The 56,900-nt window shown below is 49.7% G+C and carries 56 protein-coding genes (2 of these 56 cut by a window edge); 24 read left to right on the top strand and 32 right to left on the bottom strand.

Going from position 1 to position 56,900, the window contains the following annotated elements; genetic code table 11:
- Window positions 1-541: the 3' end of a PQQ-dependent sugar dehydrogenase gene (locus Q1A54_RS16360; protein WP_299990318.1), read on the top strand. The gene continues 683 nt to the left of window position 1, outside the view; the window shows 541 of its 1,224 coding nt (coding positions 684-1,224); the start codon falls outside the window, past its left edge; its stop codon occupies window positions 539-541.
- 98 nt (window positions 542-639) lie between these two features.
- Here the strand turns inward: Q1A54_RS16360 and Q1A54_RS16355 are convergent, their stop codons facing one another.
- From Q1A54_RS16355 to Q1A54_RS16315, 9 genes are all read right to left on the bottom strand, one after another.
- Window positions 640-2,622 carry an OmpA family protein gene (locus Q1A54_RS16355; protein ID WP_299990316.1) on the bottom strand — a complete coding sequence of 661 codons (1,983 nt, stop codon included), beginning with the start codon at window positions 2,620-2,622 and terminating at the stop codon, window positions 640-642.
- Window positions 2,623-2,640: 18 nt separating this feature from the next.
- Window positions 2,641-3,576, bottom strand: coding sequence for a type IX secretion system membrane protein PorP/SprF (locus tag Q1A54_RS16350; protein WP_299990314.1), 936 nt, complete (start codon window positions 3,574-3,576; stop codon window positions 2,641-2,643).
- 31 nt (window positions 3,577-3,607) lie between these two features.
- A complete protein-coding gene (locus Q1A54_RS16345; protein WP_299990312.1) occupies window positions 3,608-7,714 on the bottom strand; it encodes an ice-binding family protein in 4,107 nt (1,368 codons plus the stop codon).
- A gap of 496 nt (window positions 7,715-8,210) precedes the next feature.
- Window positions 8,211-9,113, bottom strand: coding sequence for a lipoyl synthase (gene lipA, locus Q1A54_RS16340; RefSeq protein ID WP_007658550.1), 903 nt, complete (start codon window positions 9,111-9,113; stop codon window positions 8,211-8,213).
- Between the two features lie 133 nt (window positions 9,114-9,246).
- Window positions 9,247-9,975, bottom strand: a complete 729-nt coding sequence (locus tag Q1A54_RS16335; RefSeq protein ID WP_234986306.1) for a hypothetical protein — start codon at window positions 9,973-9,975, stop codon at window positions 9,247-9,249.
- A gap of 163 nt (window positions 9,976-10,138) precedes the next feature.
- Window positions 10,139-10,480 carry a bacillithiol system redox-active protein YtxJ gene (ytxJ, locus tag Q1A54_RS16330; RefSeq protein ID WP_007658546.1) on the bottom strand — a complete coding sequence of 114 codons (342 nt, stop codon included), beginning with the start codon at window positions 10,478-10,480 and terminating at the stop codon, window positions 10,139-10,141.
- A gap of 16 nt (window positions 10,481-10,496) precedes the next feature.
- Window positions 10,497-10,853 carry a hypothetical protein gene (locus Q1A54_RS16325; RefSeq protein ID WP_299990309.1) on the bottom strand — a complete coding sequence of 119 codons (357 nt, stop codon included), beginning with the start codon at window positions 10,851-10,853 and terminating at the stop codon, window positions 10,497-10,499.
- A gap of 54 nt (window positions 10,854-10,907) precedes the next feature.
- Window positions 10,908-11,114, bottom strand: coding sequence for a hypothetical protein (locus Q1A54_RS16320; RefSeq protein ID WP_007658543.1), 207 nt, complete (start codon window positions 11,112-11,114; stop codon window positions 10,908-10,910).
- 35 nt (window positions 11,115-11,149) lie between these two features.
- Window positions 11,150-13,129 carry a dehydrogenase E1 component subunit alpha/beta gene (locus tag Q1A54_RS16315; protein WP_299990306.1) on the bottom strand — a complete coding sequence of 660 codons (1,980 nt, stop codon included), beginning with the start codon at window positions 13,127-13,129 and terminating at the stop codon, window positions 11,150-11,152.
- A gap of 297 nt (window positions 13,130-13,426) precedes the next feature.
- Here Q1A54_RS16315 and Q1A54_RS16310 point away from each other — a divergent pair, with 297 nt between their 5' ends.
- The 9 genes from Q1A54_RS16310 to Q1A54_RS16270 all read left to right on the top strand — a co-directional run bounded on the left by Q1A54_RS16310 (window position 13,427) and on the right by Q1A54_RS16270 (window position 22,652).
- Window positions 13,427-14,692, top strand: coding sequence for a pitrilysin family protein (locus tag Q1A54_RS16310; protein ID WP_299990304.1), 1,266 nt, complete (start codon window positions 13,427-13,429; stop codon window positions 14,690-14,692).
- 150 nt (window positions 14,693-14,842) lie between these two features.
- Entirely contained in the window at window positions 14,843-15,292 is a 450-nt protein-coding gene (locus Q1A54_RS16305) for a PepSY-like domain-containing protein (protein WP_299990302.1), read from the top strand.
- Between the two features lie 230 nt (window positions 15,293-15,522).
- Window positions 15,523-15,963 (top strand): PepSY-like domain-containing protein, encoded by a 441-nt coding sequence (locus Q1A54_RS16300; RefSeq protein WP_299990300.1) that lies wholly within the window; start codon window positions 15,523-15,525, stop codon window positions 15,961-15,963.
- A 108-nt stretch (window positions 15,964-16,071) separates the two neighbouring features.
- Window positions 16,072-16,521: a MarR family transcriptional regulator gene (locus Q1A54_RS16295; protein ID WP_299990298.1), complete on the top strand. Its 450-nt coding sequence runs from the start codon at window positions 16,072-16,074 to the stop codon at window positions 16,519-16,521.
- Between the two features lie 59 nt (window positions 16,522-16,580).
- Window positions 16,581-17,399 carry an aldo/keto reductase gene (locus Q1A54_RS16290; RefSeq protein ID WP_299990296.1) on the top strand — a complete coding sequence of 273 codons (819 nt, stop codon included), beginning with the start codon at window positions 16,581-16,583 and terminating at the stop codon, window positions 17,397-17,399.
- Window positions 17,400-17,654: 255 nt separating this feature from the next.
- The gene (locus Q1A54_RS16285; RefSeq protein ID WP_299990294.1) at window positions 17,655-18,755 is read left to right on the top strand and encodes an alkene reductase; all 1,101 of its coding nucleotides are present in this window, start codon (window positions 17,655-17,657) and stop codon (window positions 18,753-18,755) included.
- 201 nt (window positions 18,756-18,956) lie between these two features.
- Complete coding sequence (gene ispF, locus Q1A54_RS16280) at window positions 18,957-19,442, top strand: 2-C-methyl-D-erythritol 2,4-cyclodiphosphate synthase (RefSeq protein WP_196121039.1); 486 nt, start codon at window positions 18,957-18,959, stop codon at window positions 19,440-19,442.
- Window positions 19,443-19,475: 33 nt separating this feature from the next.
- A complete protein-coding gene (locus Q1A54_RS16275; RefSeq protein ID WP_299990292.1) occupies window positions 19,476-21,125 on the top strand; it encodes a M28 family peptidase in 1,650 nt (549 codons plus the stop codon).
- A gap of 150 nt (window positions 21,126-21,275) precedes the next feature.
- Window positions 21,276-22,652, top strand: a complete 1,377-nt coding sequence (locus Q1A54_RS16270) for a LutB/LldF family L-lactate oxidation iron-sulfur protein (RefSeq protein ID WP_299990290.1) — start codon at window positions 21,276-21,278, stop codon at window positions 22,650-22,652.
- A 294-nt stretch (window positions 22,653-22,946) separates the two neighbouring features.
- Here Q1A54_RS16270 and Q1A54_RS16265 read toward each other — a convergent pair whose 3' ends face one another.
- The gene (locus Q1A54_RS16265; RefSeq protein WP_299990288.1) at window positions 22,947-23,900 is read right to left on the bottom strand and encodes an asparagine synthetase A; all 954 of its coding nucleotides are present in this window, start codon (window positions 23,898-23,900) and stop codon (window positions 22,947-22,949) included.
- Between the two features lie 154 nt (window positions 23,901-24,054).
- On the opposite strand from Q1A54_RS16265, the gene Q1A54_RS16260 reads away from it, so the two are divergent.
- Window positions 24,055-24,519: an Lrp/AsnC ligand binding domain-containing protein gene (locus Q1A54_RS16260; RefSeq protein ID WP_299990286.1), complete on the top strand. Its 465-nt coding sequence runs from the start codon at window positions 24,055-24,057 to the stop codon at window positions 24,517-24,519.
- Between the two features lie 87 nt (window positions 24,520-24,606).
- On the opposite strand, the gene Q1A54_RS16255 is transcribed toward Q1A54_RS16260, so the two are convergent.
- The 3 genes from Q1A54_RS16255 to sdaAA form a co-directional block, all read right to left on the bottom strand.
- Complete coding sequence (locus Q1A54_RS16255; RefSeq protein ID WP_299990284.1) at window positions 24,607-25,863, bottom strand: aminotransferase class I/II-fold pyridoxal phosphate-dependent enzyme; 1,257 nt, start codon at window positions 25,861-25,863, stop codon at window positions 24,607-24,609.
- Window positions 25,864-25,936: 73 nt separating this feature from the next.
- On the bottom strand, window positions 25,937-27,112 hold the full coding sequence (locus Q1A54_RS16250; RefSeq protein ID WP_299990282.1) for a DUF4407 domain-containing protein: 1,176 nt from the start codon (window positions 27,110-27,112) through the stop codon (window positions 25,937-25,939).
- Window positions 27,113-27,477: 365 nt separating this feature from the next.
- A complete protein-coding gene (gene sdaAA / locus Q1A54_RS16245) occupies window positions 27,478-28,395 on the bottom strand; it encodes an L-serine ammonia-lyase, iron-sulfur-dependent, subunit alpha (RefSeq protein ID WP_299990280.1) in 918 nt (305 codons plus the stop codon).
- A 204-nt stretch (window positions 28,396-28,599) separates the two neighbouring features.
- Between sdaAA and Q1A54_RS16240 the strand changes: the two genes are divergently transcribed.
- The 4 genes from Q1A54_RS16240 (at window position 28,600) to Q1A54_RS16225 (ending at window position 31,274) form a co-directional block, all read left to right on the top strand.
- Window positions 28,600-28,887: an acylphosphatase gene (locus Q1A54_RS16240; protein WP_196121112.1), complete on the top strand. Its 288-nt coding sequence runs from the start codon at window positions 28,600-28,602 to the stop codon at window positions 28,885-28,887.
- A 68-nt stretch (window positions 28,888-28,955) separates the two neighbouring features.
- The gene (locus Q1A54_RS16235; protein ID WP_196121113.1) at window positions 28,956-30,071 is read left to right on the top strand and encodes a hypothetical protein; all 1,116 of its coding nucleotides are present in this window, start codon (window positions 28,956-28,958) and stop codon (window positions 30,069-30,071) included.
- A 7-nt stretch (window positions 30,072-30,078) separates the two neighbouring features.
- On the top strand, window positions 30,079-30,630 hold the full coding sequence (locus Q1A54_RS16230; RefSeq protein ID WP_299990277.1) for a Crp/Fnr family transcriptional regulator: 552 nt from the start codon (window positions 30,079-30,081) through the stop codon (window positions 30,628-30,630).
- Between the two features lie 86 nt (window positions 30,631-30,716).
- Window positions 30,717-31,274 (top strand): DinB family protein, encoded by a 558-nt coding sequence (locus tag Q1A54_RS16225; RefSeq protein WP_299990275.1) that lies wholly within the window; start codon window positions 30,717-30,719, stop codon window positions 31,272-31,274.
- A 26-nt stretch (window positions 31,275-31,300) separates the two neighbouring features.
- Here the strand turns inward: Q1A54_RS16225 and Q1A54_RS16220 are convergent, their stop codons facing one another.
- Window positions 31,301-31,981: a hypothetical protein gene (locus tag Q1A54_RS16220; protein ID WP_299990273.1), complete on the bottom strand. Its 681-nt coding sequence runs from the start codon at window positions 31,979-31,981 to the stop codon at window positions 31,301-31,303.
- 24 nt (window positions 31,982-32,005) lie between these two features.
- Window positions 32,006-32,563, bottom strand: a complete 558-nt coding sequence (locus Q1A54_RS16215) for a hypothetical protein (RefSeq protein WP_299990271.1) — start codon at window positions 32,561-32,563, stop codon at window positions 32,006-32,008.
- A gap of 288 nt (window positions 32,564-32,851) precedes the next feature.
- Here Q1A54_RS16215 and Q1A54_RS16210 point away from each other — a divergent pair, with 288 nt between their 5' ends.
- Window positions 32,852-33,478: a YitT family protein gene (locus Q1A54_RS16210; RefSeq protein ID WP_299990269.1), complete on the top strand. Its 627-nt coding sequence runs from the start codon at window positions 32,852-32,854 to the stop codon at window positions 33,476-33,478.
- 160 nt (window positions 33,479-33,638) lie between these two features.
- Here Q1A54_RS16210 and Q1A54_RS16205 read toward each other — a convergent pair whose 3' ends face one another.
- Window positions 33,639-35,051 (bottom strand): thioredoxin-like domain-containing protein, encoded by a 1,413-nt coding sequence (locus tag Q1A54_RS16205; protein ID WP_299990267.1) that lies wholly within the window; start codon window positions 35,049-35,051, stop codon window positions 33,639-33,641.
- A 205-nt stretch (window positions 35,052-35,256) separates the two neighbouring features.
- Here Q1A54_RS16205 and Q1A54_RS16200 point away from each other — a divergent pair, with 205 nt between their 5' ends.
- The 3 genes from Q1A54_RS16200 (at window position 35,257) to Q1A54_RS16190 (ending at window position 37,128) form a co-directional block, all read left to right on the top strand.
- A complete protein-coding gene (locus tag Q1A54_RS16200) occupies window positions 35,257-35,742 on the top strand; it encodes an NADH-quinone oxidoreductase subunit A (protein ID WP_299990265.1) in 486 nt (161 codons plus the stop codon).
- A 65-nt stretch (window positions 35,743-35,807) separates the two neighbouring features.
- Window positions 35,808-36,446 (top strand): NADH-quinone oxidoreductase subunit NuoB, encoded by a 639-nt coding sequence (gene nuoB / locus Q1A54_RS16195; RefSeq protein ID WP_299990263.1) that lies wholly within the window; start codon window positions 35,808-35,810, stop codon window positions 36,444-36,446.
- Window positions 36,447-36,528: 82 nt separating this feature from the next.
- Window positions 36,529-37,128 carry an NADH-quinone oxidoreductase subunit C gene (locus Q1A54_RS16190; RefSeq protein WP_299990261.1) on the top strand — a complete coding sequence of 200 codons (600 nt, stop codon included), beginning with the start codon at window positions 36,529-36,531 and terminating at the stop codon, window positions 37,126-37,128.
- Between the two features lie 11 nt (window positions 37,129-37,139).
- On the opposite strand, the gene Q1A54_RS16185 is transcribed toward Q1A54_RS16190, so the two are convergent.
- From Q1A54_RS16185 to Q1A54_RS16165, 5 genes are all read right to left on the bottom strand, one after another.
- Window positions 37,140-37,592 carry a GNAT family N-acetyltransferase gene (locus tag Q1A54_RS16185; RefSeq protein ID WP_299990259.1) on the bottom strand — a complete coding sequence of 151 codons (453 nt, stop codon included), beginning with the start codon at window positions 37,590-37,592 and terminating at the stop codon, window positions 37,140-37,142.
- A gap of 46 nt (window positions 37,593-37,638) precedes the next feature.
- A complete protein-coding gene (locus Q1A54_RS16180) occupies window positions 37,639-38,319 on the bottom strand; it encodes a mutarotase (RefSeq protein WP_299990257.1) in 681 nt (226 codons plus the stop codon).
- 111 nt (window positions 38,320-38,430) lie between these two features.
- Window positions 38,431-38,961 carry a hypothetical protein gene (locus Q1A54_RS16175; RefSeq protein ID WP_299990255.1) on the bottom strand — a complete coding sequence of 177 codons (531 nt, stop codon included), beginning with the start codon at window positions 38,959-38,961 and terminating at the stop codon, window positions 38,431-38,433.
- Between the two features lie 57 nt (window positions 38,962-39,018).
- Window positions 39,019-39,612 carry a hypothetical protein gene (locus Q1A54_RS16170; RefSeq protein WP_299990253.1) on the bottom strand — a complete coding sequence of 198 codons (594 nt, stop codon included), beginning with the start codon at window positions 39,610-39,612 and terminating at the stop codon, window positions 39,019-39,021.
- 57 nt (window positions 39,613-39,669) lie between these two features.
- A complete protein-coding gene (locus Q1A54_RS16165; protein WP_299990251.1) occupies window positions 39,670-40,272 on the bottom strand; it encodes a hypothetical protein in 603 nt (200 codons plus the stop codon).
- Window positions 40,273-40,481: 209 nt separating this feature from the next.
- Between Q1A54_RS16165 and Q1A54_RS16160 the strand changes: the two genes are divergently transcribed.
- The 4 genes from Q1A54_RS16160 (at window position 40,482) to Q1A54_RS16145 (ending at window position 46,837) form a co-directional block, all read left to right on the top strand.
- Window positions 40,482-41,687 carry an NADH-quinone oxidoreductase subunit D gene (locus tag Q1A54_RS16160; protein ID WP_196116990.1) on the top strand — a complete coding sequence of 402 codons (1,206 nt, stop codon included), beginning with the start codon at window positions 40,482-40,484 and terminating at the stop codon, window positions 41,685-41,687.
- A 146-nt stretch (window positions 41,688-41,833) separates the two neighbouring features.
- Window positions 41,834-42,691 (top strand): phosphatase PAP2 family protein, encoded by an 858-nt coding sequence (locus Q1A54_RS16155; RefSeq protein ID WP_076421417.1) that lies wholly within the window; start codon window positions 41,834-41,836, stop codon window positions 42,689-42,691.
- Between the two features lie 78 nt (window positions 42,692-42,769).
- Window positions 42,770-45,184, top strand: a complete 2,415-nt coding sequence (locus Q1A54_RS16150) for a DUF5686 and carboxypeptidase-like regulatory domain-containing protein (RefSeq protein WP_299990247.1) — start codon at window positions 42,770-42,772, stop codon at window positions 45,182-45,184.
- Window positions 45,185-45,325: 141 nt separating this feature from the next.
- Window positions 45,326-46,837, top strand: coding sequence for an NAD(P)H-hydrate dehydratase (locus tag Q1A54_RS16145; protein ID WP_299990245.1), 1,512 nt, complete (start codon window positions 45,326-45,328; stop codon window positions 46,835-46,837).
- On the opposite strand, the gene Q1A54_RS16140 is transcribed toward Q1A54_RS16145, so the two are convergent.
- The 11 genes from Q1A54_RS16140 to Q1A54_RS16090 form a co-directional block, all read right to left on the bottom strand.
- On the bottom strand, window positions 46,834-47,718 hold the full coding sequence (locus Q1A54_RS16140) for a UbiA family prenyltransferase (protein WP_299990243.1): 885 nt from the start codon (window positions 47,716-47,718) through the stop codon (window positions 46,834-46,836). The two genes, Q1A54_RS16145 and Q1A54_RS16140, sit on opposite strands and share 4 nt — an antisense overlap.
- A 113-nt stretch (window positions 47,719-47,831) precedes the next feature.
- On the bottom strand, window positions 47,832-48,404 hold the full coding sequence (locus tag Q1A54_RS16135) for an inorganic diphosphatase (RefSeq protein WP_007653328.1): 573 nt from the start codon (window positions 48,402-48,404) through the stop codon (window positions 47,832-47,834).
- A gap of 47 nt (window positions 48,405-48,451) precedes the next feature.
- A complete protein-coding gene (gene pafA / locus Q1A54_RS16130) occupies window positions 48,452-50,155 on the bottom strand; it encodes an alkaline phosphatase PafA (RefSeq protein ID WP_299990241.1) in 1,704 nt (567 codons plus the stop codon).
- A 169-nt stretch (window positions 50,156-50,324) separates the two neighbouring features.
- Window positions 50,325-51,212 (bottom strand): ATP synthase F1 subunit gamma, encoded by an 888-nt coding sequence (gene atpG / locus Q1A54_RS16125; RefSeq protein ID WP_007653332.1) that lies wholly within the window; start codon window positions 51,210-51,212, stop codon window positions 50,325-50,327.
- 69 nt (window positions 51,213-51,281) lie between these two features.
- Entirely contained in the window at window positions 51,282-52,862 is a 1,581-nt protein-coding gene (gene atpA / locus Q1A54_RS16120; RefSeq protein WP_196116978.1) for a F0F1 ATP synthase subunit alpha, read from the bottom strand.
- Window positions 52,863-52,864: 2 nt separating this feature from the next.
- Entirely contained in the window at window positions 52,865-53,422 is a 558-nt protein-coding gene (atpH, locus tag Q1A54_RS16115; protein ID WP_299990239.1) for an ATP synthase F1 subunit delta, read from the bottom strand.
- 52 nt (window positions 53,423-53,474) lie between these two features.
- Window positions 53,475-53,969, bottom strand: coding sequence for a F0F1 ATP synthase subunit B (locus tag Q1A54_RS16110; protein WP_007653343.1), 495 nt, complete (start codon window positions 53,967-53,969; stop codon window positions 53,475-53,477).
- Between the two features lie 133 nt (window positions 53,970-54,102).
- Complete coding sequence (gene atpE, locus Q1A54_RS16105) at window positions 54,103-54,366, bottom strand: ATP synthase F0 subunit C (RefSeq protein WP_007653345.1); 264 nt, start codon at window positions 54,364-54,366, stop codon at window positions 54,103-54,105.
- 38 nt (window positions 54,367-54,404) lie between these two features.
- Window positions 54,405-55,418, bottom strand: a complete 1,014-nt coding sequence (gene atpB / locus Q1A54_RS16100; RefSeq protein ID WP_196116974.1) for a F0F1 ATP synthase subunit A — start codon at window positions 55,416-55,418, stop codon at window positions 54,405-54,407.
- Between the two features lie 44 nt (window positions 55,419-55,462).
- Window positions 55,463-55,846 carry a hypothetical protein gene (locus tag Q1A54_RS16095; protein WP_299990236.1) on the bottom strand — a complete coding sequence of 128 codons (384 nt, stop codon included), beginning with the start codon at window positions 55,844-55,846 and terminating at the stop codon, window positions 55,463-55,465.
- A 4-nt stretch (window positions 55,847-55,850) separates the two neighbouring features.
- Complete coding sequence (locus Q1A54_RS16090; protein WP_007653348.1) at window positions 55,851-56,081, bottom strand: AtpZ/AtpI family protein; 231 nt, start codon at window positions 56,079-56,081, stop codon at window positions 55,851-55,853.
- Window positions 56,082-56,377: 296 nt separating this feature from the next.
- On the opposite strand from Q1A54_RS16090, the gene Q1A54_RS16085 reads away from it, so the two are divergent.
- Window positions 56,378-56,900 carry the 5' end (the start) of a tetratricopeptide repeat protein gene (locus Q1A54_RS16085; protein ID WP_299990233.1) on the top strand. It continues 2,378 nt past the right edge of the window, so 523 of the gene's 2,901 nt are visible here — the first part of the coding sequence; it begins with the start codon at window positions 56,378-56,380; its stop codon lies off the right edge, out of view.

Genomic DNA, 56,900 nt, shown 5'->3' with positions numbered 1-56,900 from the left:
ATTGTTCGGCATGGACCACGGCATCGACTGGCTGGGTGATGACGAGCAGCGCGAAGAGCTGAACAAGATCGAGGAAGGCGCTGACTATGGCTGGCCCTACATATACGGTGAAGGAAAAGAAAACCCCGGTGACCAACCCGAGGACATGAGCTATGAAGAGTATAAAAAGAAAACCAAGTATCCACTGCTCACCTATACCGCCCACGCCTCGGGCCTTGATATGATTTTTTATAAAGGCACCCAGTTTCCGAAAGAATATACCGGCGATGCGTTTGTAGCTTTTCACGGATCCTGGAACCGCTCTAAACCAGCCGGCTACAAAGTGTCTCGTATTCGCTTTAAGAATGGTCAGCCGAAAGAATTCGTGGACTTCGTGACGGGCTTTCTGGTAGATGACAACAAGTCGCAGTTTGGCCGTGTGGTAGGTGTCGCCACGCACACTGATGGCTCACTACTGGTAACTGATGACTCAAATGGAGTAGTGTACCGCATTGCCTACACCGGCGGTAAACAGCAACAAAACCAGCGCAACAAAAAATAATGCCCTTAGCTGAAAAATGAAAAAAGGCTCCGCAGAATCTGCGGAGCCTTTCCAAACTATGAAAGCTAATGAAATTTTAATTCTTCTAAAGTGAGCTCCTATTTGATTCGGAACTCGGTTCTTCTGTTCTGCTGGTGCATTTCCTCCGGACAAGACACCCCATCAGTACACTTGTTCACCAACCTTGTCTTACCATAGCCTTTGGCAGTCAGCCTGTCTTTGGCTATACCTTTCTCGATCAGGTAATCCACGGCGGCTTGGGCTCTGCGTTCTGAAAGCACCTGGTTGTACTTCAGACTTTCACGGCTATCGGTGTGCGAACTCAGTTCAATCTTAATCGTCGGGTTCGCCTCCAATACCTCGGCCAGTTTGTCCAATTCTTTGGCAGCATCCGAACGGATATCCCACTTATCAAGGTCATAGTAGATGTTCTCCAGTACAATAGCTACGTTCTTCTCGTCTCTGTCAAACACCATGGCTACCTGCAGGGTATCCGGAGCTGTTTTTGGCACTACTACCAGCGAGTGCTGATTCAGGTAACCTTGCTTCGAGCCCTGCATGACATAGGAGTTTCCTTTGCGGCCATCCATAAAGTACTGCCCCTTCGTGTTTGTCAAGACTGTACTGCTGTCATTCGGGTTCTGTTGCGCGATCACGAGTTGCACCTGCGGCAGTGGGAGCTGCACGTTTTTCTTCTGCTCGTTCTGCTTGCGCTCCAGCGTGGTCACAGCTATCACGACAGGCTTTTGTAGTACTTTGAAGCTGTAGATATCATCAGTGCCGTTGCTGCTTTCGCGATTAGAAGAGAGCAAACCGGTTTCTTCATCTTCGTTGAACATGATACCATAGTCATGCTTCGACGAGTTGATCGGATGGCCCATGTTGTTTACAGCCGTCCAGGCAGCGTGCTTGCCCTCGGCTGCAAAAATATCCAGCCCGCCCATTCCCATATGTCCGTCAGACGAGAAGTATAGTTTTCCATTCTGATCCACATAAGGGAAGCTCTCACGACCCGATGTGTTGATCAGGATACCGGCATTAACAGGTTCTCCCCAGCTACCATCAGGCTGACGCAGGGTATAGTAGATGTCTGTCTCGCCCATACCTCCCGGCATATCTGACACGAAGTACATGATCTTACCGTCAGGTGACAAGGCCGGATGACCAACGGAGTATTCTGCTACATTGTTAAAAGCAAACGGCTTTATCTCTGTCCAGGTAGTGCCGCGTCTTTGTGAAGAGTAAATCTCCAATCGGTTGATGTATTCGTTCACTTGCGACTTGTCTACCCAACTAGTCGGGTCAGCATTGCCAGACTTACGCTGCTGCACCAGTTGCGTGCGGGTGAAGTAAAGTGTCTGCCCATCTTCGGTAGCCGAGGCTGTGGCATTGTGGTATTGATCGTTGATCATTTCGTGCAGCGCAGTGGGTTTGCCCCAGTTGCCGTTGCCATCGCGGCTGGCCATAAAGAGCTGCAGGTACGGGCGACCGGTCCAGCCATAGGTGCCGGCTGATTTTCCTTCCTGATCTACACCACGGTCTGATGTGAAGATGATCGCGTCTTTGCCATAGTTCATCGGGCTGAAGTCAGAGAAACCCTGAACGTTCAGTCCGCTCAGGCGCTGTACCTCGGCCAATGGCATTTTCTGGTTGGTCCAGCTTATTGCCTTGTCGCAAGACGCCATCAGGTGCTGGGCACGCTCATCCATTTGTGGTACTTCCTCCGCCCACTGCATGTACTGTTGCTTGGCTTCCTCGTACTTGCCGTTGCTGCGCAGCGCTTCAGCATAGTGGTAAATGTTCTGCGGGTCACGACCTGGCATGGCCACTACCTGTGCATACCAACGCTCTGCCTCCACGGTCTGACGTGTCAGGCGGTAAGAGTCGGCAATGCGCTCGGCTGTTTTGACATCCGGTTTACGCTTCTCCGACGCTTTTTTGTACTGCTCCAGCGCCAGCGCAAACTCAAACTTTTCGTAGTGCTTGTTTGCTTTGCGAAGCTCCTGCTGCGCTTCGGCCACAGGGGCTGCACCCAGCATCAGGGCAGCAGTAAGGTATAAGGGTATATGTCTGAAATTCATATGCGGTAAGAGCTAATATTAAAAGTATTGCGGAGTCAGCATTTTCGTGTCCTGCTTCTTGAAGAAGTAGTAACCTACTGAAATCTCGTGCGATTGAAAACCGCTCAGGTCGTTGAGCATGCGGTCGTATGAGTAACCCAGGCGTAAAGCGTTGGTTACCTGCAGTTCGGCAATCAGGGCCAGGGCGGTACGCTTCGTCACGGGATCCGCTTCCGGGTTTTTGTTGAATAGGTTCATGCTGGTGCGGTATGAGCTACCCAGCCACAGACGGTCACCCAACAGTACGAAACCATTTAGGTCCACATTGGCAGGTGCGTTGAAGTCTTCCTTGATCAGCACACTTGGCTTCAGTTTTACAAAGCTGCTCACATCAAACACATAACCTGTTGTGAAGTAATAATGGCGAACCGGCTCGATCTGGAAAACGTCTTTGAACTGGATCAGGTCAGATGCAGAAAGGCCAGCGTAGAAGCGTGATGTATTGTAATAGACACCCAGCTTCACATCAGGTCTGTAAAATACATCTCTGCCTGAAGGAATATTTGGATCATCCGGCACACCCAGTTCCGAACCGTCTAATATGCTCTGCACAACACCCGCCGCTATACCTAAGCTCAGCGTACCACGTGCGCTTACAGATACACGCGCCGCCGCGTTGGCATAAGCCGAGGTGGTAGAGTAGGCACCGATCTTATCGCGGGTGAAGTTCAGGCCCAGGCCCAATCGCTCGTGGCTGGTCAGGCCGTCTACGCTCAGCGCCTGTGTAGTAGGCGCTCCGTCTATACCTGTCCACTGCGAACGGTGGAAGGCGTTGATGTTGAGTACACCTTTGGTACCGGTATAGGCCGGGTTGATGGCCATACTGTTGAAGATGTACTGCGAGTACTGCGGGTTTTGCTGGGCATTAGCTGCAAAGGTGAAGAGCAGCGCCAGCAGGGTATAAAGTATTCTCATGGTAATAAAATTTTCAAATGAATGCACTCGCTTATCGGAAGATGGTCACGTAGCCGCTGTAGTCCTGGTACTTGCCATCGCATAGCTTCACCCTTACCTTGTAGAAGTAAGTACCTTGTTCCAGCCCTTTGGCGGCCCAATCGTTTTTGTAGTTCTTCTGCTTGAATACCTCAGATCCCCAGCGATTAAACATCACCATTTCATTGTCCGGGAATTTCTCCAGGTTCTTCACCAGCCAGGTATCGTTCTTGCCGTCACCGTTCGGGCTAAAGGCTTTCGGGAACTCCAGCTGACCGTCAGCCACTTTTGCGTCCATATCGATGCTGTACTCAGCAGAACCTCGGCAGCTGCCGTTGTAAGCAATCACACTTACACGTCCCATGGCGGTCGGGCTGTTGGCCTTTACCTTGATGGTAGTAGTACCTTGCCCTGACTCGATTGTGAAGCCTTCCGTTACCGTCCAGGTATAAGAGGTTGCCCCTTCTACCGGATCAGCAGTGTAAATCAGGCCTTCGCAGACGCTGCTATTGTCCGTGATGCGGGTGACAGGAGCAGGAGGCATGGTGATATCGATTTGCAACACAGACCATTCGCTGTTACCGCAACCGTTAACGGCGCGTACACGCACAACTCCACCTGTTTCAGCAGCAGCCACTGTGATGCTCGTGCCGTTGCTGGCTCCTTCGATCGTCAGGCCTCCGGTTGTTTCCCACTCGTAGGAGGTAGCGCCAGGCACCGCCTCGATGCTGAAGGAGTTACCCGTGCTGTTGAGGCACACATTCATGTTACTGCTGATCGCTCCTGGAGTCACTGGCTTCAGAGATGGCGAAACAGCTACTTTGGATACAGCACCCGCACCGCAGTCTTTCACAGTGTTGGTAGCATATACCTCAATGTCACCGCTTGTCTCACCTACTGTTACCTCGATGCTGGTTCCGGTTAGTGTGTTAGCGCTCCAGCCTTGCGGCACTGCCCAGGTATAAGTCATGCCTGCTTCCGGAGATTGTATGCTGAACGTAAGCGTAGACCCGATACATCCTGTCGTAGCTGTGCTGGCTATGGATGGCGCCGTCGGTTTGTTCGTCACTTTTACTTCCCGGCTGAAGGCGGCGCTTGCGTTACAATCGTTGCCGGCTTTCACGCTGATCTGACCTCCTGTTTTGCCAACTTTCACTCGGATGGTTCTGCCATTTTCCTGCTCACTTACGACAGTCCAGTCAGCGGCCGGGAAGGTCCAGGTATAGCTGTTGGCTCCTGCCACTACCGGTGTGCTGAAGGTTGTTTCCTCTTCCTCGCATAGGTCCACGTTGCCGATGATGGCAGTTGGCACCGCCGGAGTAGGTGTCACGATAATAGTTGCTTCGGTTGTAGTGCTGAATCCGCAGGCGTTGGTCACCGTCAGGTATACCTTGCCACCCGCCAGGCTTTGGCCCTTAGGTCGAACACTTACACTTGTGCCGGCATCGTTTGTGCCTTCCACAAATTCAAGGTTGCTACCCAGCGTCCACTTGTAAGTAAGTCCTTCTAGCGAAGCGGCGCTCAGAGCTATACCTGTATTGCTGTTGAAACACACGGCACCGGCTCCGGTTATAGCTACTCCAGTTGGCTCGCCAATCACATTTACAGTGGTTTCAGCCGTCTTGTTAACATCCTTACACTGTGTGTTCACAGTCACTTTAACTACCTGGTTGCCTAATGCGGTGCCAGCCTGTACCGTTATAGTGCTGCCGTCTTCTGATTTGCTTACTGTTCTCCAGCCGCTTGGCAGCGTCCAGGTATAAGTGCCACCAATCACATCCGATGTTACTTTGAAAGTAAGTTCACCTTCACGGCAAACTGAAGTTGGCGCCTCTACAATTGATAGCTCAATATTCGGGTTACACTTCACATCTGGAATCACTACAACGTCCTCGTCATTGTCTGGATCAGAATCTTTGTGATCGCCTGGATCTCCCGGATTGTTCGGATCGCCTGGGTTATTTGGGTCACCTGGATTGTTCGGATCGGTCGGATCAGTAGGGTCTGTTGGATCAGTAGGGTCTGTTGGATCAGTCGTATCTCTGCTGATGATGCGAGCGATGTTGCGTACAAGACCTGCTTTCACAAGCTGAGCATTGATAACAAGCTCAGCAGTAGCCTTTGCTTCCAGTGTAGGGATTCTGAATTCTCCGGTAGCCGGATCGTAGGAAGCACCATTGCTTACAGTGAAGTCTACCAACAAAAGACTTTCTGGCAGTTTCTCACCTACTACAATGTTCTTTTCTGATGCTGCCCCATGGTTTGTTACAACAATGCGGTATTGCACCATCTCACCGACCATGTATTCAGCCTTGGCATTCACCAGTTCTTTTGTTACACCTAAGTCTGGCAGCAGAATTACTACTTCTTCCTCGTTGTTATCCGGATCCTTATCATTGTCCGGCGTACGGTCAATGATTGTGGCTACGTTACGGATAGCACCCGTACGCACGATCTTCGCATACACGATCAGTGTAGCAGAAGTATTTCCTGCCAATGTAGGGATGTTGAATATACCTGTCGAAGCGTCGTAAGTCGTTCCCGCGGTAGCAGTATGACGCACATACTCCAACTCCTGTGGCAACTGCTCGCGTACATTTATATTTGTCTGAGGCGTAGAGGCGTTGTTTGAAACCTTGATTTCATAGGCTACCACATCATTTATCTTGTATTCCTCTTTCGGATCAACGATTTTCTTGGTTATACCCAGGTCAGGCAGGATGATCTCCACCTCTTCTTCGTTGTCATCCGGGTCTTTGTCATCAGGACGGTCGATGATCGTGGCCACATTGCGGATGTTCCCCGTGCTCACAATCTCGGCATATACGATTAACGTAGCAGACGCATTACCTGCAAGTGTCGGAATGTTGTAGATACCTGTAGTTGGGTTGTATGTGGTGCCTGGGGTTTCCTCGTGACGCACATACTTCAGTCCACTCGCCAGCTGCTCACTAACATTGATGTTCTTTTCCTCTTTTGAAGATGTATTTATGATCTTGATTTCATAGGCAATCACATCGCCCAGATTATAGCTTGCTTTTGCATCAACTATGCGTTTTGTCAAGCTCAGGTTTGGAAGTACAACTTCTTCATCGTCTTCCTCATCACCCGGTTTCGGATCTGGGTTATCACCAATAATAATGACTTCGTTTCGGATGTTACCTGTACCAATCACTTCAAATACCAGGCGAATGCTCTGTGTTTCATACACATCCATATCGCCAATTACCCATTCGTTTTTCTCCTGGTCGTAGCTTCCCTTTGTAGCGGGCTTCACTTCTACCAGCTTCAATCCGGTTGGGATACGCTCTATTACAGCCACGTTGCGGGCAATACCCGGACCGTTATTCTTGGCAGTAATGGTATAGGTCACGCGCGAACCCAGCGATACGTCTTTGTTATCTACATTTTTCTCTACTGTCAGGTCGGCATTCGTCACGTTCTGAAGTACAGTAGGGTTGTTTTCGAAATAAATAGTGCCCCCTGTGGAGACGGCTCTGCCGTACAGGGATACACCTTTCCCGAACGTAATATCACCTGTAGCGACGATATTGCCATAAAGACTACTAGGAGCCAGGATTTCTACGTCACCGTCCACTACCCAGTAGATATTCTTAGTCTCTACACCTACACCGGACAAGCTAAGCGCTCCCGGATTCACTCTCAGGTTACCGTCGATTTTGAAAACAAAAACTGGTGAATTGCCACCCTGGGACACGAGTAGCGAGATACCACTGATCGTGGCATCGCCCGTGATGCTATATACTCCAGGATAGATTTCACGCCCATTACCTAAATTGGGATTTAGGTTTTCTACTTCCTGAAGGGCCATTAGTTCCTGGTACAGCCTGTTTGCATCGACCATTGCCTCTGCAGCCAGCTCTGTCCCTTTCTCCTTCTTGCCTGTTACTTCAAGAAATTCCTCTCCGATAATTACTTTGCCAGGGCTGATGCCGATGTCACCGCGGATCCATGTTTTGTCAGGGCCTTTAACGACGATCTGCTCATTGGCTAAAGCAATGAACCTGTTCACGCGGCCCAGGTTGATTTCAGTCTGCCCAAAACTAAGGGAGGTGGTGGCAGTCAGAAAAAGGGTGAGAAGCAGTAAAATTCTACTCATAGGGAATATGTAAAAAAGCGTAATAAATTAGGCATAAATATAAATGTATTTTCATAATTTTTTATTATATCTTGATACTTATATATTCAAGATAAGTTTAATACAATATAAACAATACAATATATATCTTTAAATAAAATGTTATAACAGCAATTTTGTAAGACTATTCTAATATGATTCTTGTGAATATTTTTTTCAAGAATCTACCTTTCCAGTGCAGTGTTTAGAATATGGACCTATATAAGTGTATAAGTAGCTAAATATTCGAATATACTAATTCAACAACCTTTAAGTTGCCAAAATGCTGCATTTATACACCTTTTGTTATATAGGCGGACAAAGGAAATGAAAATTTTTTAAATAGAATAGGGAAATTTAGGGAAGGAAAGTAGTGCAATAAAAAAGTGCCCTATCAGGATTTGATTCCCGAAAGGGCACTTTTTAAATTAAATCAAACTTTCTAAAAAATCTTTGAAAGTTAATAACTTAACAGAGCCTATACATGCACGTGACGCTCAGCATGGTAGGAAGAGCGTACCAGCGGACCGGACTCCACATATTTGATTCCACGCTTCAGTCCTTCTTCTCTGTAATGATCAAATAAATCCGGGTGAATGAACTCAGCCACCTCAATATGGAGCTTGGTTGGCTGCAGATACTGGCCCAGTGTCAGAATGTCGCAACCATTGGCAGCAAGGTCGTCCATGGCCTGGTATACCTGCTCGCGGGTTTCGCCCAGCCCCAGCATGATACCGGTTTTGGTGCGCTTGCCATACTCTTTGGTGCGGCGAATCTGTTCCAGGCTGCGGTCATACTTAGCTTGTGGTCGCACACGGCGGTACAGCTCTTTCACTGTCTCCATGTTGTGCGATACCACTTCCTGGCCCGGCGAGATCATTGTGATCAGGGCATCCCAGCTGGCCTTCACATCAGGGATAAGAGTTTCAATAGTAGTGGCAGGAGAAAGCTCTTTTACCATCCGCACGGTTTCATGCCAGATAGCGGCACCGCGGTCTTTGAGTTCGTCGCGGTTCACAGAAGTAATTACAGCGTGCTTCACGCCCATTAGCTGAATCGCTTCAGCCACACGGCGCGGCTCGTCTTGGTCGTATTCGTTAGGGCGGCCCGTAGCCACGGCACAGAAAGAGCAGCTGCGTGTACACACATTGCCCAGAATCATGAAAGTAGCTGTACCGGCTCCCCAGCACTCACCCATGTTAGGGCAGTTGCCACTCTCACAGATGGTATGCAGCTTATATTCGTCTACGATGTTTCTTACCTTCGCATACTCTTTCCCTACCGGCAGCTTTACGCGCAGCCAGTTTGGCTTGCGTGGCTGACCCAAAGCATTGAGCCCCTCGGGCTTCGCGTTGGGTTGTATTACCGGAAGTGTCATCATTTCATCCATGCTGCAAAGATAGGTATAATGCGTTAAGACTTCAGCAAAAGCATCCGGAAATTAAGGCTATGCCGCCCATCATCAGTTGCTTTCCTCTCAACAAGCAATTGCAGGAAATTGTTCTCAGCCCCTCTTACTTGCGGCGGCCGTAGTAGATGTTCAGGTACACGGAGGTAAACAGGCTGTAGTTCTCTGTCTGCGGGATCATGACCATGTCTTTGAAGAACTTCTCGACCATAAAGCCTACTTCCACTCCTGTAATGCTCTCACGGTAGCGGCCGTACTCAAAGCTCAGGCCTGCTTTAGCGTGCACACCCAGATTGATGTTAGTCTCGCCCAGGCCAGTGAGCACGTTCGCATTGCCCAGCGTGTTTTCGAAGCTCAGGTGCTTATTCGGGTCATAGGCCTCAGTGCGGATGTCACTGCCAAGGCCGCCGGCATAGTCGTAGCGGATGTAGTAAGGTATGAGCAGTCCCAGTGAAGGGCCTATTGCGCCCAGTGCATTCACCTGCACGCCGCTTTCGGCAGCTTTACGGAACAACACATGCTCCAGCCCATAGTGCGGGCGCACTGAGAAGAAATGGTTTTGCTTGCCTGCTATGAAATGATCACCTGACCCTGGGTTGTAAAGCCTGTTTTCTTTCGGATGTTTGATCTCCACGATCTCGAGGCCACCAAAACGGTAGAGGCGCTCTTTCATGAACCAGGAGCTACGCACAAATACGCCACCCAGCAGGCCGCCGTTCGAATTCAGGTTGATGCCGTAGCTGAGTTCATTGCTAAAGTCATCGTCAGACTGAGCTGTAGCCGGCAAAACCAGCACCAGTGTCATAGCAATTGTGAGTAACAGGTTTCTTGCCACCTTTATACAATTTGGGTTAGGTATGTTCTATCCAAAGGCCGGAACCAAAAGCAGGCGGTATCAGGCATTCGAAGCCATACAGCCCAGCTTATAACTCCGGTCAGGATGGCTACTATCAAGGAATACAGGTTATCGATGGGGCCGGATTAACGGCTCTGAATTATCAGGCCACCAAGCTCTTCTTCATCGAGTCAATGCTGATGCTCAAATGTGAGGCATCATATGCGCACATACCATCCTGGATAAGCAGCAGTTGGGGCGACTGGTGCTGTACCTGAAACACTTCCGCTATTTCATTCGAAACCGGTCGGTAACGTAACAGGTCAAGATAGTAAGGCTTAATATGGTCTACACCGGCACCATCCCACTGGCGCTCCAGTCTGCTTTTGGCAGTAGAGCTGATAGAACATGATGTACTATGCTTAAATATCACCACCGGGGTGTGCTTCGACTCTTCAATTATGGTATCTAATTGCTCTACGCTTGTAAGCGGATGCCAATTCATAGCTATCTGGTTAGGTTTACTTTTCCTTCTTCCGGAAAAGCCTGAATTTCTTTTTCTCACGGACAGCCGGGTCACGCTGCACGGCCTCCTTCGTGCCATCTTGCTGTGGTTTGAACAACCCCAGCATCGGGCGCTGTCTCAATTTGCCAGACTCGCCCTTTTTTAAGGTATAGGCGTCCATGTTCAGGTGGGTTTCCTTATAGGTGGTTGCCTCTACCTGGTTGGCTTCCCGCAGCGACTGACGCAGCAAGCGACCGTGCTTATCTGTCATGGTATAGCTGATCTGACCAAATGCAGGCCATGCCGCTAGAAACAGCATACCTGTCATTACCATCAAACGTTTCGTTTGCTTTTCAAATCCCAACTTTTCCATAACAGCTTTCCATCTACAGTTGTTATACTGAATTCGGGAATAGGAGTTGCTCCCCTAAAAAATTCCCATTCGCTTCTTCTTCACACGGCCGTTTTTGTCCATGTCCACTCGTACGGCTTCCAGTCCGGAGGCGTTTTTACCGGACACTTTACTCGTCTTGCCAGGCTTCGGGCAAGGTATAATCCCCTTGCGCTGACAGCCCGACCCGAACAGCAGTGCCATGCACAGCAGGCCTAACACCCAATATCTACTTTTCTGCATCACAAGCAATATACGTTTATTTCCTCTATTTTCCGCTAAAATGCCATAATGCTCTCCACCTTCTCGCGCAGGCGCTGCTTTGGCAGGAACTCCTGCTCCAACGGCGGCGCAAACGGCACGGCTGTATCCAGACTGGCAACCCGCGTTACCGGTCCGTCGAGCAGCTCGAAGCAGTTCTCTCCGATCCAGGCCGCTATCTCGCCGCCTATACCACCCGTCATGGTGTCTTCGTGCAGAATGATCACGCGGCCGGTGCGGGCTACGGTATCATGCACGGCTTCTTTGTCCCAGGGCAGCAGCGAGCGCAGGTCGAGTATGTCGAAGCTAATGTCGGTCATCTCCTGCTGCAACTGCTTCGCCCAGTGCACCCCCATACCGTAGGTGATGATGGAGATATCAGAACCTTCGGCCACCAACTTGGCCTTGCCAATCTCCACAGTATAGTAATCATCCGGAATCTCCTGGGAAATAGAGCGGTAGAGCAGCTTGTGCTCAAAGTACATCACCGGGTTCGGATCCTCTATGGCTGCGTTCAGCAAACCTTTGGCATCATAAGGCGAAGACGGGTATACGATCTTGAGTCCCGGGGTGTGGAAGAACCACGCTTCATTGCTCTGCGAGTGGAACGGACCAGCAGCCGCTCCCGCGCCAGTTGGCATCCGCACCACCACATCGGCATTTTGCCCCCAGCGGTAGTGGCTCTTGGCCAGGTTGTTCACGATCTGGCTAAAGCCAGCGCTCACGAAATCTGCGAACTGCATTTCGACCATGCTCTTCTTGCCCTTCACGGACATACCCAAGCCTATACCTAGTATAGCCGATTCGCAAAGCGGGGTGTTGCGCACGCGGTCCTTGCCAAACTGGTCGACAAAGCCTTCTGTAATCTTGAACACACCGCCGTACTCAGCAATATCCTGCCCCATCAATACCAGTTCCGGATAGCGCTCCATGCTCTGGCGCAGGCCATCAGAAATGGCATCTACATAGCGTCTCTCAGTTTTGGCATCCGAAGTAGGGGCAATCACCTCTTGCTCGAAAGGACGGTACATGTCCTCTATTTCTTCTTCACGATTTACTTCTGGCATTGGCGTCGCAAAGGCAGTCTGCAAACCATCTTCTATCTCGGCCTTGATCTCCTCGCGAATGCTGTCGATGGCTTTCTGCGTCAGGATCACCTCACCGAGCAGGTATTTCTCAAAGTTTTCCACCGGATCCTTTTTCGACCACTTCTCGAACAGTTCCTGCGGCACATACTTGGTGCCGCTGGCCTCTTCGTGGCCACGCATCCGGAAAGTAATGGCCTCGATCAGCATTGGGCGCGGATTCTTGCGCATGCTGTAGGCAGCCTGCCGCACCGTGTCGTATACCTCTACAATGTTGTTGCCGTCGATCTGCAAGGCGTCTATCCCGTAAGCCGGGCCTTTGTCGATGAAGTGCTTAAACTTAAACTGTTCGTTGCTCGGTGTGGAAAGTCCGTAGCCGTTGTTCTCGATCATGAAAATAACCGGCAGGTTCCAGACAGCCGCCACGTTAAGCGCCTCGTGGAAGTCGCCCTCACTAGCTCCGCCGTCGCCGCTGAACACCAGCGCCACTTTCTCCTTGTTATCGAGTAAGTCAGCCAAGGCTATACCGTCGGCTACCGCCAACTGCGGCCCTAAATGTGAGATCATGCCCACGATGTGGTGCTCGTTGGAGCCAAAGTGGAAAGAGCGGTCGCGGCCCTTTGTGAAGCCGGTCTTCTTGCCCTGAAACTGTGCAAAGAGTCTGTCCAAAGGCACTTCGCGGCTTGTGAACACGCCCAAGTTGCGGTGAAGCGGCAGAATGTACTCGTCCGACTCCAGCGCCATGGCCGAGCCCACCGAGATAGCTTCCTGCCCTATACCCGAGAACCACTTGCTCACTTTGCCTTGGCGCAGCAGCACCAGCATGCGCTCCTCGATCATGCGGGGCTTCAAGATACCTTTATATAAGGCGATCAGTTCGTCGTCAGAGTATTCTTTGCGGTTATAATTCATCTTATGATGCGGAAAATTCGTTGTGATATGGCAGCATAACGTTTGCTTTGGCCGCCGATTATGGTGCTAATTTATAAATTTGTTCGGTACTTCGTGCCTTACCGACCCCGGCATACGCAACAAGCGGCGTCCGAAAGTCCGTAAAGAAAGCAAAAGCTACAGAAAACCTGACAGGCCTGCAAGTATTTGCGGGTTTTGATTGAACAGGGCACAAGGTATACCTGTTGAAAAAGAATTGACAGGAAAGAAATCAGGGAAAGGTAACATCGGTTGCCGCCCTTTAAAGAGAAGAAGATTATGATACAGTTTCAGGAATTTACGCTGGATAACGGACTGCGTGTGATCGTGCACGAAGACCACACCTCCCCGATGGCCGTGCTAAACGTACTGTACGACGTGGGCTCCCGCGATGAGGAAGAGCAGCACACCGGCTTTGCGCACCTGTTTGAGCACTTGATGTTCAGCGGCTCCAAACACATCCCGGTATACGACGAGCCTTTGCAGCGCGTGGGCGGCGAAAACAATGCCTTCACCAGCCCCGACATCACCAATTATTACCTTTCGCTGCCAGCCCAGAACATCGAAACCGGTTTCTGGCTGGAGTCGGACCGCATGCTGGACCTCGCTTTCAGCGATCACGGACTGGAAGTACAACGTAAGGTCGTAGTAGAGGAGTTCAAGCAGAACTACCTGAACCAGCCTTATGGCGATGTGTGGCTGAAGCTGCGCCCGCTGGCTTACGAGCAGCACCCATACAAGTGGGCGACCATCGGCAAAGAGATCGCGCACATCGAAGACGCCACCATGGACATCGTGAAAGCGTTCCACAGGAAACATTACTCCCCGAGCAACGCCATACTGGTCGTGGCCGGCAACGTGACTTTCGAGACGGCGAAGGAGCTCACCGAAAAATGGTTTGGCCCTATACCTGCCGGGAACAAATACGAGCGTGCTATACCCAACGAGCCAAAGCAGCAGGGCCCGCGCGTGCTCGAAGCAAGTTCCGACGTACCCTTGAGCGCCATCTATAAGGCCTACCACATGCCGCACCGCAATCACGAAGACTACTACGCCGTCGACCTGATCAGCGACATACTGGGCCGTGGCAAATCCTCGCGCCTGTACGAGCAGCTGGTGAAAGAGCAAAAGCTGTTCAACTCCATCTCGGCTTCGGTAACCGGCTCCATCGAACCGGGCTTGCTCATCATCCAAGGCAAACTCAACGAAGGCGTGGACCTGCAGGAGGCCAATGCCGCCATCGAGGCCATTAATAAAGAGCTGATGGAAAAACTCGTGGACGAAGAAGAGCTGAACAAGGTGAAGAACCAGGCGGAGACCTCCATTGTATTCTCAGAGATTGAGTTGCTGAACCGAGCCATGAACCTGGCCTATGGCAAGCTACTCGGCGATGCGAACTTCGTGAACACCGAGGGCGAGAAGATACAGGCCGTGACGCCGCAGGACATCCTGCGCTGCGCCAAGCAGGTGCTTGATCCGAACAATTGCTCTACCTTACTTTATAAGGCCGAGAAAAAAGCCCAGCCAGTGGAGCAGGAGGCATAGACAAGGTATAGCTTATATAAATAGGAGCGGCTGTGGTGAAAACTGCAGCCGCTTTTTCTTTTTCAAAATATACCTCTCTTCTTCAGAATTCCTCCAAAATCGGTCCGTAACATGCTATACAACCGATTTGTAAAACCTAAATTGAAGAAAATGAAAAAGACTGCATTTGCTATGCTTTTTATGGCAAGCACCCTATTTGCTTGTGACAATAACTCAGATGACGTAAATCCTGACGACGTACCTGCCGCCGTAAAAGAAACATTGCTCAGTAGTTTCCCCGATGCCGCCGACATTGATTGGGAGCAGAAAGGAGATGATTACGAAGCAGATTTTGATGTAAACAAAGTAGATTATAGTGCACTGTTTAATGCCTCGGGGAGCCTGATAAAGCACAAGCAGGATATACCTGAGTCTGAATTACCGGACGCTGTGCGGGCAGCCATCAACACAGACTATGCTGCCTATCGTTTGGATGACATCGAGCGACTGGAGGAAGGCCAGACCATGCTGTACCAGGTTGAACTGGACAACAATACCAAAGACGAAAAGCTGGTTTACTCCGCCGATGGCCAGCAGGCACAGCAGGTATACTGGGATTAACGAATGCCAAAACTCATTTAATCAGAAGCCTGGGGTTCTTTACCTCAGGCTTTTAAATTCCATGTAAGGCCGCCCAACCAGCAAGCAGCCTTCCCTGGCCCCTCCCGACAAATAGTATTCCCTCCGCTTTTGTACTGGAGTGATCATTAATAACCTATTCTACAAAGTTTCTTCAGATTTGCATGCTAAGCTTAGGACCAAATCATCAGGTTACCTTTCATTACATAATCATGAAGCTACGATTCGCCACCATTACACTTTTTGCAGGACTTCTGGTTTCCTGTGACGATGATGTGTTGCCAGAAAAAGTGCCGCTGGAGGTACGGCAAAACCTACTGAACACATTTCCACTTGCCTTTGATATTGAGTGGGAAAGGAGCGGTAAAGATTACGAGGCTGACTTCAATATGCATGCGGCAGCACATAGCGCACTTTTTCGACACTCAGGTGAGCTTATGCAGTACAAGCGAAACTTACACTCCTCAGAATTACCAGAAGCTGTCGCCAACTCCATCGCTCAAAACTACCCCAACTACAAGACCGAAGAGGCCGAAGTTGTTATAAAAGGCGACATTACCACCTATCAGGTAGTGCTTAAGGGCAAATCAGGAGAACTTGAGCTAGCCTTCTCGGCAGAAGGCCGGCAGCTTTCACAGGCCTACTGGGACTGATCCTGCTTAAGTTTCGCTTCAGTCTGCTATATGTATAGCGTGCAACTTTTTGGGCATAACATTTGTATATACAAACAACAACATTACCTTTGTACCCATATTCAGCCTATGCGCATAGAAGACGAAATACAGCAGAAAGACTTCAAGGACAATCATCGTCGGATGATAGTTAACCTGTTGTTTACAAACAATTGGCTGAATCAGCAGTTTATACCTTTCTTTAAGCAATTTGGACTTACGCTTCAGCAGCACAATGTACTGAGCATCGTGCGCGGTCAGCAACCAAAGCCCGTTTGCTTTGGAGAAGTGCAGGAGCGCATGGTGGATCGCAACTCCAACGTGACTCGCCTGGTTGATAAGCTGATTGAGAAAGGCTATGTTACCCGTGATATTTGCCAGGCAAACCGTCGCATGATTGAGCTAAGGCTTACTCCGAAAGGCACGGAACTACTTAGTCAGATAGACGAGCAGATGCCCACCTTTTTCCAGCGTTTCCATAACCTGACGCAGGAGGAGGCAATTTTAGTGAGCAAATTACTCGACAAGCTCAGAGGCTAAGCTATTTTTTTATACCAATATTTGTATACACAAATAAGGTACAAACTGAAATATATTTTATGAAGCATATACAGATAAAAGACGCATCTATACCTGCCCTTGGTTTGGGTACTTTTCAATTGTCAGATGATCAGGCACGTGAAATCACAGCCGCTGCTATCTCTGAAGGTTACCGCCACATCGACACCGCGCAAATCTATCAGAATGAGGCGGGTGTGGGATCGGCCATCAAAAACGCAGGTATAGCACGCGACAAGATTTTTCTAACCACGAAGGTTTTCAGGGAGAGTCTATACAAGAAAGACTTTATGCCCTCGGTAGAGGAAAGTTTGCGCAAGCTCAAAACCGACTATGTGGACCTCTTGCTGATTCACTGGCCTAACCGCAATGTACCTGTGGCTGAGTACATGGACCAGCTGATGGAAGCACAGCAAAAAGGCTATGCCAAGTACATTGGCGTAAGCAACCACCCCACTGCCCTGCTCGATGAGGTATTGGCAACCGGCGCGGATATCATCACCAATCAGGTAGAGTACCACCCGCTGATCAACCAGACCAAGCTGTATACCTACCTGCGTGAGCACGGCATTTCGCTGACGGCCTATAGTCCGATCGCGCAAGGCAAAGTGCTCGGCAATCCGGTTCTGAAAGGTATAGGCGAAAAGTACGGAAAGAACGAAGTGCAGGTATCGCTACGCTGGCTGGTGCAGCAAGACGGTGTGATGGCTATACCTAGAACATCCAAAGTAGAGCGCCTGAAAGATAACATCGATATCTTCGACTTTGAGCTGTCAGCAGAAGACGTCGCCCAGATCGACCAACTCAAAAAAGACAACCAGAGAGTAGTCAACCCACCTTTCGCACCGGATTGGGACTAGGGAGTTTAGATCCCTCGCTCGCGTCTCGCGAGTGTGAGGCATTTGGTGGTGTCCCGCCACCTGTGCCTAGTGGCACAAAAATAGCGGCCGGAGTCCGCCGTATAGCTCACACTCGCGAGACGCGAGCGAGGGCACAACTAGGGACAGGTTGCGATCTGTCCGAATCGTGCACGAAAAATCAACGAATAACGATCAACCCAACCCGTGCACAAAAAAACAACAATTTAACAATCAGCAATTTAACAATTGAAATATATGTCACAACCACTTTTAAGACCGATAAAACTACAAGATTTAGAACTGAACAACCGCGTGATCATGGCACCCATGACGCGCAGCCGCGCCGCTAACGAAGGCAATGTGGCCAACGACCTGATGGCGACTTATTATGCTCAACGCGCAAGTGCCGGCCTGATCATTTCGGAAGGAACACAGATCTCGGAGCAAGCCGTGGGTTATGTCAACACGCCAGGCATTTACAGCCAGGAGCAAGTCGCTGGGTGGAAAAAAGTAACTGATGCTGTACACGCTAAAGGCGGAAAGATTTTCGCGCAGCTGTGGCATGTGGGGCGTATGTCACACCCTGACTTTCACAATGGCGAGTACCCGGTGGCTCCTTCCGCCATCAACCCAAATGCACAGGCTTACACTCCTGAGGGCTTCAAAAACACTGTTACTCCACGTGAGTTGACTATACCTGAGATCAAGCAGATCGTGCAGGACTACAAGGCTGCTGCCAAAAATGCAATAGATGCTGGCTTTGACGGCGTAGAGATTCACGCATCTAACGGCTACCTCTTGCACCAGTTCTTCAATGGCACGTCTAACATCCGCACCGACGAGTATGGCGGTTCCAAGGAAAACAGAGCCCGTATTCTGTTTGAAGTGATTGAGGCGATTCAGGAAGTCATGCCAGTAGAGCGTGTGGGTGTTCGTCTGAACCCAAGCCTGCACGGTATTTTCGGAATGACGCTGGACGAGGAGACCATCCCGACCTTCGACTACATCATCGAAAAGCTGAACAACTACAACCTATCCTACCTGCACCTGTCAGAGCCTTTCAACGATGTGAGCGCGATTCCACATGCTGAGCAAAATATTGCTAAGCGCTATCGCCCGATCTACAAAGGCAACCTGATCATCAATGCGGGCTTTACGCAGGAAAAAGGCAACGCCGTGATTGAAGCTGGCGAGGCAGATATGGTAGCCTTTGGGGTGCCGTTCATCTCTAACCCGGACCTACCGGAGCGTTTCCGCCAAAATGAAGAATTGCAGGAAGCCGACAAGAATACATTTTACTCTCCTGGTGCCGAAGGCTACATCGATTACCCTTCCCTTGCGGAAGCAAAGGCCTAAGCCAAAGGCGCTTTTTCATATATAGTCTGATAAGAGCCAGCTGCCCTAACCGGTGGCTGGCTTTTGCTTTTAAACCTTTCTGTCTGTTTTGAGTCTATACCCTTAAAAATGCACCTGCTGCATCATGACAAAAGGGTAAAAGCACTATATTTACTTTTTATACCTGCCGTATAAGGCATTGCTATACCTTCAACACGCACTATGAAATTAAAAATAAGAACCGGTTTCGGCTACGACGTGCACCAACTGCAGGAAGGGCTGGACTTCTGGCTGGGCGGCATCAAGATTCCGCACACACACGGCGCACTAGGCCACTCCGACGCCGACGTGCTGATACACGTGATTTGCGACGCTCTGCTGGGTGCCGCCAACATGCGCGACATCGGCTTCCATTTCTCTGACAAAGACCCGCAGTACAAGGGCATCGACAGCAAGATTCTGCTTAAAGAAGTGGTGCATCTGCTTTCCCGCGAAGGCTACGAGATCGGCAACATCGACTCAACCATCTGCCTGCAGGAGCCAAAGGTGAATCCACATATTCCGGAGATGAAAGCCTGCCTGGCCAAAGTGATGGGCATACCGGAGCATGATCTTTCTATTAAAGCCACCACCACGGAGCACCTGGGCTTTGTGGGCAAGAAAGAAGGCGTGGCTGCTTTTGCAACCGTCTTGATCTATAAACAATAACAATCCATAACCTTACCTTCACCTTACACAGACATGAAGTATAACAAGTTTTATGTGTATGCGCTGGCTGCCTTCCTGACCACAGGTTGCGCCACCACGCCTACTACCACCAGCACCACTGCTGAAACCACCGCCACGGAAGCTGAGCGACTGCGCGAAGCCGCTCCGAAGTATGCCTCCACCATCACGGCTGCTGACCTGTCCAAGCACCTCCACATACTCGCTTCGGATGAGTACGAGGGCCGCGACACAGGTTCTAAAGGCCTGCAGATGGCTGCCGAGTATATCTCCCGCGAGTTTAAGGAAGATGGATTGGTTGGACCAGTGAAGAACAATGCCAACCCATACTACCAGCCTGTAGCGCTGGAGCGCAGCCAGTGGGGCGACGGCTACATCATGGTTGGCAAGCAGAAATTCATGATGGGGCAGGACTTCTTCGTGCTGGGCGCCTCTCCATACCAGACCGAACAAACTGCTGAAGTAGTATTCGCCGGATACGGTATTGACGCTGACAACTACTCTGACTACGCCAACCTCGACGTGACCGGCAAAATGGTCGTGGTGCTGGGTGGTGAGCCAAAAGGCGCCGACGGCAAGTTCCTTTTGAGCGGTACTGACAAAGCTTCTGACTGGGGCAATGACTTCCGTACTAAGCGCAATGCCGCCACTAAGCGTGGTGCTAAGAGCGTACTGATCGTGACAGGTGCCAATGCAGGTGAATTTGGCACGATGACACAGCGCTACCGCAACTTCCTGACGCGTCCGTCTATCGGCCTGAAGGGCAATGGTGCGCAAGGCGGAGCTACTGCAGCCATGATGGTATCGCCACAGGTAGGCGCCTCTCTGCTGGGCACAACACCAGAGAAGATGCTGGCCTACGCCAACGCCGTTGCGAAAGCAGGCAAGCCTACACCAGGTACTTTCACAGCTGTGAAAGATGTAAAGGTGAAGACAGAGCGTAAGAGCGAAGCACTTCCATCTGACAACGTACTGGGATACATCGAAGGTACTGACAAGAAAGATGAAGTGATCGTGGTAACTGCGCATTATGACCACGTAGGTATAGAAGACGGCGAAATCTTCAATGGTGCTAATGATGACGGCTCTGGTACAGTAGCTGTCGTTGAACTGGCAGAGGCTTTTGCACAGGCCAAGAAAGACGGCATGGGTCCACGTCGTAGCATCCTGTTCATGCTCGTAACGGCTGAAGAAAAAGGCCTGTTGGGTTCTGAGTATTATGCCAACAATCCTGTTTTCCCGCTGGAGAACACGGTAGCCAACATCAACATCGACATGATCGGCCGCATGGACTTCGACGCTGAGAAGACAAACGACCAGAACTATATTTATGTGATCGGTGCTGATAAACTTTCTTCGGAACTGCACCAGATCAACGAAGAGGTAAACCAGAAGCACGTAGGTCTTCGTCTGGACTATAAGTTCAACGACGAGAACGATCCAAACCGTTTCTACTACCGCTCTGACCACTACAACTTCGCTAAGCACGGTATTCCGATCGTGTTCTACTTCAACGGTGTACACGCCGATTACCATAAGGCAACTGACACGGTAGACAAGATTATCTTCGAGAAAGCTGAGAAAGCCGCCCGTCTGGCGTTCCACGTGACATGGGAGCTGGCCAACCGTGACAACCGCATCGTAGTAGATAGCAACAAAAAGTAGTACACTAAACTTGCACGAACAGCCGTTTAACATAAAAACGAGCTGCATTTATTAGCTTTGAGGAAAACACCCTAACTTTAAGGGTGTTTTTCTTTTTAATAGCACTTCCTGATTACTAGCCGTTTCAGGAAAACCGCAGGGTTTATTTATATGAGTAGACTAAAACAGTTTCTGCAGGACGCGGAAACGAAATCATTTGACCTGGGCCACCGCTCGACCATCAAGTTCAACATCGGCAAGTATAACGCCGCTGTGCAGCGTGGCCTTACCCAATACAGCGACCACGAACTCGCCCGCGAGCGAGCTTCTTTTATAAAAACGAACACCATCAATAACCTTGATAAGTACCTGATGGAGTTCGAGTCTAACTTCACGGCCCGCGGCGGCAAAGTGATCTGGGCCCGCAATGCCGAGGAGGCACTCAAGGAAATCGGTCAGATCATGAAGCGCAAGCGTGCCCGCTCGGTAGTAAAGTCCAAGTCGATGACGACGGAGGAGATTCACCTGAACAACTTCCTGGAGAAGAACGGAGTGGAGACAGTGGAGACCGACTTGGGTGAGTACATTGTGCAGTTGGCTGAGCAACGGCCTTACCACATCGTGACGCCGGCCATGCACATGTCTAAAAAGGACATTGCGGACCTCTTTGTAAAGAAGCTAAAGATTGCCCCGACCGATAGCGCCGAAGAGCTGGTAGCCACTGCCCGCCGTTTGCTCCGCGCCAAGTATACCGAGGCCGAGATAGGTATAACCGGCGGTAACTTCCTGCTCGCCGATATCGGGGGTGTAGCTGTAACGGAAAACGAAGGTAACGGTCGCCTGTCCACTGCTTTCCCAAAGACGCACATTGCCATTGTAGGTATAGAGAAGATCCTGCCATCGGTGATGGACCTCGACCTGTTCTGGCCTTTGCTAAGCACCAGCGGTACCGGGCAGCAAGTGACTATTTACAATACCATCTTTACAGGACCACGCCAGCCAAACGAAAAGGACGGTCCGGAAGAGATGTATGTGGTATTGCTCGACAATGGACGCACGGAGTTACTAGCATTGCCTGAGAAGCGCGAAGCATTAAACTGCATCCGTTGCGGCGCTTGCCTGAACGTGTGCCCTGTGTACAAGAACATCGGCGGCCATACCTACGAGAGTACCTACAGTGGCCCGATCGGCTCGGTGATCACGCCGCACTACAACGGCATGGCCGAGAACAAGCACCTGAGTTTTGCCAGTTCGCTTTGCGGTGCCTGTACCTCAGTGTGCCCTGTCAAAATCAATATCCACAACCTGCTGCTGCTCAACCGCCGCCAAAGTGTGGAACAAGGCTTCACGGAGAAGAGCGAGCGCACCACTTTCAAGCTGTGGCTGAAAGCCATGAAGAGCCGCAAGCTGTTGAATATGGCACCTGCAGGCGTGAAGAACTTTGTGCTGAAGCAAGTGCTGAAAGATACGTGGAGCAAGCGCAGAGAACCGCTACAAGTTGCGCCAAAGTCGTTTAACCAGCTTTGGAAAGAGCGGGAAGGGAAGTAGGGTCTGGCGCGAGTTGAAGATGCCGGACTGGATTCGGGACGTCCTACAGTTATGGTGCGAGCGTTCACGTTCGTGACTTAATATGGAGGGGCCTCTGGCCCAGTTATCAAGTTAACCCGTTGAAGCTTCAGAGGCCAGAGGCCCCACGATAATAAACACTCGCGTTGACGCTCGCGCTATACACCTATTATAAAAGTAAAAAGGCCTGCAAACTCAAATTGCAGGCCTTTTATGTTCTATTGTGTGCTTGGTCTCCCAAGCTACTATTATTACCGTCGTCCATACGCTATACCTTTAAAAAATGGCCGGCGTGCATGGCTTGCGCGAAAACACAGTTACTTCGTCCACATCCTTCAGTCGGCAGATGAAACGCGTCATACGCTCCACACCGAATCCGGCTCCGGCAGTTTTAGGCAATAAACCTGATTTGGCAACCTCCAAATAATGCTTAAAAGTCTCTTGGCTGGTGCCGACCTCGTCCATACGCTTCAGTATCTGCTGGTGCTCATGCTCACGCTCAGCGCCTGACAATCCTTCGCCAAATCCTTCTGGCCAAATCACATCGTAGTTTAAATAGGTGCCGCGGTGAGTCGGATCTTCTTTATCATAGAATTCACGCTTGTGGTTCACCAGCCAAAACGGCTCCGCTGCCTCTTCTGACTTAATCTTTTCATAGTCCGGGCCAAGGGCGGCTTCTAGCTTTTCGGTGCGGAAAACCGACCATTTTTCGTACTGTGGCAGCAACTCACCGCGCAACTCGATCAGGAGCTCAGGGATTTCCTTGTTTAGGCGGGCGAAAATGTAGTTGACCAGTTCTTCCATAAACTCCATCACAAAGAAGCGATCTTTGCTGCGAAACTCGAAGTCTACCTGCGTGAACTCGAACAAGTGACGGCCTGTATCAGCGCGGTCTGAGAACTCGAGCCGCACGTTGGGCGACACAATGTATAGGCTCTCTAGCTCAGGGTTTACTAAAGCCAGCTGTTTGTGAAAGATCATCGACTTGGTCAAGCTCCAGCGTTGGTCGGCATAACCGATGGAGGCGTCTACTACTCCATGGTTGAGCGGGTCGGTGATGGGCGATAGCATGAGCGGCATCAGCTGCGTCAGGCCTTTTTTGAACATGAAGTCGTGTGTGGCACGGATAATCCCCTGCTGTACCTTGAGTACCTTCGGCAGAGAAGTGCGGCTCAGGTGCTTCATGGTAGTTTCCAGCACCGTGGGCTCTGCGAGTGTTTGCAATTCCATATTTTCTTTTTTTTAGTGAATTGATGTATTACAAACATAATTACCAGAAATATATATTGAAAATTATTTAACATTTAAATACATTCGTTAAAAATTAAATAATATATAGTTTATATTTTTGACAAATAACCAAAACACAGGATAGATATCGGGAATGGATTTAAAAATTGATAAACTTGATCGTCAGATTCTGCACTTGCTGATGCAGAATGTCAACCGTGCATACACGGATATTGCCAGAGAACTCGGTGTTTCGGGGGGTACCATACATGTGCGCCTGAAGAAAATGACCGAGATGGGCATCGTGCAGGGAGCACAGTTACTGATCAATCCGGCTGCTATCGGTTACGACATCTGTGCCTTTATCGGTGTCTTTTTGGAGAAGGGTTCGGCTTATAAAGAGGTGGTAGAGAAGATGCGCGACATCCCTGAAATTGTAGAGCTTCATTACACCACGGGCTCCTACAGTATGTTCGTCAAGATCATCTGTCGCGACACGAAGCACCTGCGCGAGGTACTCAATGAGAAAATGCAAGGTATAGCAGGTGTGCACCGCACCGAAACGTTCATCTCGCTGGAGGAAAGTATAAGCCGACAGATATCAGTAGGGGTTGAATAAGATATAACAGCAAAGCCGCCTCAAATTGATTGAAGGCGGCTTTGCTGTTACATAGGTTCAATAAATGGAGTGCCTTGCGGCATTATCTTACTTCAACTTTCGCAGCGCTTCCCTCAACCTACCCAGTGAGTCTTTGATGCTCTCTAGAGAGGCACCTCCTACAGACAATCGGAACCAGCCCAAATCTGGCGCAGAACCGAAGGCGGAGAAAGGCACCACGGCTAATTTAGCTTCTTCGAGAATGTAGAAGCTGATGTCTTTGCTGGTTTGCAGCACTTGGCCTGATGGCGTGGTTTTACCAGCTAAGTCGAGCTTGGCGGAGAGGTAGATGGCGCCCATCGGTTCAATGGCATCCACGTTGTACCCTTCTTTTTTCAGGTCTTTGAAGGCGTGGTAGAGCAGATCCAGACTCTCGCGCACATTGTGCTTGAACTCGTCCAGGAACACATCTACCGCATCTGTCTGGTGCAGGAATCGGGCTGTGGCTATTTGCTCAGCTTTTGGCGCCCAGGCACCTACGTGTCCAAGAATTGCCTTCATCTTATCAATCACCACTGTTGGGCCAAATGCATAGCCTACACGCACACCTGTGGCGGCAAAGCACTTGGAAGTACCGTCGATGTAAATGGTATAGTCGCGTAGCTCAGGGCGGAGGTTAACCGGGTCGTAATGCTGGTGCGCCCCGAAGGTCAGCATCCAGTAGATCTGGTCGTAAAGAATGTAAAGCGGCTTTCCTCCTGCTCCACGGCTCTTGTTTTCGGCAATCACCAGGTCGCAGATGTCTTCCAGGTCTTTTTTGGAGAACATTGTGCCAGTCGGGTTGAGCGGAGAGCAGAGGGCTAACATGGTTGCTCCTTTCAGACTGGCAGCCACGTCGTTGGCCGTTGGCATAAAGTTGTTGTCCGGACTTGTTTCCACCATTACAGGCGTGGCACTGGAAAGATGGCAGTAGTGGTTGTTGTTCCACGATGGCGTCGGGAAAACCACTTTGTCACCCGGGTCTACAAGGGCCAGGTAGGTCGCGTAAATCAGCGGTCGTGAGCCGCCGGCTACCAGAATATCGTTCTCAGAGTAAGTCAGGCCTAACCGGTCGCGGGTGAAGTCGGCTACGGCTTTGCGCAGCACGGCCACCCCATTGGCCGGCGGGTAATTCGTATGTCCTTCGGCGTAGGCCTCGGCAATGCCAGCCCGCAGTTCGCCAGGTATAGGAAAAATCTTTGGGTCGAAGTCGCCGATGGTAAGGTTGCAGATTTGCTCCCCTTTCGCAATCATTGCGTTCACTTCACCGGCCAGCTTGATGATCTCAGAGCCGATGAGGTTTTGGGCCATTCTTGAAACGGTCATGCGCCTGTGTGTTAGTACGCAACAAGATACTAACTTCTGGAAAAAGTACGTCGCTTGCGGAACACAAAAAAGCTTACCACTTATAATAGCTGCTCTCCTCGCCATCATTCAGGATGTCGGCGGCGGTGTTTGGGCTGCGGCTGATATCGGCCAGTTTGCGTTCGCGCCATACAGCTGCTGATTCGCGGACTACATCCAGATGTGCATCAGACTTTATCCGCTCTTCTTCGCGCTTGGCTTCGATCTCAAACTCCTGACGGGCTGCAAACTTTGCTTCAGCTACAGCCTGGCGGGTGTCGTACTGTTTCTGACGCTCTTGTACCCGATGCATTTCCTGCGTCGTGCGCTCGTGCTCCAGTCCTTTCAGGATGTCATCATAAGGTCCTTTGCTGGTGATCAGTTTCGTAAAAATAGGCGCCGTTTCCAGGCATATGAACAGCAGCGTAATAAAAAATACCGGCAGCCATGGCAACTGGTTCAGGGCATCGATTCTGGCCATCAGGCCATCGTAGTTTGAGAAGCTTTCCTGTCCTTCCGACACGGTACTGTCATACTGCTTCATCAGGTCGGCAATGCGCTGCTCTTTCACCAGAATCCTATTGGCGGCACTGGCCTGCAGCAGCTTAAGCTCTTCGTCTACTTTGTCATACTGTTGCTTTTTCTCTTCATAGATGGGCCCCCTGCCTATTTTACCTGTACCGCCAGTACCATCGGCCTCCGCTGCTACCATTTCGTAGAGCTTGTTCCGCTCCTGCACTTTGGCTTCCACTTCGGCTCGTATACCTGCAATCTCCGACTTCACAGAGTCCACCTCGGCAAACTGCTTGTTCACCAAGGCTTTGTGCTGAATCGCCAACTCTGCCTGCTTTTCTTTCAGGACGGCCTGTATCTCCTTGTCGAAGATCTTCAACTCCAGTGGTTTGGAAATAACCACGGCCAGTACCAGGGCCAGCAGGATACGCGGCGTCACCATCAGCAGTTCTCGCCAGAACTTGCCTTCTTTGCGGATGGTGGAAACGATAAAGCGGTCGAGGTTGAATATAACGGCACCCCAAAGCAAACCAAAGGCCACGGCCATAGGCACAGCATCGAACACCGTATAGAGGGCATAGCCACCCGATATACTGGCCAGCACACCTGTAAATAAAACGGTGGCACCGACACCAGCATATTTTATGTGCTCCGACTTAGAGCACTTCTCAAGAATCGTATCGTCGGCACCGGCGCACCACCAAAAGAATTTCTTCATGTAAACTTCCTGTACAGGTTAAAGCTGAGGCAAAGGCAGCTTGCAATACTAACGTGCAACTTACTGACTTCTATACATTTGCCATTCAAAATGTGACGAAACACCTTCAAAATGTGATGAACTGTATCGTTACTGCGGCAACAACAGCCCGAGCTGCTTAAGTTCAACTGCTTTCGGCTACTCCAGGCCTCTGTTAGGCACTTAAAGCAGGTATAGCAAATGGTCAGCCTGTTGGCTTAAGTGAGTAGCTATGCAGCAGGGCTAGCAGTACCAAAATGCAGGTATAGCAACGAAAAAGGCAGCGACCTCACCAATCACTGCCTTTTTCTATTGATCGCGCTACAAAAGAGCTCCCTCTATAACTCTTAAACTCCTTCGCTGTTTTCGTCTTCATCCGGCAGAATCTCCACATCCTGCACCAACACGAACTTCTCTATTTCACGTGCTCTTGGGGTGTTAGCCAAACCGCCGAGGGCTGTTTCTTTATACTTGCGCTCCATGCTTTCGCCTACTTCGCCGAGGGCCGCCACGCACTGGTCAACCGGGATAACAGCACTCACACCGGCAATGGCTAACTGTGAAGAAGAGTAGGCGATAGCGGCCGCACTGGCGTTGCGCACAATGCAGGGTACTTCCACCAGGCCTGCCACCGGGTCGCATACCAGCCCCAGCATACACTGTATGGTAATGGCCACTGCCGTGAATACCTGCTCCACATTGCCGCCCAGGCAGTACACAATGGCACCTGCCGCCATGGCTGCCGCACTACCCGTCTCGGCCTGGCAACCGCCTACGGCTCCAGCCAGTGAGGCGTTCTGCTCGATGATGAGGGCTATACCTGCTGCCACCAACAGGCCTTCGTGAATCTTGCGGTCTTCGAGTCCGTGTAGTTCCTGCAGGGTAGTCAATGTGCCTGGCAGTATACCAGAGGCACCGGCAGTCGGAGCGGCTACCACACGTCCCATGCACGAGTTCACCTCTTTGGCGCCTAGTGCACGCGACACCAGCATCTGAAACTCCGGCGACAGCACTGTTACCGGCGACTTGGCTACTTTCTTGGCGCTGTTGTTCACCATGCCTGAGCGGGAAGTCATGTCTTCGGTGAGGCCGGTTTGCACGGCATCCTTCATCACCTCGTATGCCTTGGCGATGTTCTCCCAGATAAACTCCTCGGTGCGGCCTTTCTGTTCTACTTCGTACTCCAGCACAGGCTGGTATAGTGGTTCTCCGGTCTCAGCGCAATGCTTTTCCCAGCTCTTAAAATCATTGAATAGTAATGACATATCGTATGGCTTAAATCTGCCCTGCGGCTTACCGCGAGGGGGCGTTAAAGATACTCTAAATTTCAGGAATCAGCTAAAACTCCTGCTCCATTTGATAACACGGCTTCCGGGGTTAATCGTTCTGTTTCGACTGCTACACCTGCTTACCTCAACCTATACCTGTCGCCTCCGTTTTTCTGAGTGAACAAGCGATATCTATACCTGATGGAAAACAAAGACAAGAAGCGTGTGGCCATGCGCATACATGGCCGGGTACAAGGCGTATTTTTCAGAGCCAGCACCCAGGGCAAAGCATTGGAGCTAGGCCTGTACGGCTTTGTGCAGAACGAACCCGACGGCACCGTATACCTGGAGGCGGAGGGAAAGCCTGAAGCACTGAAACAACTGGAGGAATGGGCGCACCAAGGCCCGGACCGCGCACGAGTAGAGAAAGTGGAGGTAGAGGAGAAGGAGGGGCTGAAGGGGTTTGATCGGTTTGAGCAGAGGAGGTAAAAAACACCGATTTTACATTAAAATCTATATATTATTGTATACTTTCACATTAGACAATAATTTTAGATATGGCATACTTTGTAAATCTATTCTCACCTGATACGCTTGAAGCTTTTAATAAATCTGACCAGACCATATCAGGTTTTAGAGAAGGCCAAAGATCCGCTGCCTCTAAAATTAAGGTTGGGGATAGGTTTATTTGTTATGTAACAAGGCTATCAAGATGGATTGGCATACTTGAGGTTACAGATAAGTTTTTTGTAGATGACTCTCCAATCTTTCTAACCGAGGATGACCCATTCATACTGAGATTCAAAGTGAAGCCTCTAGTATGGTTACCCTTGAATTTAGCTGTCCCAATCTATGAAGACATTTGCTGGGAAAATCTCACATTCACTGCTGATCAAGAAAAAACAAGTAGTAAATGGACGAGCATGGTCCGAGGCAGCTTGAGAAAATTCGATGATACTGACGGACAGTTTTTAGAACAGTTGCTTTATAAACAGACTCAAAAGCCTACTAGTTTTCCTTTAAGCGATAGCGATAAAAAGAAGTCGAAAGGACCTACTGTAAAAACACAGCATAATAAGAAAGTTACTGTATCTATTCCTGAAAATGACGAGGCGCCTGTTTCTACAGAACAACCTTCACAATCTCGCGATTCTATAAAAATTCAAGGCTTACTTGCTGGTATTGGTGAGCGTATGAATTATAAAATCTGGATTCCCAAGAACGATAGAAGTAGAGTTCTTGAGGTTTGGAGCCCAATTAAACAAAACTCTGTATTACAGGATCTTCCGCTTAACTATGATAGCGCCACTTTAAAGACTATTGAGAATATTGATATACTTTGGATTAAAGGACGATCTATAATCAGAGCATTTGAAGTGGAGCATACTACTTCGATTTACTCCGGTATCTTAAGAATGGCCGATTTAATGGCTCTTCAACCCAACCTGAAAATCCAGGCACATATTGTAGCTCCAAATGAGAGAAAAGAAAAGGTTCTGCAGGAAATTACCCGCCCTGTTTTTACTTTTTTAGAAAGCGGACCGTTATCAGAGTCTTGTACATTTATTTCTTATGATTCAGTCGAAGAACTTGCTGAAGAGAAAAGATTAGAATATATGACAGACGCTGTTTTAGAAGAATTTTCTGAGGTGGCAGAAGACTCATATTTTTAAATTCCCCATGCCCCTCTCCCTCCTCAACCAAATCCCCTACCTCAGCCCTGACGATATCGCTGCGTTTCTGCCACTGTGGAAGAAGAAGGTGCAGCTCAACAGGTATGATTTTCTGATACGGCAGGGGCAGGTAGAACAGGGGCTATACCTTGTCGCGAGTGGGGCGCTGCGCATTTACTACCCGCTGCCTGACGAGGAAATTTGCGTGGGCTTCGGCTACCCCCATACCTTGCTGGTGTCATTCCCGTCTTTTGTCGATGGCAAACCCTCTGACTACTACATACAGGCCCTCAAAAAAAGTAAACTGCTAGGTATAAGCAAGGCCGATCTGGTGCAGTTGATAGAGCAGCGGCCGAACATCAGGCGCTTCTGGTACGAGCAGCTTGAAAAGGCACTGGTGGGCAAGATAGAGCGGGAAGTGGACCTGTTGTTGCCGGAGCCAGAGCAGCGCCTGCAGCGTGTCATGCAGCGGAGCCCTCACCTGTTCCAACACATCCCCAAAAAGTACATCGCCTCATACCTGCGCATGTCCCCCGAAACACTGAGCCGGATCAGGTAGCCGCTTCGTAAATCTTGACGCTCATCAAGGATTGGGTTTAAGCCGTGCTGTACCTTTGATGCGTACAATATAAAACGATGAATGCTATGAATGCCTTAGACCAAATCTCCCGCACTGTCGAAAATCAGAAGCACACTGTTGTTGCTGCTTTTTTGCCCCTGGAGCTTTCCCTCCTCAACTACAAACCCGCTCCCGACAGCTGGAGCGTACTTGAGTGCCTGGAGCACCTGAACCGCTACAGTCGCTACTACAACCCGGCACTGGCAAAGGCCATTGCGGCAAATTCTGATGACAAGCCTGAGCAGACAATCAGCTACAGCTGGCTCGGCAAGAAGTCGCTGGATATGGTGCGGCCGGACAACGTCAAGAAAAGCAAGACCGTGCGCCACATGAACCCTAACAACAGCCAACTGGGTCGCCAGACGCTGGAGGAGTTTCTGGATCACCAAACCGAACTGCTACAACTCCTCAACAAAGCCAAAAACACCAACCTGAATAAAAAGGCTATACCTGTTGAGTTCTTCAAACTGATGAAGCTGCGCATTGGGGAGACGCTGGAGTTTGTGGCCCTGCACCAGGAGCGGCATCTGCAGCAAGCCCTGAATGTAAAAAAGCAGCTACCCGTCAACCAGGCAGCTGCTTAAATATCTTTAACAAGCTTTACGAAAGCCTACAGCGAGTTGTAGTAGGCAACCAGTTTGGCCATGTCGCTGTCGTCGCGCAGGTTTAGCGCATTTGATTTGATGTAAGTCTCCAGGTAATCTTTTTTGTCAGGTATGGCAGAGAGCAGGGAGTTTTTCGACTTCTTCACTTTTACTGCCCTGTCGCCCACTGCGATGTAATAGTCTTCGCTTGCCTGCACTTCTCTGTCAATAGTGGCCGAGCTGTAGTGCTTGCGATCAAATATTTTTTTGGATGTGCGCTTCAAAAGCGACACTTGTCCATCGGCGAGTACTTCCATGAAAGCATTGGCCGACACCCCGTCGCCGCTATACCCTGAGCGGAAAGTACGCTCTACAGGCTGGTTGTTTTCGATATACCCTATCTTAAACTCCTGCACTGGCTCCAGCAGCTCCTTCACGTCGCCATTCTTCGCCTTGAAGATGATGGCGTCCTTCACCTGGTCATACATCAGGTCGATGCCCTGGTAAACCGTGCCGTTCTTGAGCGTCAGGGTGCCTTTCGCCCATTCTTTGTGCAGGTACGGCGAGCCTATCATGGTGATGGTGTTGTACTCGTGCACCGGACGGGCCTCCATGTCGTTGGTATGCGTGAATTGCGCGTGCGCCTGCAGGCTAAAGCAACAGCCGATCAGCATCACTAAACCGAATCGTAAGAAGACAGCTTTCATAGGGCGTTTGTTTTTAAGTTAAAATTAAGATTCCAGATTATTATAGTAAGCTACAAGCTTGGCCATGTCCTGCTCCTGCCTCAGGTCCAGGCGATTGGCTTTTACATACGCTTCAAGTTCAGACTGCCTGTTGCCTATGGCCTTGATCAGCGACTTCTTGTCCTTTTTCAGCTTCGTCAGCTTTCCCTCTCTGTTGGCCAGGTAGTAACTTTCCTGCGCCACGATGGACTTCACTTTTGTCGCAGAGCTATAAGGTACCTCTTCATACACCCGTTTGGTTGTTCGCTTCAAAAGCTGTGTGGGGCCATCGGCCAGTACTTCATAAAAAGCATCTAAAGGCGTAGCATCAATGGATTCATATCCTCTCATGAACAAGCGCTTCATCAGTTCAAATTCCACGACAGGCTGCATAAACAACTGCGCCTCTCCTTTCTTGTTACTGAACATAAGCTCATCTGCAACCTGGTCATACTTCAGCCGAACGCCGATGTACTCTTTCCCGTCTTCCAGCTTCACCCAGCCCTCCTGCCATTCGTCATCCAGATAAGGCGAGCCCTTCACATCCAGGTACTGCTTTGCCATAATGGGGCGGCCCATGTAGTCGACTATCTCAGTTTGAGCAAATGCTCCGGAACCAAGCAGCAAACAAAAACAACAAGTATACGCCCACCTCAACATCATAATTGCTCTATCAACTTATTAATAAGACTTTTCAGTCTTTGAATATAATACTTATTTGTTAAATCTGGTAATCACCCACTACAATATGTATTTGGCTCCCTGCCCTCGTTCTTATTGCGGCCAAAATTAACTTTCTTGCGCTTAATTTTGTTCTAACCCGGCTCCTGCTACAAACAGAGCCACCAGATTATGCGCGAAAAAGTAGTTAGTTATAGTTTTTTCTTTTTTGGATTGCTGCTGTTCGGCTTTGCCAATGCCATTGCCGTGAAGGTGAAGTACCTGGGCCTGCACCCCTGGGAGGTGCTCAATGTGGCGCTGTTTCAACAAATCGGCTTTACGATCGGTACCTGGAGCGTAATTGTGGGGTTATTCTTTGTGGCTATTTCGTGGTTCATCAACCGCAAATATATTAACGTGGGCACCTTCCTCAACGCGCTTCTTGTAGGGCCGTTCATGGACATGTTCCTTTGGCTCGACATCCTGCCATCGGCCACCAATACGCCACTCGACTACCTGAACCTGGCCGTATCAGTGGTGATAGCAGGTATAGCCGGTGGAATGTATGTTGCAGGTGGTGTGGGCGCAGGTCCGCGCGATGGGTTCATGCTGGCTTTGTCGGAGCGGGTCAACATGTCTGTCAGCCGCACCCGCATCATGGTAGAGTGCCTGATCCTGGGTATAGGCTATGTGCTGGGCGGCCCGATCTTTATAGCTACTTTCTTATATACCTTTATCATGAGCCCAATCTTCCAGGTGACGCTCCGCTTCTTCCAGAAAATGCGCAACAACCTGATCGAGGCGAAAGTGACGGTATAGGTATAACTACCCATGCACGATTCGGACAGGATTGCTGGTGCATGATTCGGACAGGTCGCGACCAGTCCCTACGGAAACTGCCCTGCTGCGTAGCAATACGACGTTACGGTGTAACGTCGCTACAAGCACAACTTTTCTGACTTTCTAACTTCCAGACTTTCTACCTTATTCTGATTTCTTCTTTTGCTCCTGTGTTCAGGTCGATCTGGTAGAGTTGATGGCTGTTGGTGCTGGTGACCCAAAGATGGCCATTCAGGTATAGCAGGTCATTGGGTTCGTGCAAGCCGTCCGTCAGGGTGCGGACGCGGTGCCGTTCCATGTCGAGCACTTTGATCTTGCCATTGTAGGTGTCAGCGATGTACACGTCGCTGTCAATCACCTCGAGACCTACGCAGTGCTGCAACAGGGCATCGTCCACGTCGCCATCCACATCCCCAAAATCAAACAGCCCACGGCCAAGCGGGGTGAGCACCATGCCGGTCTTGAGGTTGACGGTGCGGATGGCACTGGCTTCGGCATCGGCCACATAGAGCACCTCGCCCCGAATAGAGAGTCCGCTGGGCTGGTTGAAGGCAGCTTCGTCCAGCAGGCCGTCGGTGAGGGCTTCGCGGCCACTTCCGGCAAAGCGGTATACCTGCTCGGTTTCCAGGTCCATGCGCAGGATCTGGTGATTGCCGGCATTGGCAATGAACATGCTGCGCCCGTGTATGAGCAGGTCCCAGGGGCTATTGGGGTTCACAGGCTCCTGCCGCTTGTCGTCATGAAAGTAGTACTCCAGTTCACCGGTGCCGGCGGCGGTGCTGACCATGCGGTGCTGCAGGTCCACTTTGCGGATGGCGTTGTTCTTGGCATCGGCTACATAAAGCACATCGCCCTGCAAAGCCAAACCATGTGGTTCGTTGAAGGTTGCATCTGCGTAGCCACCATTAAGAAAACCTCTTTCTCCACTGCCGATCACTTCGAGCACCTGTCCCTGCTGGCTCAGCTTCAAAATGCGGTTGTGCCCGCTGTCAGACAGGTATAGGTTACCCTCTGCGTCGCTGATCAGTTTGGAGGGAAAGGAGAGTATACCGGAGTCGGGAGCCTCAGGCTGCACAGGTATAGGCGTTTGGTTGAGCTCATCTATAAACTCCTCTTTCATGCGCTGGATGTAAGGCCGCACGGTATCGTACACACCCTCTCCGGCATGCTGCCCTACCACCTTGCCATTCGGGTCGATGAGCACCGTAGTAGGCCATGCCCGCACACCGTACTGGTTCCAGATGGCAAAATCGGCGTCGTTTACCACTGGGTGCTCTACCCCGAATTTCTGGATAGCCTGCCGGATGGTTTCGGTCTGCTTTTCAGCATCGAACTTAGCGGAGTGTATACCGATCACTACCAGCACATCGGCAAACTCATCTTCCAGCCGTTTCAGGTCCGGCACGATGTGCTGACAGTTGATGCAGCCAAAGGTCCAGAAGTCCAGCAACACGATCTTGCCTCTGAAGTCCTTGATAGACCAGCTCCGGTCGGTGTTGAGCCAGCCGTGCGGCGTATTGATCTCTGGTGCATTGACGCGTCCGGTTAACATAGCGCAATTTGGTTTAGGTATAGTGGATTATCTGGTACAGGCATAGGTCAGGAAAGGTTGTTTGTATAACGTCGGCAGGCGGCATTTGTATATGTATGCTGAAGATGACTTGTTATGCCTGAATCCGGGCTTTGCCTGTAGCCAGAACAGCGCTTATGCCAAGAAGTTATTTTATCGTAAATTTGTGTAAAACTGCTGCGGCGCTATGGAGGAAACCTACCTGTCTGATTTCGGAACGATCCTGCTTTTCCTGATTGGGGGAGCAATCTTTGTGGTGATCGGTCTGTTTACCGCTAGGCTTATCCGCCCCAACAGACCTAACCCCGAAAAGCTGACGACTTATGAATCAGGTGAGGAGCCGATCGGCAACTCATGGGTGCAGTTCAACCCGCGGTTTTATGTGGTGGCGCTTATCTTTATCATTTTCGATGTGGAGCTAGCTTTCCTGTTTCCCTGGGCTACAGTGTTTGGTCGCCGCGATCTGATCGAGGCCACTGACGGTGTATGGGGCTGGTTTGCCCTGATTGAGATGTTTATATTTATCGGTGTACTGGCGCTTGGTCTGGCCTATGCCTGGGTGAAAGGCCACCTCGACTGGATCAGACCCAAGCCGGTGGTGCCGCAAAGCCGCTCCCGTATACCGAAGGAGGTATACCAGCGCTTAAACGAGCAGCGAAAAGCCAACAGCTAAAACAGAAAACCATCGTTAGCAAGCACAGATTTATTCATTACTCATTAGTTATTAATCATTAACCATTGAACATTCCACAGGACAAGACGGGAGAAGGCGGTGTGATCATCACCAAACTGGACGACCTGCTCAACTGGGCGCGACTGACCTCGCTGTTCCCGATGGGTTTTGGTCTGGCCTGTTGCGCCATCGAGATGATGGGGGCCTACGCCTCCGGCTACGATCTTGATCGCTTCGGCATCATACCGCGGGCCTCGCCTCGTCAGTCGGATGTGATGATCGTGGCTGGCACTGTCACCTTTAAAATGGCCGACCGTGTCCGCCGCCTTTACGAGCAGATGCCGGAGCCGCGCTATGTGATCTCGATGGGCAGCTGCTCCAACTGCGGCGGCCCCTATTGGGAGCACGGTTACCATGTGGTGAAGGGCGTGGACCGCATTATACCTGTGGATGTCTATGTACCCGGCTGCCCTCCAAGACCGGAAGCACTGATCGGTGGCTTCCTGCGCCTGCAGGAGATCATCCGCCAGGAAACCATCCGCGAGCCTCGTGCCGTGCAGCAGATCATGGCAAAACGAATTGAAAAAGTAATGAGTAATGAAGAATTAATAATGACTAATGAGGAGCCAAGAATGACTAATGAAGAATTAGGAATGAGTAATGATCCATCAAAGCCGGATGATCAGCAAAACCCGATCGTTTAAAACGACTCCTCATTAATCATCACTTATTAAAGAGTCATTAGTCACTAATCATTACTCATTAATAATTACTCATTAAAAACCCATGCACTTCGGAGAGATAAAGGACTTTGTAGCAGCGCAGTTTGGTGCGGAGGTGATCGTATCGGAGCATGCCAATAACCTGCAGCCCTTCCTGGTGCTCCAAACGGAGCGACTGGCAGAGGTATGCCTGGAATTGCACGACAACGAAGCAACTTATTTCGACTTTCTCTCCAGCGTGACAGGTATAGACAACGGCCCCGAGGCCGGCACCATGGAAGTGGTGTATAATCTTTACTCTATACCTTACGACCACCACCTGATGCTCAAAGTGATCGTGCCTCGCAACAACACTTCGGAGCAGCCTATACCTACTGTGCCGACCGTGAGCCACATCTGGCGCACCGCCGACTGGCAGGAGCGGGAGATCTTCGACCTAGTGGGCATTCTGTTTAAAGACCACCCAGACATGCGCCGCATCCTCTGTGCCGCCGACTGGGAAGGTCACCCGCTCCGCAAAGATTACAAGCTACAGGACTACTACCACGGCATCAAAGTGCCTTACGACAACCATAACGAGTACAGCGGTTTCCGGGGTGAGCCAGTACAGCTGATTTCTTCAGAAGATCCGTTCGGTGATAAGCGGGAGAAGCCGGAGGCGTAGCAGGACAAAACTTAGATCACCATCTTCTCAAAGCACACACTATTCTCTACCCCGGCATACTGCCCGTAATTGGGGAATAGCTGATAGCCGTTCTTTTTGTAGAGGCTGATGGCTTCCGGCTGCTTCAGGCCGGTTTCTAGAATGCAGCGGGTATAGGAAAGCTCCCGTGCCCACCCCTCCAATTCGGCCAATACCTGGCCGGCTATACCTCTGCCTCTGCTGGCTGGCAGCACATACATGCGCTTCACTTCCATGGTACCCGGCTCGTATGCTTTGATGGCGCCACATCCCAGGGCTTTCCCATCTTCATAAGCCAGCACGACATACTTTATCTTGTCGATCTTGTTGTACTGTGCATAAAAGGCGTGCTCTTCTCCATCCCGAATAGCCAGGTCTGCATCGAGCAATCTGACGAGCGCTACAAAGTCGGGATCATCTGAATCGGTTCTTTTCAGGTATAGCATGGGTTTGTTGAGGGGTTTACTGTGAGTGAAGATCGGCAGCTTGCTATCACAGTTCAAATTTGCATAATGTTTTCACATATTCCTTCCGCTGATACCAGTCATTGTATACTAACTCGATTGTGTTGACTATGGATGTGCCAAAGGAATGATCCCTGTGGTTCTCTACTACCCTTAAAAATTCGTCCTTATTTCTGAGTTTTTCCTTAAATCTGACTACTGTCGAGTGAGCTGTTTGTATGCTGTAACGTTTGTCAATGGACTGCTCTAAACCTGAATCCCGGAAGTTACTTCTCAGGTTATCACGAAGCTGGCTAAGCGTATTATCCGCTAAAAATCCCTGCACCATCAGACAGGACGGAGAAGCAGTAAGCCCCTTGAATTCTACCTCAAAGGGACCCAACCCATGTATGCTTTTTCTGACAGTCTTTACGTAATCTTCCACCCGAATCTGCCCCAAGTCGAAGCCATTATAACATGAAATGATCGACATCACGGTTACATGCAGATCCGAATCCCGGTAAAAATACTGATTTGGTTCGATCAGTTTAAGCTTGGAGAGTAGCTTTTGAATCTCTTCTTTTACAACATCATCTGGCCGCAGTAAAAGGGTGATCCCGAATCTGTTATCACTGGTAGCATCAATTAACTCGTCGATCTGATAAGCATCTGCCTGTATGCAGCGAATCGAATCCTGATACAGTTTATGATAATGCTCCTGTAAATTCATGCAGCTATTTTTAGATTAACTGGGAGGGGTATTGATTCATCCTTGCAAGGGACTAGTGTAGTTGATTAGCGATGCTCCGCAAGGGTTAAGGCTGAGCTGGATTAACTTGCTTTATTTCTTTTTGTTAAGCAAGTTAAAATAATCATTCGCTTCTTTCAGCAACGTTTTTTCCGGGTCTATGGAGTCGTCTTCAAATCGGTTATGCCCAGTAGTTACATAATCAATAAGTTTCTGGTTATTAAAGTAGTAGCGTCCTTCAAAAGTTCTCTCTGTTTTGGATTGATCAAACTGTTCTTTCTTGCTGTCATACACAAAGGCGTTGAACTTTTCATAAACAAATATCAGACTTCCATTTTGAAAATAGTACTCCTTTATTTCAATCCCATTCGAAAGCCCAACCCACTGATGTATCTTTCTAATTATCCCTGTTTCGTAGTATCCGGTCAGTATACCACCACCATCTGTCATACTGCCTAAGAACTCTTCGTTCTCTAACTTCACCTTTTTAAGTGTAGTTGTATTGTTGATATTCGTAAACTCCTGCCTAATAGCTTTAATTTGTTCACTCTTCGATTGTCCAAACAATGCTGTATTAATAGAAAATAGCAGCAGGAACAAAGCTATAATTTTGAGTAATTTCATGATGTTGATGTAACGTTTCGTATATGCAAAGCCGAAGCCTAAACTATGCACAAAACGTTACCTGCTTTTTTTCTTATTCTTTAAGTATATTTCAACCAATCCATTCTTAGCATTACTTCCGTAGACTTCAGGATTAGGAGTGTCATACATTGCAATATTCTGTATGTCTTCTTTTTTTATGTCATTGACTAATTGCCTTGCTTGGTATACCCGTATAGGCATACCATCTACAACTACCTGCATGCAATCTTGGCATACATAGTCACGTATGACAAGCTTTGGAAGGTTATCATTTAAGTTAGCTCTGACTTTAGAAAGAATCCTTTCCTTCTCTTCTTCGGTCTGATTACTACCCGTACTAAGAACAGTGACATATTTGCAATCACGGTTAAAGAATGTTGTCTTTGATAAGTCAACAAGCTCAGTAAAAATAATCTGCTGCTTTTTATAATTTCTTAGAGCACTGTTGATGCTTTTTTCATCATACACTTCTCCTTCAAGAATGTAGATGTCGCATAAGTCTACAGAATCCAGACTTACTCTATACCTTGCTTCAATCAAGCCCTTCATTGATTCAATACTCGCTTTTTGCGCAACCACAACATTTAGCTGAAAAGCAATGATCAGAACTATAAGTAGAGCTTTTTTCATAAATAGAAATTGCAAGTAACGGCTTATGTAAACAGCGTGTTGGCCGAAGTATGTTGTTTAAACCATATTAGCCAATGCTTTTCTACTAAATGGCTTAAATGCCAGCACAAAAGCCAAAACAATTGCTATAACCCCAATTTGAGCTACGAAATACCCAAAGTCGGAGTGGTTGAAGCTAAATATGCTCAACAGGAATAATATTACAATAGCCTTCTCAATTCTATTTAAGTCTTTCCATTGGAGTATTCCACAAGTTATGGCAGCAATCCAAAAGCCCCAAGCTATCAATCCAGCTGAAGCAACCGGCCGATTTAATCCATTGCCATAGTTGATTAAAGTAAAAAATAATCCTCCTACTAAAGCCGAAATCAAAATTATGATAACCAGAGTATTGTTATGGGTTCTTTTCTCAATGATATATCCTGCTGGAAAAATTATTAAAGCTATTCTTAACCAACCAAATAAGCCATTACTGTCAAGAGGATAAGTCAAAAATCTATACCATTGCAGAGGTTGAGATAAACTACTAGGGAATAGTATTAGATATTCACTTATTTCCTTTTCAAAGAGCATTCCTATTGTCCTGATTAGAATTGTGCTCACCAGAAGCATAATCAAGAACTTTATTGTAAAAGTTGGTTTCTCTTTTATCAAATTCATCTTTTAAGTTTTGGCTAACTACTGTATAAACGGAATCCACATCCTGTTTTTGTCATTTTCCACAGATAACCCGAACCGGATTACCGAATATACTATATACTCAGTAAACTATACTTTTCTTTCCCATTGTCTTCCGCAAAACTCCCTCTCCATAATTCACCCATTTTTCCGAACTTTGCTTAACTCATAACCTTAAACTAAATCTCCTCTTGTCTACCACGCACAAAGAATACCTGCTGCAGTCGGAGCCGAACAAGTTCAGCCTGGATAATCTGCGGGCGGGCGAAATGATCGTGAACATGGGGCCGCAGCACCCGAGCACGCACGGTGTCCTGCGCCTCGAGGTGGTTACAGACGGGGAGATCATTACCAATGTAGCGCCACACATCGGCTACCTGCATCGCTGCTTTGAGAAGCACGCCGAGAGCATGGCCTACAACCAGACCATCCCTTACGTGGATCGCATGGATTACCTGGCGGCCATGAACTCGGAGCATGTGTGGTGCATGGGCGTGGAGAAGTTATTGGGTATAACCGATCAGATTCCGAAGCGGGTAGAATATATCCGGGTGCTGGTAGCAGAGCTCAATCGCCTAGCCTCACACTTTCTGGCGATCGGTACTTACGCCATTGACATTGGAGCTTTCACACCGTTTTTGTGGCTGCTGCGCGATCGGGAACACATCCAGCGCCTGCTCGAGTGGACCTCCGGAGCCCGCATGCTCTATAACTACATTTGGGTGGGTGGTCTGTACTATGACCTGCCTATCGGCTTTGAAGAGCGCTGCCGTGAGTTTATCAACTACCTGCAACCCAAGCTCGACGAACTCGATACTATCCTGCTCACTAATAAGATTTTCATTGACCGCACTGCTAACGTTGGCGTGCTGCCGCTGGATGTAGCCATTAACTACGGCTGTTCCGGCCCGATGCTGCGTGGCTCCGGCCTGCGCCACGACTTGCGCCGCGTCGATGGGTATAGCGTATACCCTGAGCTGGAATTTGAAGTGCCAATCGGCGAAGGCATCATGGGCAGCACCGGCGACTGCTGGGACCGCAACTATGTGCGGGCGCTCGAGTGCCGCGAGTCAGTTAAGATCATCAGCCAATGCCTTGATGTGCTGCTCGGCGAGCACAAGCGCACCCCAGACTTTGATCCGCAGGCGGCCTGCCCCAAGAAAATGCGCATGACCGGCACACAGGAGCTTTACTTCCGGGGCGAAACGCCTCGTGGCGAGTTGGGCTACTTCTTCCGCACTACCGACCGCAGCGACGTGCCTTTCCGCTGCCATGGCCGTGCCCCAAGCTTTGTGAACCTATCTGTACTGCCCGAAATAAGCCGCGGCTGCATGGTAGCCGACCTGATCGCTATTGTTGGCTCCGTGGATATCGTGCTGGGCGAAGTGGACAGGTAAACTACTTGCTGCTTCGGGCAAAAGTACATGTTACGGCATGCTATGTGGCCCCCTCTTAAAACTCATGCTACTCTTAATCGTTAAAAATTAGGGAGGTGTTGATTGATGCACTTCAGAATACCAGATGTATTTCCTATAGCAAGTATATGAGACTAAACCAGCTATTCACTGTACACTTACTTTGGCTCACAATCCTGCTAGGTCCTACCGTGGCAACTGCCCAGGTAAAACCTTCCAAAAAGCCCGGTCCTGACACGCTCCGGTCTATCTCCGTAGACCCACGTTTCTTCGTACCCCCTGGCGACACGGTACTCCCCGGTCAGAAAAAGCCTTTCACAGAATCACAGCGACTGGAGGGTGACAACAAGCGTTACCTCAAGCGAGCCGTTATACCTGCCGTCGCACTGATCGGTGCCGGTATCTATACCATGGGAGGAGATGGTATCCTGAACAGCGATGATGTCTTTAACTACCGGCACAGAGTATTCCCTAAGTTTGCAACCAACGCCGATGATTTTGCCATGCTGGCCCCTTTGGTAGGTCTCTATGGCTTCAACATTATTTCGTCTCAGAACAGGCACGAACTCGGGCGCCAAACGTTGCTACTCCTTTCTTCCGGAGCATTGGCTTCGGCTATCGTATGGCCCACCAAGAAACTTACAGACAGAGACAGACCTAACGGCAAGCCCTATGCCTTCCCCTCCGGTCACACGGCCTACGCCTTCACGATCGCCACTTTCATGGACAAGGAGTTCCGGCACAAGAGCCCTTGGGTAAGTGTGGTGAGCTATGGTATAGCTGGTGGCACTGGTGTGCTGCGTGTGCTGAACGATGCCCATTGGTTATCTGATGTGCTGGCTGGTGCAGGTGTAGGCATTATATCCGTGAATACTGTCTACTGGGTACAGGCCAAACTCACCAAGGGCGGCGGTCTGAACACAGCCATGTACCCTACTGTGCTGCCAAACGGGCAGATGGGCATGGCCATGTCGGTGACTTTCTAAACATTCATCCTGTACATCAGGTATAGTTTGGCGTCTCTCTGTCTATGGGGAGGCGCCAATTCTTTTTATATTTACTGCATGCCAACACTCCGACTGCTCTTGCTACTGCAACTTCTGCTCTGTACCGCCACCTCCCTGGCGCAGGTATACAATATGCAGGGCACAGTGCGCGATGCCAACACCCGGGAACGGCTACCTTTTGTGAGCATCGTGGTCAATGGAGGCGAGACAGGCACCACCTCTAACCTGGATGGCCAGTACCAGCTCCACCACAACCGCCCGATCACTAGTCTGCGTTTCAGCTACGTGGGCTATACTCCACAAACGGTTCCGGTTGATTCACTTTCTCAACTCGACATTACCTTGCGACCATCGGCAGCCCAGCTGCAGGAAGTCGTGATCCGGTCAGGTATAAACCCGGCGCACCGCATTATCCAGCTGGCCAACCAAAACCGTGACCGCCACCGCCTCGAAAACATTCCGGCTTATACCTACCGCACTTACAACAAGTTTATCCTGACTGCCAACGCACCGGATGATCTCGACTTGCATGATACGCTGCGCCTGGCAGAGCAGGACTCTTCTTTTTTGCGCATGCGCAACCTACTGACCAGACAGCACCTCTTCCTGATGGAGAGCATCACAGACTATGCACAGCTGGGTAAGAATCTTTCAAAGGAAACCATCCTGGCAACACGGGTGTCCGGGCTGCAGCAACCCAGTTTTGGCGTAGTAGCAGCTGAGGCGCGGGAGTTTTCAGTGTATGATGACATGCCGGTGTTCTTCGGGAAGCGCTACCTGAGTCCTCTGAGCAATGGCAGCATCAGGCGCTATGACTTCGTACTACAGGAAACGGCTGTGGTCGGAGCTGACACGGTCTTCATCATCTCCTATGCCCCTCAACCCGGCAAGAATTTCAATGGCCTGAGAGGATTGCTCTACATCAACAGCGATGGCTGGGCCGTGCAGAACGTGCTGGCCGAGTCGCACGCTGATGACAAAAGGGGCCTGAAACTGCAGCAGCAATTTGTGAAAGTAGCCAACCGGCAGTGGTTCCCTGCTGAGTTGGATGTGGAGATAACCGTGCAGCAGATCTACATGCGAGGGCACCAGCCGTACGGACACATTCGCACCTACATCACCAACGTAAACCTGGACCCGCCCCTGCGCCGCAGCGATTTTGGCGTGATCGCCCTGGAGCAGCGCCCCGATGCCTGGCGACAGCCGGAACTACTCTGGCAGCAGTATCGCCCCGACTCTCTTTCAGCAAAAGAGCAAACTACTTACCAGCGCCTCGACAGTGTAGGACAGGCGCAAAAGCTGGACCGCACCATCCGAACGATGGAGTACCTCATGGCGAAGCAGCTTCCTATCGGCCCCATCAGTCTGGACCTGAACCGCTTGCTTAAGGTAAGTCGGTTTGAAGGCCTTCGGCTAGGTATAGGCGCCCATACCAACAGCCTGCTTTCGGAGCGCTTTACGGTTGGTGGCTACTGGGGCTACGGCCTGCGCGACAAGGAACACAAATATGGTGCTGATGCCACCGTCAAGCTGCACAAACCTTCTGAACTCACGCTTTCGGTCGCTTATGCTGAAGATGTAGAAGAACCGGGTGGCCGTCGGTTGCCTTTCAGGGAGCGTAGTTTGGTCAGCGAACTGCGACCTGCTTTGTTACCCAACCTGGACTATACCACCCAGCGAAGTACCGGCCTGAGTGGGCGCATGCTGCGTTATGTGCAGTGGCAGGCAGGTATACGGCAGGAACAGCGTCGGCCTACCTTACCGCTTTTCGCCCCTGAGTCAGGTATAGCAATGCCGGAATTCAACCTGGCTGAAGCGACAGCAGGTATACGCTTTGCCTATGGAGAACAGTATATGCAGCTATTCAACCGCACGATGCCCATGCCAAGCCGTTACCCAGTGCTGTGGTTGCAGTACACGCAAGGCATAGACGCTTTGGAGAGTGACGGCTATACCTACAACAAGCTCGACTTGCGTGCTGAAGGGGCTTTCCGGCAGCGCAGCTTAGGAGAGACCAGTTTTGTGCTGGCAAGCGGCTGGGTACAGGGCGATGCGCCTTTTGTAAGCTTATACAATGGCTACGGCAGCTATAGCTCTAACTACAACGTGTATGCAGGTGAAGGATTTGAGACGATGCGCCCATACGAGTTTTTTTCTGATCGCTACGTAGCCTTGTTCCTACGCCAGGACCTGGGCAAGCGCCTGCTGAACACCAAACTCTTCAAGCCTGACCTGGTACTCGTGCAGAACATGGGCATCGGCGATCTACGTCAGTCTATACCTGATTTAGAGCCGCTCGAGTACAGCAACATGCGCAAAGGCTTTTTCGAATCCGGCCTGATGCTCAACAACATCATCAGTTCCGCCTTCTCCGGTGTTGGAGTAGGCGCATTTTACCGCTACGGGCCATACGCGCTACCACAGGCTAAAGATAACCTGAAGTTCAAACTGACGGCAACACTGGCTTTTTAGGTATGGGCTCAATTAGAGCAAGATAGATCATGGTCTTAACATGGCGGCTTACGCTTATATACCTTGTAGTAGCGAACTAATAAATGTGGGTTTACAAAATGCGTATAACTATCTTCAGGTTCAGAAGTATAAAAATAACGTATGAAAATCCTATCCGCCCAACAAACCCGTGAAGCTGATGCCCAGACCATCAGCGAGGAAGGTATTGCTTCAGAAGAATTGATGGAACGGGCGGCGCGTGCCTTTACGGGCTGGCTGGAAAACAAATTTACACCGGAACACCCTGTGTACATTTTCTGCGGCCCCGGAAACAATGGCGGCGATGGACTGGTGGCAGCCCGGCTCCTGCACCAGCGCCTCTACGATGTAAAGCTCTACTTGGTAAACGACGGCGGCCAGACGTCCACGGATTTTCAGATCAACCTGGAGCGACTGCCACATGAAGTGCCCCCACACCAGATCAGCAGCAAAGATGACCTGCCTGCTATACCTGACAAAGCCTGTGTTATCGATGCCTTATTCGGCACCGGTCTTTCCAGACCTGTCACCGGGCTCTATGCCGATGCGATCAACTGGCTAAATAAGCATAGCAACTGTACCGTCGCGATTGATGTACCTTCAGGTCTGTACACCGATAAGCAAACGCCAGCAGAAGGAGCGATTGTGCAGGCAGATCATACGGTAAGTTTCGAGTTGCCGAAGCTCGCTTTTTTTCTGCCACAGCATGAGCAGTACGTAGGAGAATGGCACATCGTCAGTATTGGCCTGAGTCCGACATACCTGGCGGAGGCGGAGTCGAACTTCCATTATGTGACCCAAAAAGAGATTCAGCAGCTGCTAAAGCCTCGCACCAAATTCTCACACAAAGGTACCCACGGACATGCCCTGCTGCTTTGCGGAGGCTATGGCAAAATAGGAGCGGCAGTGCTGGCGGCCAGGGCCTGCCTGCGTAGCGGAGTAGGCTTGCTCACTGTACAGGCTCCCGCCATTGGCTATGACGTGCTGCAAACGGCTGTGCCGGAGGCCATGCTTTTACCTGACAGCAACCGCAGGCATTTATCCGGGCTGCCGGAGACTATAGAAAAATTTGATGCTATCGGTATTGGCCCGGGAATAGGCACTGAGCGTGTCACCAAAACCATGCTGGGCCAATTGTTGGCTACCTCTGAGCTGCCCCTGGTCATCGACGCAGACGCGATCAACCTGATTGCCAGCAGCGACAAACTCAAGGTGCAGCTTCCAAAAGAGAAGGTCATCTTTACGCCGCACCCCAAAGAGTTTGAACGGCTGGTCTGCAAAAGCAATAATGAATATGAAAGGCTGGAGGAATTGCGTGAATTTTGCAGAGTCTACCAATGCTACATGGTACTCAAAGGAAGTCATTCAGCCATCGCTACACCGGAAGGAGACATTTACTTCAACACTTCAGGCAATGCAGGTATGGCCACAGGCGGGACAGGTGATGTGCTGACCGGTATTCTGACAGCCCTGGTAGCGCAGGGCTATACCTTAAAAGAGGCTTGTCTACTGGGCGTATACTTGCACGGGCTGGCCGGTGATCTGGCCAAGGGGACGGTAGGAGAGATCGCTATGATCGCGTCGGACGTAATACAACATTTGCCACAGGCATTTCAGCACTTGAGCCGCTCTTAGCTCACAGCCAGGTATACGAAAGCAAAATGCACCAGCATGGCGCCATCGGCTAATAAGGCATAATAGATTCGGGGCTTTTCTTCGGAGGCATTCCACACGATCAGTCCAGCTACCAGAGCAGCACTCATTAAGCTGATCAAGATTGCTCCTTGCTCCGTCAACAGTACCAGCAGCAGGTATAGCAGGAGGAGCCCGAGGGACAAAAACCGTGTATAGTGCTCGCCTAGCAAACCGGGAAAGGTGAGGGTGCGGGTGCGGCGGTCGTAGGTATAGTCGCGGATGTCGAATAGCAGGGCCAGTGCCAGTATAAACAGGAAGCGCCGCACCCAGATCAGTATTACCTGACTGTCTAACTGCACTGCTGCATCAATCAAAGGAAACAGCACCGTCACGGCAGACCAGACTAAAGCGATCAAAAACACCTTCAGCAGCGGCACACTCCTGAAAGGCTTCATCCGGTTGCTCCCCAGTGGCACGGTATAACCAACTGAGATTAGCGCCAGCGCCAGCACAAACCACAGGTTGATCCGGAGTTCGTACAGGAAGAAGAGGACTACCGCCCCTGCCAAACTAAGCAATGCCAGCACGGTCAACTCCCGCTGGTGCCGTATGCTCCAGGATTGCCCCGCTATACTTGTACCCCACCCGCGCCAGGTGCGCTGCAGGCTGCTGGTGTTGTAGGTAAAGAGTGTTGCCAGAAACACAAAGCCTGCCATTGGGAGGGATACTTCATTGCCCGTCAGCAGATAGGTCTCCACTGTCAACCCGAAAGCGCAGAGCGAAATGAACACACTGCTGTAGAGAAAGGCTTCTATACCTGCTCTAAGCCAACTTGCCAGTGGCTGTTGGCGCCTTATCCCGCTGTGTTCTTTTTCTGGCATTCTTCTCTGCAAGTTCGCAATTCAGGTACGGCTTTCAAATGCTGAACGGCTGTAAATAAAAAAGCCTGACATAGGTTTTACCCCACATCAGGCTTTACAGGAAAAGTAAAAGTCTAGATTGTGCTCTTTGGTGCAGCTTCACCGAAGGTAGCGTCATACAGTCTGATGCTCTCTTTGATGATCTCGTAAGCTGGCTCACGACCCAGGAACTGCTCTACAATCACTTCTTTGTGCTCCAGCTTCTTGTAGTCTTCGAAGAAACGGCGCATCTCCAGCAGGGTGTGTGGAGGAAGCTCAGAAATATCGTTGATGTGACGTACCGACATGTCGTTGTTTGCCACAGCGATGATCTTGTCGTCTTCTTCGTTGTTATCGATCATACGCATCACACCGATCACCTTCGCATCGATCAGGCACATGGGCACCACGTCAAGCGAACAGATCACCAGGATATCCAACGGGTCTTTGTCGTCGCAGTAAGTTTTAGGTATAAAGCCGTAGTTGGCTGGGTAGTTCACTGAAGAGAAAAGTACGCGGTCCAGTTTCAGCATGCCACTCTCTTTGTCCAGCTCGTACTTTGCTTTCGAACCTTTCGGGATTTCAATAATAGCAGTAACGACTGCCGGGGCCTCTTCACCATAGCTCACACTATGCCATGGGTTATTTTTTTCTAAATTCTCCATCATATATTCTTTCTTAAAAGCTGTCGTCTACTTAGTCCCGACAGGTATTGTTACTTCATTAATTCTTGTAAGGGGCGCCCCACACTTCCATTCGGTTCCTGTATGTACAACCATGAGGCAATTGTAGGGGCGATATCTGCCACCGCTGTTTCAATGGAGCTTTCACCCGGCTTTACTTTCCATCCGTACCATACCAGCGGTACGTGAGTGTCATAGTTACCGTAAGAGCCATGTGTCGTGCCTTTCTGAGGTCCGCTGCCATAGCCTTCGAACCAACCTGGCTGCAGTACAACGATCACATCGCCGGAGCGCTGTGCATTGTAGCCGCTCTCCAGGCGCGACATCATACCGCCAGCCCAGCCAGCACGCTGTATAGCTTCGCCTGTTATGGCTCTCGCCACACCATCAAAACGCATCACATAGTTGGCGGCCGCTTCCTGTACTTCTATTCTCGTTAGCTTCTTGCCTTCTATTGTCTTACGGTCCAGGTATACCTGCTGGTTGGTGTAACGTTCCACCCAGCGGCCTTTGCCAAACCGTTTGCTCAAGTGCTGCTCCAGTGAGTCGCGCATGATGCCGGAGGTAGCTATACCTGCCGGGATGTTAAGCGACTCCATGTAAGCCGGCACATGGGCTGCTCCGTGGTCTGCTGTCAGGAAAATCAGGACGTTATCTTTCCCGATCTCTTTTTCAAGCAGATTGATCAGCTCTTCGATCTCACGGTCAAGGCGTAGGTATATATCCTGAGCCTCTATTGAATTCGGCCCAAATGAGTGTCCGACATAGTCTGGTGTGGAGTAGCTCAGCGCCAGGAAATCGGTGAAACTGCCTTTTCCTAAGTTCTCGCCACGTAAGGCTGCCTTGGCAAACTCCGTTGTCAATGTGTTGCCTGCAGGTATAGAACGAATCAGCTCGTAATCTTTCCCACGAATGGCCGGGATGTTATGCGGGAACACCGGTCTTTCTTCACCTGGCAATGCACGCTCCCAGTCCATATCATCTGCTGTGCTCTCGGTATACTGCTCAATTGGCAGCAGCGTATTCCATACCTCATTTAGGAGCTTATCCGGATGCTTTTGATTATTAAACTCCTGTACCCAGTTTGGTAAGGTGTTCGCATAAAACGTGCTCGTGATCCAGTTGCCTGAAGGAGAGTCAAACCAGTAAGCTCCATTTGCGGTATGTCCAGCCGGCAGAATAGACCCTCTGTCTTTCAGCGCTACACCAATAACTTTTGATTGCATGTTATTAGATAGTCGCAATTCGTCGGTGATGGTGGTGGTCAACAGATTTCGAGGTGACATCAGACCCGCATCTGAAGTACTCCCTACAGTTTTGACGCTGGTATCCTCCACGCAGTACATGGATTTACCTGTTTTTCTATCATACCATGAGTTACCAACAATACCATTCAAGGCGGGTACACTACCGGTATACACCGAAGCATGGCCTGGCCCCGTGTAAGTGGGCACATAACTGTACTGGTTGTTCTTGAAGTTAAAGCCCTGTCTTACCAGTCTTTTAAAGCCGCCTTCGCTGTACTTGTCCCAGTAGCGGTACAGAAAATCGTAACGCATCTGATCCACCACAATACCAACGATCAGTTTTGGACGGCCTTCGACGCCTATCACAGGCTGGTTTCCCTGTTCCCTTGCTACGCTTGGGCTGTTAGTTGTCGTGCAAGCCTGCACAGCAATTAAAAGTACTGCTGCTACTATTGTCTGTATGCCGGATCTAAAACCGCTTAACTTCATGTGTATGTTGTTGAGTTTCTCAAATATAGGGAACACTTTCCAACTAATCGGCTAGCATACATTCCTGTATTCGATGTTTTAACAAAAATATAACACACTGTATTATATCCCCAAAAAAAGAACGCCCACCTGGTGTGATGGGCGTTGCTTCAATATTTGGTATTTGCTTTTATTTTGCTGCAAGCGCCTCTGCACCACCCACAATCTCGAGAATCTCTTTGGTGATGGCCGCCTGACGCGTCCTGTTGTAGGTCAGCTTCAGCTCTTTCAGCAGTTCGCCTGCGTTTTCCGTCGCTTTATCCATGGCAGTCATACGGGCACCGTGCTCGGAGGCGTTAGACTCCAGCACCGCTTTATATACCTGAATCTTGAGTGACTTAGGGATAAGCTCCTCAATGATCTGCTCTTTAGATGGCTCAAAGGTATAGTCAGATACCATGCTGCTGGCGGTTTCCTCTACTGGCTTGTCTTCAATCGGCAGAAATTGCTCGTTGCGCACGATTTGTGTCGCCACGTTTTTGAATTCGTTGTAGATGATATCCACCTGATCAAACTCACGGGCAACAAAACCATCCATGGCACGTTCCGCAGCAAGGCGTACCGTGTCAAAGGATAGGTTAGCGAAAGTGCCTGTGAAGTCACCAATCACTTTGTAACCACGCTTGCTCAGTGCTTCAGCACCCTTACGGCCAATCGTCAGGAAAGTAAGGTTACCGGACTCCAGCTGGCTACGGTATTTGCCTTGGGCCAGTGTATTGGCTGCCTTGATAATGTTCGAGTTAAAAGCGCCAGCCAAACCACGGTCAGATGTTACCACGATTACAAGTACTCTGTTCGCTTCACGCTTTTCAGAATAAATGTTCGATACAGAACCTTCTGTCAGCTGAGAAAGATTGGTCAGGATACCGCTCAAACGCTGCGCATAAGGGCGCATACGCAGGATGTTGTCCTGAGCACGTCTCAACTTGGCAGCCGCCACCATTTTCATGGCCTTGGTGATCTGCTGTGTTGACTGTACCGATGTGATGCGGCTTCTAACCTCTTTTAAACTTGCCATGTTATGTATGTTATGAGCATAAAGTTAGAGACCGCTTTCGTCAGCAGTCTCTAACTCATAACTTAAATATTACTTTTTGTAACGGGCAGAAAGCTCTCTGGCTACCTGCTTGATAACACCTGTTGTCTCGTCGTCCAGCTTTCCAGCCAACAGCGCATTCAGTGTGTCCTGGTGCTGAGCACGCATTGTGCGCAGGAAGTCTTTCTCGAAAGTTCTAACTTCGTTTACAGGCACGTTGTCCAACAGACCGTTTGTAGCGCAGTAGATAATAGCTACCTGCTCAGAAACTGATACTGGAGAGAACTGTGGCTGCTTCAGGATCTCGAGGTTACGACGACCACGCTCAATTGTCAGCTTAGTCGCAGCATCCAGGTCAGAACCGAATTTCGCAAACGCTTCCAGTTCACGGAACTGCGCCTGATCCAGCTTCAACGTACCAGATACTTTCTTCATCGCCTTGATCTGAGCGTTACCACCCACACGCGATACAGAGATACCTACGTTGATCGCAGGACGGATACCTGAGTTGAACAGGTTGGTCTCGAGGAAGATCTGACCGTCAGTGATCGAAATTACGTTCGTCGGGATATAAGCAGAAACGTCACCAGCCTGCGTCTCGATGATTGGAAGGGCAGTCAAAGAACCACCACCTTTTACCAAGTGCTTGATAGACTCTGGCAAGTCGTTCATGTTACGAGCAATCTCGTCAGATGCGTTTACCTTAGCGGCACGCTCCAGAAGGCGCGAGTGCAGGTAGAATACGTCACCAGGATATGCTTCACGCCCTGGAGGACGACGCAGCAGCAGAGACACTTCACGGTAAGCAACTGCCTGCTTAGAAAGGTCATCATAAACAACCAGTGCAGGACGGCCGGTATCACGGAAGAACTCACCGATAGCGGCACCAGTAAATGGCGCAAAGAACTGCATTGGAGCTGGATCAGAAGCAGAAGCCGAAACAACTACTGTGTAATCCATCGCACCACCTTCAGTCAAAGACTTCACTACCTGTGCTACAGTAGAGGCTTTCTGACCTACGGCCACATATATACAGAATACAGGCTGTCCTTTTTCGAAGAACTCGCGCTGATTCAGGATAGTGTCAATCGCAACGGCAGACTTACCTGTCTGACGGTCACCGATGATCAGCTCACGCTGGCCACGGCCGATTGGAATCATGGAGTCAATCGCCTTGATACCAGTCTGCATTGGCTCGTTTACCGGCTGACGGAATACCACACCTGGTGCTTTACGCTCCAGTGGCATTTCGTACAGGTCACCAGCAATTGGACCTCTACCGTCGATTGGCTGACCCAGTGTATTTACCACACGGCCAATGATGCCATCACCTACTTTTACAGAGGCGATACGGTTGGTTCTTCTTACAGTGGCGCCCTCTTTGATTTCGCTGTAGTCGCCAAGCATTACGGCACCTACGTTGTCTTCTTCCAGGTTCAGAACAAGCGCCTGAAGTCCGTTCTCAAACTCTAATAGCTCACCAGACTGTGCTTTGGAAAGGCCATAGATACGAGCGACACCGTCACCCACTTGCAGTACTGTACCTACTTCTTCCAATTCTGCCTCAGAACGGAAGCCAGATAGCTGCTCTCTTAGTATGGCTGATACTTCGTCAGGTCTTACTTCTGCCATGATTATAATTTATTGATATAGGGGTTGTCTTTAAATTTATTTCTCAGCTTGTTCAGGTTATACTTCACAGAGCTGTCAATCTGCTGATCGCCAACACGCAGTACGAAACCACCGATGAGTGACGGATCAATTTTTTCTTCTAGTTCTACGCGTTGGCCTGTCTGGGCTACCAGACGCTGACCTAGTTCGTTGCGAAGTTCTTCTGACAATGGTACCGCTGTCGTTACGCTGGCAGTGGTGATACCTTTGTACAGGTTGTACTGGCTAACAAACTCCGGCGCAATAAACTCCAGCACTGACTCACGGCCTTTGCGGGCTACAATGCTGAAGAAAGCCAGGGTCAGGTCATTTACCTTGCCTTTGAACAGTGCGTTGATCACTGCCAGCTTCTTGTCTGATTTCACAACCGGGTTGCGCATCAGGAGTCTCAGATCTCTGCTTTGGTCAAGCACTTTGGCGAACATATCCATGTCCTCCTTCACTTGCTCCAGAACACCTTTCTCCTGTGCCAGTTCAATCAGTGACTTTGCGTATCTCGAAGCAACTCTTATTTCTGACATATTGCTTTATTATGGCCTTTACACGTAAACGGTGGCAGGCTATGTGATACGATTAGTTAAGCGTTACTTCGTTGATATAATCTTTAGCCAGCTCTTGCTGTGCCTGTGGGTTGCTCAGTTCCTTGCGCAGGATACGCTCAGCGATGTCCACTGAAAGAGCTGCAGCCATGTTCTTCACTTCTGTGATAGCAGCGCGCTTCTCATTCTCGATAGACTCACGTGCTTGTGCGATCATGCGAGAACCTTCTTCGTTAGCCTTCTGTCTTGCAGTTTCTACTAGGGCGTTACCAGCATCAGAAGCTTCTTTCAGGATCTTGTCACGCTCCATACGGGCTTCGGCCAACAGCTTTTCGTTCTCTGCTTTCAGACCCTGCATCTCCAGCTTTGCTTTTTCAGCAGCGCTCAGTGCATTTTCAATAGAAGTCTCACGCTCGTGCAGGGCGTTCATGATCGGCTTCCAGGCGAACTTGGAAAGCAGGAACAGCACGATGATGAACGTCACCGTCTGCCAGAAAATTAAACCTATACCTGGGGTTACTAATTCCATTGTGTATGAATTTGAATAATTAGGTTCTAATCAGTTCACCGGCTCTTCACCGGCATTACTTTTAACTATTTAACTATTTTGGATCTCTCCGTCCGGACCATGCGTCCGGACGAGAGACCAATTACAAAGGATATTAGCCTTTGAAAGAGATTAGCAAGCAAACTACCACACCGAACAGTGCAACACCTTCGATAAGGGCAGCCGCGATAATCATAGCAGTCTGGATCTTACCACCAGCTTCTGGCTGACGCGCGATAGACTCCATGGCTGAACCACCGATTCTACCGATACCCAAACCAGCGCCAAGGGCAACCAGACCAGCACCGATACCGGCACCCATGATAGCCAAACCGAAATCGGTTGTAGCTGCTACTGCTTGAAGCAAAATTGCTAACATAATTATAGTTATATATAGTTAAAAAAATAAAAAACAGATTAATGATGCTCGTCACCGTGATGCTCTTCTACCGCACCACCGAAGTACATCGCTGAAAGCAGGGTGAAGATATAAGCCTGAAGCAGGGCCACAAACAACTCTAAGAAGTTCATGAAAGTAGCAAACGCCACGCTCAAAGGACCTACTGCAATGCTCTGGAAAATAAAGATCAAACTAAACAGGGACAGGATGATAATGTGACCTGCTGTGATGTTGGCAAAAAGACGAACCATCAGGGAGAATGGCTTGGTAATGATACCAATCAATTCAACCGGGATCATGATCGGAGCTAGCCACACCGGAACACCTGGCGTAGCGAAGATGTGCTTCCAGTAGTTTTTGTTGCCGCTAAATACGGTGATCAAAAGTGTCAGTGTAGCCAGTACCAGTGTAACCGCGATGTTACCAGTCAGGTTAGCGCCACCTGGCATCAAACCAAGCAGGTTGTTGAACCAGATAAAGAAGAACACTGTCAGCAGGTATGGCATGTAGCGCTCATACTTCGGCCCTATGTTCGCCTTGGCAATTTCGTCACGGATAAAGATAATGATCGGCTCAAAGAAAGACTGAATGCCTCTTGGCGCTTTGCCGTTATTTTTCTTATAACTTCCAGCAATTGTGAAGAACACTGCAAAAAGCAGGGCCACACTAAGGAAAAGAGAAGCAACGTTCTTTGTAATAGATATGTCAATCAGAGAAGACTGGTCAGCAGCCGGCTGTCCGTTGGCATCAGCACGATAGATGTGACCGTGGCTCACCATGTAACCTTCGTAAGGCACCAACTCGTGATTCTCGTCATAGAAGTTACTTGATGAAAACACCTTTGGAGTACCGTTATCGATCAGGATAACAGGCAGGTATAGCGTTACGCCATCGGCAAAATGCCAGTTGTAATCATCCGCGATGTGATGGGTGATCATATCGCCTGGCTTGAACTCGCCGCCTTCAACCGGAGCCTCTGCAGAAGCAGTGATCGTCAGGAAGGAAAACAGTAAAATAAATAACTTCTTCATTAAGAGAGATTTAGAAGCAAATTTAAAATCCGCAAATGCTATTCTTAGTTTTGCTTTTTCAATTGCGGTGCGAAGTTAGTTATTAAGCTGTAGATTTCAAACCCGGTAAATAGAAAATATAAGGCAAAGAAGTTGAAAACGAACTGTAGCTCATTTTCAGAGTACATGAACACATAAATAAAAATGACGGCAATGCTGAGGATCATCCGGAAACCCATCGAGCCAAAGTAGTACAACTGGAAGTTATCGGGGTCGTAGCCTACTCCCAGTCGCGACACATAAAAGGCCAGTGCCGTGACCACCACCATAAAGCCTAAAATATACCAGATCAGTGGGTGTAGTAGCGCTGTGCCGGTATAAAAGGAGAGTAAGCCAATACCGATGCTCACGACACCTGTGAAAATGAGGAGGTTTTTGAAGAATTTCACTGCTTTACTTTTTACTTAATGAGATAATTACCAATACCATAGAGGCTACCACGGCCACTACCAGCAGCACAATCGTCATCCAGGGGTTCTCGTTGCCCATATAGTCGTCCAGCTTGGAGCCTGCCCAGGCGGCCAGCACCATCGCCCCGATCATCTGAAAGGCCAGCCCTGAGTACTTCAGGTACGACTTAAACGATTCCTCGCCTTTTGGCTTTTGATCATCTGCCTGTGACATGCGCTGCTTTGTTTTTCAAGGATTTGCAAAATTACGCTTTTTTCATGGGCTTCTCTGCAAATCAGTTTTATTTCGCCAGCTTTTTAAGGTGCCTCAAATGCCTTCTGAGGGCTGAAACCATTTCTTATTTTCTATAGTTCAATACCGGGCTTCAGGCTTTATCCACAGCCCCTTACATAATTGGCATATTATTGTATTTTTGTAGATGGCTTGAGGCTTGCGCCTTATCCAGGCCCGGATACTTTCAGGTATAGCCGGGCCGTTATAATGAAATAGGTGGCCCGACCGCCTTATATATGCTGCACACGATCGATACTTTGAGCAAAAACCCATCATATATTCTCTTCTTGCTGTCCTGCCTTATACTGGCTGGCTGTTCGGCTGAGCGCAACAATCCGCTAAGCAAGGCTTATCATAACACGACAGCTCGCTACAATGGCTATTTTCTGGCGAAAGAGAAGCTTGATGCAATCGAAAAGAGCATACAGGACCAGACGGTTTATGACTACAACCGTCCACTGCCTATTTTCCCGCCCATTGACTCTGCGACATTTAAAGCACACGCAGCCGATTTGGAGGATGTCATCAAAAAGGCATCTTTCCCGATTCAGTACCACCCAAACAGCAAGTGGATCGACGACAGCTACCTGGTCATCGGCAAAGTGCGATTTTACGAACTTAATTTCCCGGAGGCTGCCCAGACTTTCCGGTATGTGAACTCCACAGGCAAGGACCGCCATGTGAAACACGAAGCGCTGGTATGGCTGATGCGTTCTTTCCTGAAGCTTGGCGAGACAGACAATGCCTGGCAGGTGTCGG

Source organism: uncultured Pontibacter sp. (assembly GCF_947502515.1).
Classification (GTDB): domain Bacteria; phylum Bacteroidota; class Bacteroidia; order Cytophagales; family Hymenobacteraceae; genus Pontibacter.
The sequence above is the reverse complement of the archived record's forward strand: the minus strand, read 5'-3'. Positions and strand labels throughout refer to the sequence as shown.

What these genes read in the sequence shown, in the direction of transcription:
- Q1A54_RS16355 (WP_299990316.1), bottom strand. Translation starts at nt 2,622, where the DNA reads ATGAATTTCAGACATATACCCTTATACCTTACTGCTGCCCTGATGCTG.
- Q1A54_RS16350 (WP_299990314.1), bottom strand. Translation starts at nt 3,576, where the DNA reads ATGAGAATACTTTATACCCTGCTGGCGCTGCTCTTCACCTTTGCAGCT.
- Q1A54_RS16345 (WP_299990312.1), bottom strand. Translation starts at nt 7,714, where the DNA reads ATGAGTAGAATTTTACTGCTTCTCACCCTTTTTCTGACTGCCACCACC.
- lipA (WP_007658550.1), bottom strand. Translation starts at nt 9,113, where the DNA reads ATGATGACACTTCCGGTAATACAACCCAACGCGAAGCCCGAGGGGCTC.
- ytxJ (WP_007658546.1), bottom strand. Translation starts at nt 10,480, where the DNA reads ATGAATTGGCATCCGCTTACAAGCGTAGAGCAATTAGATACCATAATT.
- Q1A54_RS16325 (WP_299990309.1), bottom strand. Translation starts at nt 10,853, where the DNA reads ATGGAAAAGTTGGGATTTGAAAAGCAAACGAAACGTTTGATGGTAATG.
- Q1A54_RS16320 (WP_007658543.1), bottom strand. Translation starts at nt 11,114, where the DNA reads ATGCAGAAAAGTAGATATTGGGTGTTAGGCCTGCTGTGCATGGCACTG.
- Q1A54_RS16315 (WP_299990306.1), bottom strand. Translation starts at nt 13,129, where the DNA reads ATGAATTATAACCGCAAAGAATACTCTGACGACGAACTGATCGCCTTA.
- Q1A54_RS16310 (WP_299990304.1), top strand. Translation starts at nt 13,427, where the DNA reads ATGATACAGTTTCAGGAATTTACGCTGGATAACGGACTGCGTGTGATC.
- Q1A54_RS16305 (WP_299990302.1), top strand. Translation starts at nt 14,843, where the DNA reads ATGAAAAAGACTGCATTTGCTATGCTTTTTATGGCAAGCACCCTATTT.
- Q1A54_RS16300 (WP_299990300.1), top strand. Translation starts at nt 15,523, where the DNA reads ATGAAGCTACGATTCGCCACCATTACACTTTTTGCAGGACTTCTGGTT.
- Q1A54_RS16295 (WP_299990298.1), top strand. Translation starts at nt 16,072, where the DNA reads ATGCGCATAGAAGACGAAATACAGCAGAAAGACTTCAAGGACAATCAT.
- Q1A54_RS16290 (WP_299990296.1), top strand. Translation starts at nt 16,581, where the DNA reads ATGAAGCATATACAGATAAAAGACGCATCTATACCTGCCCTTGGTTTG.
- Q1A54_RS16285 (WP_299990294.1), top strand. Translation starts at nt 17,655, where the DNA reads ATGTCACAACCACTTTTAAGACCGATAAAACTACAAGATTTAGAACTG.
- ispF (WP_196121039.1), top strand. Translation starts at nt 18,957, where the DNA reads ATGAAATTAAAAATAAGAACCGGTTTCGGCTACGACGTGCACCAACTG.
- Q1A54_RS16275 (WP_299990292.1), top strand. Translation starts at nt 19,476, where the DNA reads ATGAAGTATAACAAGTTTTATGTGTATGCGCTGGCTGCCTTCCTGACC.
- Q1A54_RS16270 (WP_299990290.1), top strand. Translation starts at nt 21,276, where the DNA reads ATGAGTAGACTAAAACAGTTTCTGCAGGACGCGGAAACGAAATCATTT.
- Q1A54_RS16265 (WP_299990288.1), bottom strand. Translation starts at nt 23,900, where the DNA reads ATGGAATTGCAAACACTCGCAGAGCCCACGGTGCTGGAAACTACCATG.
- Q1A54_RS16260 (WP_299990286.1), top strand. Translation starts at nt 24,055, where the DNA reads ATGGATTTAAAAATTGATAAACTTGATCGTCAGATTCTGCACTTGCTG.
- Q1A54_RS16255 (WP_299990284.1), bottom strand. Translation starts at nt 25,863, where the DNA reads ATGACCGTTTCAAGAATGGCCCAAAACCTCATCGGCTCTGAGATCATC.
- Q1A54_RS16250 (WP_299990282.1), bottom strand. Translation starts at nt 27,112, where the DNA reads ATGAAGAAATTCTTTTGGTGGTGCGCCGGTGCCGACGATACGATTCTT.
- sdaAA (WP_299990280.1), bottom strand. Translation starts at nt 28,395, where the DNA reads ATGTCATTACTATTCAATGATTTTAAGAGCTGGGAAAAGCATTGCGCT.
- Q1A54_RS16240 (WP_196121112.1), top strand. Translation starts at nt 28,600, where the DNA reads ATGGAAAACAAAGACAAGAAGCGTGTGGCCATGCGCATACATGGCCGG.
- Q1A54_RS16235 (WP_196121113.1), top strand. Translation starts at nt 28,956, where the DNA reads ATGGCATACTTTGTAAATCTATTCTCACCTGATACGCTTGAAGCTTTT.
- Q1A54_RS16230 (WP_299990277.1), top strand. Translation starts at nt 30,079, where the DNA reads ATGCCCCTCTCCCTCCTCAACCAAATCCCCTACCTCAGCCCTGACGAT.
- Q1A54_RS16225 (WP_299990275.1), top strand. Translation starts at nt 30,717, where the DNA reads ATGAATGCCTTAGACCAAATCTCCCGCACTGTCGAAAATCAGAAGCAC.
- Q1A54_RS16220 (WP_299990273.1), bottom strand. Translation starts at nt 31,981, where the DNA reads ATGAAAGCTGTCTTCTTACGATTCGGTTTAGTGATGCTGATCGGCTGT.
- Q1A54_RS16215 (WP_299990271.1), bottom strand. Translation starts at nt 32,563, where the DNA reads ATGGCAAAGCAGTACCTGGATGTGAAGGGCTCGCCTTATCTGGATGAC.
- Q1A54_RS16210 (WP_299990269.1), top strand. Translation starts at nt 32,852, where the DNA reads ATGCGCGAAAAAGTAGTTAGTTATAGTTTTTTCTTTTTTGGATTGCTG.
- Q1A54_RS16205 (WP_299990267.1), bottom strand. Translation starts at nt 35,051, where the DNA reads ATGTTAACCGGACGCGTCAATGCACCAGAGATCAATACGCCGCACGGC.
- Q1A54_RS16200 (WP_299990265.1), top strand. Translation starts at nt 35,257, where the DNA reads ATGGAGGAAACCTACCTGTCTGATTTCGGAACGATCCTGCTTTTCCTG.
- Q1A54_RS16190 (WP_299990261.1), top strand. Translation starts at nt 36,529, where the DNA reads ATGCACTTCGGAGAGATAAAGGACTTTGTAGCAGCGCAGTTTGGTGCG.
- Q1A54_RS16185 (WP_299990259.1), bottom strand. Translation starts at nt 37,592, where the DNA reads ATGCTATACCTGAAAAGAACCGATTCAGATGATCCCGACTTTGTAGCG.
- Q1A54_RS16180 (WP_299990257.1), bottom strand. Translation starts at nt 38,319, where the DNA reads ATGAATTTACAGGAGCATTATCATAAACTGTATCAGGATTCGATTCGC.
- Q1A54_RS16175 (WP_299990255.1), bottom strand. Translation starts at nt 38,961, where the DNA reads ATGAAATTACTCAAAATTATAGCTTTGTTCCTGCTGCTATTTTCTATT.
- Q1A54_RS16170 (WP_299990253.1), bottom strand. Translation starts at nt 39,612, where the DNA reads ATGAAAAAAGCTCTACTTATAGTTCTGATCATTGCTTTTCAGCTAAAT.
- Q1A54_RS16165 (WP_299990251.1), bottom strand. Translation starts at nt 40,272, where the DNA reads ATGAATTTGATAAAAGAGAAACCAACTTTTACAATAAAGTTCTTGATT.
- Q1A54_RS16155 (WP_076421417.1), top strand. Translation starts at nt 41,834, where the DNA reads ATGAGACTAAACCAGCTATTCACTGTACACTTACTTTGGCTCACAATC.
- Q1A54_RS16150 (WP_299990247.1), top strand. Translation starts at nt 42,770, where the DNA reads ATGCCAACACTCCGACTGCTCTTGCTACTGCAACTTCTGCTCTGTACC.
- Q1A54_RS16145 (WP_299990245.1), top strand. Translation starts at nt 45,326, where the DNA reads ATGAAAATCCTATCCGCCCAACAAACCCGTGAAGCTGATGCCCAGACC.
- Q1A54_RS16140 (WP_299990243.1), bottom strand. Translation starts at nt 47,718, where the DNA reads ATGCCAGAAAAAGAACACAGCGGGATAAGGCGCCAACAGCCACTGGCA.
- Q1A54_RS16135 (WP_007653328.1), bottom strand. Translation starts at nt 48,404, where the DNA reads ATGATGGAGAATTTAGAAAAAAATAACCCATGGCATAGTGTGAGCTAT.
- pafA (WP_299990241.1), bottom strand. Translation starts at nt 50,155, where the DNA reads ATGAAGTTAAGCGGTTTTAGATCCGGCATACAGACAATAGTAGCAGCA.
- atpG (WP_007653332.1), bottom strand. Translation starts at nt 51,212, where the DNA reads ATGGCAAGTTTAAAAGAGGTTAGAAGCCGCATCACATCGGTACAGTCA.
- atpA (WP_196116978.1), bottom strand. Translation starts at nt 52,862, where the DNA reads ATGGCAGAAGTAAGACCTGACGAAGTATCAGCCATACTAAGAGAGCAG.
- atpH (WP_299990239.1), bottom strand. Translation starts at nt 53,422, where the DNA reads ATGTCAGAAATAAGAGTTGCTTCGAGATACGCAAAGTCACTGATTGAA.
- Q1A54_RS16110 (WP_007653343.1), bottom strand. Translation starts at nt 53,969, where the DNA reads ATGGAATTAGTAACCCCAGGTATAGGTTTAATTTTCTGGCAGACGGTG.
- atpE (WP_007653345.1), bottom strand. Translation starts at nt 54,366, where the DNA reads ATGTTAGCAATTTTGCTTCAAGCAGTAGCAGCTACAACCGATTTCGGT.
- atpB (WP_196116974.1), bottom strand. Translation starts at nt 55,418, where the DNA reads ATGAAGAAGTTATTTATTTTACTGTTTTCCTTCCTGACGATCACTGCT.
- Q1A54_RS16090 (WP_007653348.1), bottom strand. Translation starts at nt 56,081, where the DNA reads ATGTCACAGGCAGATGATCAAAAGCCAAAAGGCGAGGAATCGTTTAAG.